A 56,850-nucleotide genomic window follows, 5' to 3' on the forward strand; every position below is an offset into this window, starting at 1 on the left:
GGTGTCATTATTCCGATCAGGCTGCTGAGCTGGGTGTTTCTTGTGGATGGAGAGGTCGTTGGGGTGGCGTGGTGTGGTACTCGTTGAGCAGGCCGCCGAGTAGCTGTCGCCGTCTGACCGTGGCAGCGGGCAGGGGGATGACGCTCGGGTGGTCGTCCGGGGCGCGTAGGTCGAGGCTGCGGTGGGCCCGTCCGGTGTTGTAGTGCTCGGCGTACGTGGTGAGGACGGCACGGAGGTGTCGTTCGCCGGTGATGAGGATTCGGTCGGTGCATTCGGTGCGGGCTGTGCGTATCCATCGTTCGGCGAATGCGTTTGACCGCGGGCTTTGCGGCGGCGTTGGGATGACAGCTGTGCAGTTGCCGGCGAAGACGGCGTCGAATGCGGCGGTGAACTTGCTGTCCCGATCGCGGATGAGGAACCGGAAGCACCCAGCTCTGTCTTCGAGGTCCATGAGCAGGTTACGGGCGAGCTGAGTGACCCATGCGCCCGTAGGGTGGGCGGTGACGCCCAGGACGTGAACGCGCCGAGTCTTGATCTCCATGACGAAGAAAACGTAGAGACGCTTGAGGAAGACGGTCTCCACGTGCATGAAGTCGCAGGCGAGCAGCGTGTGGGCCTGGGAACGGAGGAAAGTACGCCAGGTCTGCTGGGAGGCGCGCTGGGGTGCGGGTGGTAGACCGGAGCGGCGCAGGACGCGCCGGATCGTGGCGGCGGCGACCCGGTGACCAAGCCGTCGGAGTTCGCCTTGGATTCTGACGTATCCCCAGGTCGGGTTCTCTCGCGCCAGGCGCTGGATAAGCGCAACTGTGCCTTCCGGCAATGCTGGACGACCGGATCTGACCGCCGTCTGGCGCCACTTCCAGCGCACCAGACGACGGTGCCAGGTCAGCAGTGTGCCCGGAGTGACCAGCCGGTGGCGCCGTAAGGCGGGTGGCAGGTGCCGTGCGAGAGCGGAGAGCACGGCACGATCAGCCCATGAGAGCCGCGGACGCTCGATCTGCCGGCGAAGGACGGCGACCTCATGCCGAAGCACGAGGATCTCGGCATTGCTCGCGGCGGTCGATCGGCCCAGCAAAAGGAAGCAGCCCAGCAGCTGACAGAAGACCAGGTACAGCAGTCGCAGACCCACGATCACTGATCATGCCCATACTTGAGCGATCGCAAAGCCCCAGGTCAACCACCGTACGGCAATAATGACACCCTTCAGGCCCGAAGCTCGCGGGGACGAACGGTAACTCCAGTCTGTCAGTGCTCTGCGTGAATGGAGGTGACCCGCCGGCCGGGGGCAAGGCCGGCGTGGTCCGGCCGCGTGTCGGAACTTCGCGATCTTGTTCAAGAATCGGTCGGTAGACCGACATGCTTATCTGGTGCCCGTCCCCGTGAGTGAGCGAGGTTGTTCCGCGAGGTCAGGGTAGTGGGGTGGTCCTCACCCAGGATGCGGATGCTGTCGGTCAGGGTCTGCTCGTACAGGGGAATCGCCCGACCAAGATCACCCGCCGATTCATAAGCACCCGCGAGGTTGTTCCGCGAGGTCAGGGTAGCGGGGTGGCCCTCACCCAGGATGCGGATGCTGTCGGTCAGGGTCTGCTCGTACAGGGGAATCGCCCGACCAAGATCACCCGCCGATTCATAAGCACCCGCGAGGTTGTTCCGCGAGGTCAGGGTAGCGGGGTGGCCCTCACCCAGAACCCGAACCCTGTCGGTCAGGGTCTGCTCGTACAGGGGAATCGCCCGACCAAGATCACCCGCCGATTCATAAGCACCCGCGAGGTTGTTCCGTGCGAGCAGGGTGTCGGGGTGGTCCTCGCCCAGGATGCGGATGCTGTCGGTCAGGGTCTGCTCGTACAGGGGAATCGCCCGACCAAGATCACCCGCCGATTCATAAGCACCCGCGAGGTTGTTCCGTGCGAACAGGGCCATGGGGTGGTCCTCGCCCAGGATGCGGATGCTGTCGGTCAGGGTCTGCTCGTACAGGGGAATCGCCCGACCAAGATCACCCGCCGCTAGGTAGAGGCCTGCGAGGTTGGACAGTGAAGCGACGAGATCGGATTCGTGGGCGTAAGGTACATCTGCTGCGAGTTGCCGATAAATTCTCAGCGACTCATCGCTGACGCTCCGTGCTTGGTTCCACCGCCCTGCCTCTGAGAGCCGGTTGCCCAAGTTGTTTAGGGCAGATGCGAGGTCGGGCATGTAGGCGGTCGGGTTCTCCGCTGCGAGACGCCGGCGGATCTCGACTGCCTCCGCAGCAGTCTCCAAGGCCTCCTGTCGACGGCCGACCTCCGACAACATCGTGCCCAAGTTGTTCAGCGACATCGCGAGGTCGGGCATGTAGGCGGTCGGGTTCTCCGCTGCGAGACGCCGGCGGATCTCGTTTCCCGGGCCGGGTGCCTGCCCGGTTTCAGGTGGTGGTCCAGTCGCGAAGCTGGCGGGCGATCCGGGCGATGCCCAGGGAGCCTGCCGATGCATCGTGGACGAGTGCGACCGCGTCCTTCGGGGGGTAGCTGAGTGGGTGTCCGCTCAGGGCGAGGAAGGCTTCAGCGCTGTGCCAGGCGAAGGCCTCGTTCGAGTGCTCCAGGCACGGGAGTTTGACCAGGGTCTGAAGCAGCGCGGCGGCCTTGAGGTGTGGAGAGCTGTAGATGTCACGGTCCATGGCCCGGGCATACATGCGTTCGACGGCGGCGTAGAGCGGTCCGAGGTCGTCGACCTGTGGGTCGCCGGGGAGCCGCTCGGCGGCATGCAGCAGGAACGGGACGTCGATGCGGGGTGGCTGGTGAGGGTCGGGCTGGCTCACGCGGCGTGGCCCTGCCCGTGGTGCCCAAGACTGCGGCGGGCTTCTTGCTCCGCGGCGCGCTGTTCTGGCCTGGGATCGATACCACTGGGCTCGGCGGCGAAGGCCTCGTGGCTGCGGGTCATGGAAGCGTCGAAGTGTTCCAGGAACGTCGCCTCGACCGCCGTGGCGCGCTCGAAGGCTGCCGACAGGATGTAGTCCTGCATGCTGACCCCGGCGTTCTTGGCCGCGGCGGCGATCGCAGCACGCTGCCGTGGGTCAGGGAAGCGCAGGCTCATGGCTTTGGGCTCTTTGGACTCACTCATGATACCTACGGTATCAGCGATACCAGATGACCGCTGCTTCGGCTCGACTCGGCCGGTTGGAGCATCATCCACGACGCGCCCGTGCCGCGAATACCTGCGGCGGCGTCTGGGCATCCGGCACACCGTCCCGGAGAAGACCGACAGTCAGGCCGCCCGCCTGCGCAAAGGCTCACGCGGAGGACGGCCACCCAGTTTCGACGAAGAGCGTTACAAGAAGCGCAATACCGTAGAACCGGCGATCAACCGGCTCAAGCAGTCCCGAGCGGTGGCCACGCGGTACGACAAGCGCGGTTACGTCTTCCTCGGCACCGTCACCGCAGCGTCGCTTGCAGTATGGCTCCGGTCCTGACAAATGCGAGGCAGGTCAGCACCCGCTCGGGCCGGTCTGTGGGTGCCGTCCTATGGTTCCGGGATGAGTAACTCTGCTGCGGCTGCTGTCCTCACAACTGCCGACCTGTCTGAAGCGATACGTGCGGTGCGTACCTTGCTGGGCATGGCAGACGCCGGTCAGGCAGAGGTTGACTTCGAAGCCGTGATCAGGTCGCCGGACGTGCTGGCGCAAGTGCGTCACGTACTGCCCGACCTCGAATGGTGGGCGTCGGCTGGCAAAGAGCACGGTTCGTCGGAGGCTGGCGACAACCCTGCAGACTGTCTGCCGATCCGAGTGTTCGACTGGTGTCGTCCGCTGGACCGCGCTGAGCCCTTCATCGCTGCTCTGGGGCCAGATCCCGCGGCTGTTCGGTGGGATCTGGACGGATGGCCTGCGGTTCCCGAAGCGGGACTGGAGGCGATCTCGCAGAAGTACGCGTACCTCACGCTGACAGTGAATTCCCGGGACCTCTACCAGGACGAGCCGTCGCAGGACCACACCGTCCACGTGCACGTCCGGAACCGGAACGGCGACCAGGTCGCCCGCGTCCATTGGCTCGCCGATCAAGTGGGTGGCCGATTCACAGGCAGGGTGGAGTTGGCGCCTCTGTAACCCCTCAGCAAACAGGCAAGACCGCCGTCTCCATCTGCCTCTGTCACATGATCGACCGGACAAGTCCTAGCCGCATAGGGGTTGAGTGGCCCGTCCACATCGAGGAACAGCAGTGGCCGGTTCACGATCTCCCCCTCGCTCAACATCGGCTGCGCCGTGGCAACGTAGCTGCACCTATCGTCTCAGCGTCGGTTCGATCTGATGTGATGATCCCAGCATGGTGGGTGTGATCACGGCATCGGGGCCATCGTGGATAGCCCCGTACTCCGGACTTCAGTGCCGGGGTCTGACATGCCCTGTGTTCAGGCGAAGGTGAGCGACCGGGTGGCGTCGTCCTCTCCGCGCAGGCGGAGGTGAGCCGCAGCCGAGAGCGAGGAGAACGCGTACGTGGCCGTGTTCTCCTCAGTTCATGGGAAGGCTTGCAGGCTGCCACGTTCAGGAGAAGACCATGGGAGCCCCTTCGCGCACACAGACCTCGAGGACCGCTACCAGACCCGAGGCATCCTCGAGGAGATCGTCTGCAGAACGTCCCAGGTCTCCAGCGGCCCAATCCGCCACGATCTTGCTAAGCCGGGGAAGTACTTGCTCACATTCAGCCACCGAGAGCTGACCTCGATCATCCGGATGATCGAGCAACGGCCCAAGCGGGCTCGTGACCGTGCTCCAAGGTCGGTCGCCCCCAAAGCCCTGCATGGCCTGGAGATCGATGCCGTCAGCCGCGGCAAGTGCATTGCGGAATGCATCGAAACCAGAGTACGACCAACTTGACTCAACATCGTCCACGTCGCTGCTGCCCGGGTAGAGGGTCAATCCCACTGCGGACACTCCTTGTTCGCCACATACTCAGGGTCGGGTCGCCGGGTGCGCGGCGGTCCGTGGCTTTATCGACGACTCACGGGTCTGGCACAAGTTCCGTGACCAGTAACGCAGCGTTATGAGTCGATGTCGAAGAGCGGGACGTCAGCGGAGGCCGGTGGCGGGGCAAGTACTGTGCGAATGCGGTTGAGCGTTGTGAGCCATCGGCTTGCGTCAGCCGGGTCGAGCCAGTTTGCGGCCAGTCCAGAGTCGTCGTCGAGGATGCGGGTGAGGGCTTCGGCCGCGAGCATCCGAAGATCGGCCGGGAAGGCCGGCATGGCTTTCTCCGGGCCGTAGGCTGTGTCGATCGGTTCGCCGCCTGGGCACTGCACCGCGATCAGCGCGGCCGCGGCGACCGCCTCTTCCGCTTCCGCGAGGTAGCCGGTGGCGTTGACTGTACGAGCGAGGACGCCGCGGATCAGGACCTCGCGTTCCTCGGGGTTCGCGTTGTCCAGCGCAATGGCGAAGTCCGCAGCCGTGTCATTGTCGAAGGGGCCGGTGTCCCAGGTACCCACGATGTTCTCCTTGACTGGTTGTGCGGTGATCCTTGCACCGGCCACTGACAGCAAGGTCACGTGGCCAGTAGGACTCGTTTACGCAGGAGACCGAAGCCGGCGCGGCCGAACATCTGCCGTTTGAGCATCTTGATCCTGTTGACGGCTCCTTCGACCGGGCCGGAGTTCCAGTCGGTGGTCAGTCCGGCGGTCACTGCGTCGAAGTCGCTGTGCAGGCCGACGGCAAAGCTGCTGATGCTGGGCAGATTGGCGTCCGTGGCGTCGTTGACCCAGTCGGGCAGGCGGGTGCCGCGGAGTGTCGTGAGCATTTCTGCGAACGAGCTGACCAGGCACGCGGTGGTCTCCAGCTCGGGGCAGTGGTCGAGCACGGCTTTTCGGTGCAGTTTCTCCTCTTCGGTGAGGGCGGCCGGGTGCCGGGTGAGCTAACCGGTTACCTGTCGCACCGACGGCGGTGGTGGAGGAGGCGTGATGCCTTCCCGCTGCGGCAGGTCGCGCCGGGCCCAGTCGCGGACGGTGGAGTAGTGGCCGTGGAAGCCGCGGGCGGTGATCTCACGGTGGAGATCAAGGACCGTGATTCTTCCATCGGTCTCGGCCCAGCGTTGCGTCAAGTAGGGCTTGAACGGGTCGAGTTTGCTGGGTAGTTGGCGCTTGCGGCCCTTGACCATGTCTTGCCAGCGGGAGGCTCGTGCGTACCGCTGGACGGTGTGACGTCCCCAGTCCAGGTGGCGGGCCATGTGGCGCAGACCCATGCCCTGGGCGAGGAGGTCGTGGACGAGGGCGTGGTGGGTGCGGGCCCGCTCGGCGAACTTGCCGGTCGGGTCATCTGCTTCGTCGCCTTGGCCTAGGGCCGCCTCGACAGGCGTCTCCCACTCGGGCTCGGATTCCGGGCTGGCCGGCGGCAGGCCCCGCAGGCAGGAGCGGTGGGCGGCGACGGTCTTCTCGACCGCGACGGCCAGGTTCTGCCAGAGATGGAACCGGTCGGCGACCTGGAGAGCCTGGGGTGCGGCGGTGGCGGCTGCGTCGGCGTAGGCGCCGGCGCGGTCACGGCAGATGACCTTGATGCCGGGGTGGGCCCGCAGCCACGGGGCGAGGGTGGCCGCGTCACGTTCGGGCAGCAGGTCGAGGACCTGGTGGGTCTCGGCATCGATCACGACGGTTCCGTAGACGTGGCCCTTGCTTATCTTGAGTTGATCGTTCGCTCGAGGCTGTGACCTGCGTGGTCTCGTCGAGGACGTCGTCCTCGACGAGACCACGGGGTGACGCGAGAGCCTGGTCAGCAGGGGCCGATCGTTACCGAAGAGCGACGTGGCCTCGGGGGTGTGGGTGCCGGAAACGCTGTCAACCTATGCGACCTGCTTGTATTCGCGGATGAGGCCACCAAGCCGATCACGCCGGGAGACCGATGTGGAGGCGCTGGCTGGCCGCGGTTCAGGTGTGATCAGCGGGTCTGGTGGCCGTTGGCCGAGGGATCGGTGTGGCCGGTGTCTGTTGTAGTGCTCTGCGTACTCATTGACGACGAGGCGGAGGTGGTTCTGGCCGGTGATCAGGATGCGGTCGGTGGCCTCGCGGCGACATGATCCGATCCAGCGTTCTGCGATTGAGTTCATCCGGGGCGCCTGGGGCAGTGTCGGGATGACCTGCACGCCGACCGCTTGGAAGACGGCGTCGAAGCTGTCGGTGAAGTACGCGCCGCGGTCCCGGATGAGGAACCTGATCGACCCCGCGCGGTCGCCGAGGTCCATGAGGTAGTTGCGTGCCTGCTGAGTGATCCACGGGCCGGTCGGGTGCCGGGTGATGCCGGCGATGTGTACCCGCCGGGTGCCGTGGTCGATGAAGAACAGCACGAACCAGCGCCGCAAGAAGGCGGTGTCGATGTGGAAGAGGTCGGTGGCCACGATCGCGGAGGCCTGGGCCTTGAGGAAGGTAGCCCAGGAGCGGTCCGTGCGCTGCGGCGACGGGTCAATCCCGGCCTCCTTCAGGATCGACCAGACGGTCGAGGCGGCGACTTTGCGTCCCAGACCGAGGAGTTCTCCTTGGATGCGGCGGTATCCCCATCCGGGGTTCTCCCGCGCCAAACGCACGACCAACTGCCGCAGCGCCTCTGGTTTCGGTGGTCGACCAGGACGACGGGAGGGGTAGGTCCATTTCCAAGCGATGAGCCGTGCGTGCCAGCGCAGAACCGATCGCGGAGTGACCAGCAAGGCCACCTGGGTACGCCGTTCCTTGCTCACGATCCGGAGCAGAGCTGCCATGACGGCCCTGTCGCTCCAGGAGAACCGAGGCCGAGGCCGGTTGCGCTGCGCGATGGCGAGCTGATGCCGGAGCATCAAGATCTCGACATCTTTCGCCGCACTCGAGCGGGCCAGGAGGACAAGCCACTGGAACCTCTGACAGGCGAGCAGGTAGATCAGCCGTATCACCACGCCCCGCATGTTGCCCCAGAACAGCCTGCAGCCACCCGAGCTCTGGCAAACTCGAACCGGCAGGTCAACCCGAGTGACATACTTTCCGGCACCCACAGGCGTCCTTGCCTCCCTGTTTGCGTAACAGCACCGCCGGAACGGAGAGCAGCCTCCGCGTCACCTGATACACCAGCGAGACAATCACCCGGGCATGATCCCAGCCTGCCCACGAGGTCCACCAGATCCGCAATGAGCTGCAGCGACGCATTTATGAACGGCACAGGCCCTGCTGGTCACCCCGCGATCGATCCTGCGCTGGCACGCACGACTCATCGCCTGGAAGTGGACCTACCCGGCCCGTCGACCAGGTCGGCCACCGAAACCAGAGGCGCTGCGGCAACTGGTCGTGCGGCTGGCGCGGGAGAACCCGGGATGGGGATACCGCCGCATCCATGGTGAGCTCGTCGGGCTGGGACGCAATATCGCCGCCTCCACTGTCTGGTCGATCCTCAAGGAGGCCGGGATCAACCCGTCACCGCAGCGCACGGACCGCTCCTGGTCTGTCTTCCTCAAAGCGCAGGCCACTGCGATCGTGGCAACAGACCTGTTCCACATCGACACGGTCTTCTTACGGCGCTGGTTCGTTCTCTTCTTCATCGAGCACGACACCCGCCGCGTACACATCGCCGGCATCACCCGACACCCCACAGGCCCATGGGTTACCCAGCAAGCACGAAACTACCTCATGGACCTGGGAGACCATGCCCAGTCGATCAGGTTCCTCATCCGGGACCGCGGCACATACTTCACCGACAGCTTCGACGCTATCTTCCAGGCGATCGGCACACGGGTCCTTCCAACACTGCCCCAAGTACCCCGGATGAACGCGATCGCAGAACGCTGGATCGGATCATGCCGCCGCGAAGCCACCGACCGCATCCTGATCAGCGGACAACGCCACCTCCCCCTCGTCGTCAACGAATACGCACAGCACTACAACCAACACCGCCCACGCCGATCCCTCGGACAACGACCACCAGCCCCGCAGATCGCCCCTGAACCGCGGTCAGCCAGCGACAGCACAACAGTCTCCCGGCAAGATCGGCTCGGTGGCCTCATCCACGAATACACGCAGGTCGCATAGGGTGACACCGTTTCCGGCCCCCACAGGCTGATAGCAGATGATCCGGCTGCGAGGAGTGCGGCACGCGCTGGCCGTCGTCCTCGACCTGACCGCGTGCGCGGTGGCGGACCGACAGCGCACCCCGCGCTATGGCGGCCTGGCGCAACCTCGAAGAACATCGCCTCCGGCCGTCGCCGCAATGCGCGTGACGCCCGCCGCCCCCTCACACTCCTCGGCCTCGCCTGAGCACGAAGTGGACGTCACTCGACTACGCCGAAGCCCTGAGGGCTGTCGCAGAATAACTTCAGGCTGTGATCTTGGTCAGGCGGGCTGTCTCGCGAGGTCATCGACTGGAACGGCGCTTCGGCGTTCGTGAGTTATTTTCCGACGGCTCCCTGGGCCGCTCAGGGGTCGACCGGGTCCGGCGCATGCGTTCTCGGCGTTCTCTCAGGCCGAGACCGAGAGGTAACGCCGCCTCAGATGGTCGGGGTGTCGTCAACAATCGGCCTGTGAATCTCAACGACCGGCTTCCACCCCGCGGAGAACTCGATGAAGTCCGCACGGGTGGGGTAGGTGTCGAGCGCGCGACGGTCACGCTTGGGGCTGTCGCTCCCCTTGCGCCCCCGGGGAATCTGCTCCTCGAAGATGTCGACCTTCACGTCGGGAACCTCCTTGAGGCCCTGGCGCCAGATCTGCACGACGTCGGCGCCGAAGGCCTGCCGGGCCGCAGCGTAAAGGGCCGTGAGGGCCCCCTTGTCCCCACCAGGGACGAAAAGTGCCAGGTCCAGCACGACACCGGCGGACTGGAGGACCTCGATGGTCACCGAGCCGTTCTCGTCAGCCAAGTAGATTCCGGCTTCATTCTCGTCGTCAGGAAGGCAGGAGACCTCTTCCTGGAATACGGTTCTCGCCGTGATCGAGCCGCCCTCGAAATCCTCACCGGACTTGGTCAGAAAAGCAGGGACATAGCAGTCGGGAAGCTTGAGTTCTGCCGTGTCGGCAGAAATGAAGAGCCTGTCCTTCACGCCGAGCTTCGTCACCTCTTCCAGCGAGAGGCGGCGAGCGGCGATCTTCTCCGTGTTCACAATTTCCCTTTCAGGTTGCACTGTCCCTCCGAACAAGGACGCTACCACGAAACCCTGAGGTCAACTGCCCAGTAATCTTTGGGTAAATGGCCTCCGATGACCTGCACGGGAGGATACCGAAGCGAGTGCCACTCGGCCGGGAACACGCATCCGCCAGGCATTGCCCCTCGTCATGCTGTTGGGGATCAACTGGCGGTTGCATTGAGGTGCGTTGGGTAGCACGGAGGAACTAAAAGAGAGTTTACGGCAGATATTACCCATATCACCTTCGGGGAGGTGGCGGCGCGGTAAGGCGATCCATTCGTCGTGCATCTCGAAGAGCGCAGCGGAAACCAACCGGATGGTCCGACAACGCAACAACAGAGACCCCCACCGGCAACATCTGGATGGAGCGCGAACCGGAAGTCGCGTACTGCCGCGCCCTCTCCGGTCAGGACTTCGGCGTAGTCGGCTGACGCCCGGTTGCTGACGTCTCGTCATGTTGGGCGGGGTTCGGTACACAGCAGGCACGGACGTCCGCGATCATGGAGTTCTCTACGCTCTGTGACCTTGGACTGCCCGTGCCTGCCGACGCATCATCTCTGATCTCCCCTGCCTTTGAACAGCTCAGACCGCATCCGGAAGTGTCCGGGAGCGATCTTCCGGATCTGCTGGAACGCCTCGCGCAGGTCCCGGACCCGCGGGATCCGCGGGGAGTACGCCTCTCGTGACGCTCCTGGCACTGACGGCCTGCGCGGTCCTCGCCGGAGCGCGATCCCTGCTCGCGGTGAGTGAATGGGTGGCCGACGCACCGTCGGCCCTGCTCGAACGCTCGTGTTTCGCACTTTTGGGATCACCGGGTCGGTGGACGGGTGTGCGTTGATGCGCTCGATTGGGTGGCGCGAGACCGTACTGGTCATGGAATGTGACAGGTAGACAGAAGCATCGGCGGTGTCTGTTTCACCCAGTTGAGAGTGATCCGCCGATGCTTCCAGTGGGCACGATACCGCCGTCCTTATCCGCTTTGCTGGCTGTCTGCCGTTCCTGCTTCACCACTCCGACGTTCCGCACGTTCTGTGTTCTGCTGACCGGGCTGATCGCGCAGACCCGCCGCCGCACAGTGTGCGGAATGTTGCTGGGCACGGGGCTGGAGCGGGTGTGGCACCACGCCCGGTGCCACCGACTGTTCTCCACCGCCCGCTGGTCGGCCGACGAGGTCGGCCTGGCCCTGGCAGGTTTGGTCGTGGCACGTCTTCTCCCGGACGGTGCACCGCTGCAGGTCGCGGTCGATGACACCCTGTTCAAACGGTCGGGGAAGAAGGTGTTCGGCGCTGCCTGGCAGCACGACGGCGCCGCGAGGGGGCCGCGCCCGGCCGGCTTCGGGAACTGCTGGGTCATCGTCGGCATCGTGGTGACCGTGCCGTTTTTGACCCGGCCGGTGTGCCTGCCGGTCCTGGCCCGCCTATGGCGCCCCAGACACACCGCAAAGATCGCCCTGGCCCGCGAGATGACCGAACTGCTCGCCACCCACTTCCCCGACCGCACCCTGCACACAGTCTCGGATGCCGCCTACGCCGGCGAGCACCTGCGCGGCCTCCACCCGCAGATCACCTGGACCAGCCGCCTGAAAGTCACCTCCGTACTGCACGAACTCCCACCCCCACGCACGGGCAAGAAAGGACGCCCGCGCACCCGCGGCCCACGCCTGGGGACACCCACCGACCTCTCCCAGCTGCTGGACCGGCACCGAACCAAGGTCCGCCGCTACGGACGCGTGGACACCGTCTTCCTCGCCGAGCGCACCTGCCTGTGGTACGGCTCCTTCCACACCCAACCTGTCCGGGTCGTACTGGTCTGGGACAGCAACTGCGGCCCCGGCACCAGCCGGGACCGCGGCTACGGCGCCGCCCCTGGTCACCACCGACCTCACCACACCAGCCCAACAGATCGTGGAACGCTACGCGTCCCGCTGGGAGAATCGAGACCGCCTTCTTCAACGCCCGCCAGACCCTCGGCGTCGGCGAGGCCCGCAACCGCACCCACCGCGCAGTCGAACGCACCGTCCCCTTCGGTCTCCTCGCCTGCACCGTGGTCACCACCTGGCACGCGCTGGCCGGCCACCAACCCGCCGACACCGACGAACACCGCGCCAGAGCCCGCTGGTACACCACCAAAACCCAGCCCTCCTTCGAGGACATGACAGCCAAGCTCCGCCGCACAATCATCGCCCACCGTTTTCGCGGCCCACACCCCCACCAGGCACAACCCGAAGAAATCCAGGCCGTCCTCACAGCCTGGGCCACCGCCGGAACCTGATCACTCAAGACCGCGAAACACAAGCGAACGTGTGGGTGCCGGGAATTATGTCACCCCGGCTGACCTGCTGGTTCGGATCTGCCCAGATCTCGGGAGCGGCGAGCCGTTTTGAGGCAGCGTGCTGGTCGTGGTGATACGGCTGATCTACCTGCTCGCCTGCCAGACCTTCCGATGGCTTGCCTTGCTCGCCCGTTCGGATGCCTCGAAGGACGCAGAGATCTTGATGCTCCGGCATCAGCTCGCCATAGCACGCCGTGCCCAGCCACGGCCCCGCTTCTCGTGGAGCGACAGGGCCGTCATGGCGGCACTGCTCCGGATCGTCAGCACGCAGCGGCGTACCCAGGTGGCCTTGCTGGTCTCTCCGCGGTCGGTCCTTCGCTGGCACGCACGGCACATCGCATGGAAGTGGACCCACCCATCCCGTCGCCCCGGCCGACCACCCAAACCAGAGGCCCTGCGGCAACTGGTCGTGCGTTTGGCGCGGGAGAACCCTGGATGGGGATACCGCCACGTCCACGGAGAGCTCCTCGGCCTGGGCCGCAAGGTCGCCGCCTCCACCGTCTGGTCCATTCTGAAGCAAGCAGGGATCGACCCGTCGCCGCAGCGCGTGGACCGCTCCTGGGCCGCTTTCCTCAAAGCCCAGTCCTCCGCGATCGTAGCCACCGATCTGTTCCACATCGACACGGTCTTCCTGCGGCGCTGGTTCGTGCTGTTCTTCATCAACCACGGCACCCGCCGTGTGCACATCGCCGGCATCACCCGACACCCGACCGGCCCCTGGATCACCCAGCAAGCACGGAACTACCTCATGGACCTCGGCGACCATGCCAAGTCGATCAAGTTCCTCATCCGGGATCGCGGGGCCTACTTCACCGACAGCTTCGACGCCGTCTTCCAGGCAATTCGGCGTGCACGTCCTTCCAACACTGCCCCGGGTGCCGCGGATGAACGCCATCGCGGAACGCTGGATCGGATCATGCCGACGCGAGGCGACCGACCGCATCCTGATCACGGGAGAGCGCCACCTACGCCTCGTCGTCAGTGAGTACGCGAAGCACTACAACCAACACCGGCCACACCGATCCCTCGGACAACGGCCGCCGGACCTACTCACCGAACCCGAACCACCCACCGCCACCGACAACGCTCGCATCCATCGACGCGATCGACTCGGCGGCCTCATCCACGAATACACGCAGGTCGCATAGGGGTGACACAGATTTCCGGCACCCACACGCTCCACCAGTACCAGCACGCTTCCTAATGCTGTTGTCAAGCCGTCGGAGTGCGACGCATGTGCGAGGTGAGTACGGGGTCATGTGCTCACGTGGTGTCCTCGGCTCCGGCCATGTCGTACTCGTCGATGTCGAGCTCGGCTCCGGTGGCGTTGAGGAAGTCCAGGACCTTGCGGTCCAAGTGCCAGCCGAAGAGGTTGGGGGCGTCCGCTGCGCCTGGGTGGGCTTGGTCGGTGTCGTTGAAGTAGCGCACGATTTGAAGCACTGCTCCGCCGCCGGTGCGGGCCAGATGTCTGGTGAGGTCGCAGATGCGGTCCGTGTGGGGCTGAAGTCTGTCGAGAATGCAGGTGATCTGCTCGTCGACGCGCAGACCCGGCTCCCGGCAGACAACCATCCACGAGTGGTCGACCGGAACCACCGCCGGCTCGGTGAACCGGCTTCCGCGAACAGTCACCTCGTCAGGGGTGATGCCCAGCTCGGAGGCCATGTCGTCTGCCGTGGTGTGCCGGCTGAACAGTGCGAAGTAGGCGTACTGGCGAAGTGGCATCCCGTGGAGGATAGCCGCGCGGGAAATGGGCCGACTGTGATTATGCGTGCCCAGCAGTCAGGCAGCCTCGGTGACCGGAGGTGTGACCTCATAGCACCGTCGGTCACGGATCAGGGCCCAGATGACGTTGACGCGTCGGCGGGCGAGCGCGAGCACGGCCTGGACGTGCTTCTTGCCTTCGGCGCGTTTGCGGTCGTAGAACATCCGCGAGTTCGGGTCGTAGCGGACGCTGACCAGCGCGGAGGTGTAGAAGACCCGCTGGAGTCTGCGGTGGTAGGTGACCGGCCGGTGGAGGTTGCCGCTGACCTTGCCCGAGTCGCGGGGCGCCGGGGCGACGCCGGCGAAGGCCGCCAGCGCGTCCGGGGAGTCGAACTCGTCCAGGCCGCCGCCGACAGCGGCCAGGAACTCCGCGCCGAGCACGGTGCCGATGCCCGGGACGCTCAGGACGATCTCGGCGAGCTCGTGCTCGTGAAACCCGCCCTCGATGAGCTTGTCCACCTCGGAGATCTGCTCGTTGAGGGCCATCACCTCCTCGGCCAGGGTGTGGACCAGCTTCGCGATGGTCTTCTCCCCGGGGATCGCGGTGTGCTGCCGCTCGGCCGCCTCGACGGCCGCTTCGGCCAGGGCTCGGGCGTTGCGGACCTTGCGGTTGGCCAGCCACTTCGTCAGCCGTATGACGCCGGCCCGGCGGATCGCGGCCGGGGTCTGGTGGCCCGTCAGCAGCCTGAGAGGCCCGGTGTTGGTGACGTCCAGGGCCCGCTCCAGAGCGGGGAACATGCTCAGCAGGGTGCCGCGCAGGCGGTTGACCACGCGGGTGCGGTCCTCGACCAGGTCGGCGCGGCGTCCGGTCAGCAGCCTGAGCTCGATGACCGCTTCATCGCCGGGGCGGATGGGCCGCAGGTCGCGGCGCATCCTGGCCTGGTCGGCGATGACGTAGGCGTCGCGGGCGTCGGTCTTGCCCTCACCGCGGTAACCGTCGGACGCCCGGTTCACCAGGCGGCCGGGGATGTAGAGGACCTCCTGGCCGTGGTTGACCAGCAGGGCCAGCAGCAGCGCAGGTTCCCCGCCCGTCATGTCGATGGCCCAGGTGACCTGACGACCGTCGGCCAGGTCGAGGACGTCCCCGATGAGTTTCAGCAGCTCGGGTTCGTCGTTGGCGACCCGTCGCGACAGCAGGGTCTTTCCGTCTGTGTCCAGTGCGAGGCCGTGATGGTGGCCCTTGCCACTGTCGATCCCCGCCCATATCCGGCTCATCGTGCTCCTGACGTGCTGGTTCGTGCTGTTCGTGCCACGGACGACCTCGCCGGCATTGCTCTACACAGCGACTTGTTCGCACTTCCTAATCGGCGGCCGAGTCGTCGTGGGGCGCCGGGCGGCAAAGCTTGCTCAGCCATGGATCGGCAGCCGCCTGATAGCCACACCCAGCGCCCCTGGGCGACCCAACCCTACGAATGGCTCGGTCAACCCGATCAAGAAGGTAGAGCCGCCTGAGCTGCGCGGATGATTTATCGGCACCCGCACAGTCCAGCAGCACTTGGCACACTATTTAGCACGCAAGGGCACCTGCCGACTGTCTCGCTACGGCGCCGCAGAGCCCGATAGGGCTCTCACGCCCTGGGAGTGCCCCGTCTGCCGGCGGACGCCAAGGGGCATTACCTCGTCTTGACGCGGCAGGTACCTTGCAGCCGGGACATCCGAGCACCATCTACCTGCGGAAACACGACGACCGAGGCCCTCAGCCCGCAGCTTCCCCCCTGTCGCATGGGGAGCACGAGATCGTGCTCCCACCCCGAAAGGGGGTCGAGAGCCGACAAGGGGTCCTTATGCCTCTCGATGCAGAGAGCATCCGAATCGATCGGGTGACGTCGGGGGTCTGTGGTTGACGACGGCGCACAGGGGCTCGGTACTGCGCTGTAGGTCTACCGGATCGGGTGACGGACGAATCGGACATGGTTGACACGTCTGCGAGTTGGGAGCACGAGGGCCCCCAGAGGGCTCCCACTTGCTCCCAGCCCGGACATGGTTAAGGCCGCCTCCGCTACCCGCGGAAACGGCCTCCGACCTGCGATGATGCTGGTCGGGACGACAGGATTTGAACCTGCGACCCCTTGACCCCCAGCTCAAATGCGTCTGAGCGGCGTGCTCCAGTCCATTCATCGAGGTCACGGTCAAGCGAAATCAGCCGAGTAAAGGAGTCCGCGTCTACTGACCTCCGCGCTCCTGATTGGCTGAGAGCCGAGATCCTGACCGAGCATCGCATGTATCCACTCTACGCCTGGCCTCTCTGCCCGGTACAGGGTCAGCCCGCTATAACGTCTGAGAATCACGCCACCAGCGAGTAACCTTTCCAAGCCCTACCCTTGCCGCTTTCCGGAACATCGTATGCGCGAGAGGGGTGGTTTGGTTGCTGGCCGAGACGAAAAACGAGGCGATCGGTCGAGGGCCCCCAGGCCACCACGGCCAGAAGCCAAATGCGCCCTTGACTGGTCGTCGCGTTTCTCGTCTCGGCCAGCAACCAAACCACCCCGCCTCTCGACCACGAAAGCGAAGCCGTCCCAGGCCCAACTACGAATGTCGGCCCACATACCACAGGGGCCTTTACATCTCTCCTCTGGCATCAGCCGCAATTCGAGATCTTCTCTGCAGGCGTCGAGACAACCGTACGCACACGCGACCACGCTCACCGGCCTCAAGCCATCCCCACGCGTGGGAGCAGGTCTCCCGGTTGCAGGTGTCGTGTCGGCCGCAGGGCCATCCCGACGGGTGCATCGAGTACAAGCCGGACTCGGGACCATCCCCGCGGGCGCGGGGAGCAGGTGAGGCCGCGCTTCTGGGGCGCGGCCTGAGCGGGACCATCCCCGCGGGTGCGGGGAGCAGTACGGACCCCTTGTCCAGCAGCTTGCACACAGTAGCGGCCTTTCTCGGAGCCGTAGAGCGCCAGACGGAGGAAGAGAATGCCGCTCCCAGCAGCCCGCTCCCGAGCACGCTCATCCTGCTACCTCACTCCTATATTCTGGCTCCTGTCGATTCCGGTGCCCGAAATCGCAAAGGAGGAGGAGCTGTGAGGCCAGCCACCACCGCAAAGCTCCGCGCCAACGCCACGACCATCCACCAGCTCGGACGCCGCCATGGCCTGCACTCCTTCGCCCTGAGCACCGAGCCCGGGGAACTCGTCGCCACCCTGGACCCCAACCGCTCCTACTTCGACATCACCAGCTTCGAAAAAGACCTGTCCAGCATCCTCGGCGCCCTCGTGGAAGTCGTCCCACGCGGCCCCGGAGTGGAAGTCGAAGAAACCGAACCCCTGAACGACCTCCGCGGGGCGGCATGACCAACACACGCACCGACCGTGAACACCGGGAGCTGCTCCGCCTGACCGACGCAACGACAGCACTCGACCAAGCCCGCTCCCTCGTTCGTGACGGAACACCCAAGCCAGGAAACGAGCGCCTCCTCGCCTTGGCCTACTGCATGCTCACCTTCGGCGAAATGCTCAAACAGGCATCTCACGGCATCGTGACACAGGCATACAGCGGCCCCATCGCACTGCGCGACAAACTCGCCCACGTACCACACCGCAAGCTCAACGCCGAAGTACTCGCCACCTCCGTCGAACGAGCCACCACCGAGATCCTTCCCCTGATCCAAGCCCGCATCCAAGACCTGAGCAACGCCGTCTCCTGAGATCAGACCCGCGAGTCGGCGCCACAGCCAACTCCCCGCAGAGGCGCGCCGACGCGGCGAGAGTTCCTCACCGCGCAGGCAGACTCCATCATCGCCCGCGACTTCCTGCACATCGACCGCTGCGCTTCATGGTTCGCGACCGGGTGCGCTTGCCGAGAATGCCATCCGCCCTGGTCAAAGGCCTCCGCCGGGCCCCCGTGCCGCTCGAAAAGTCATCGCTGCATGTCATGCCGCATATTTGTACTCGTTGATGAGGCCGCCGAGGATCCGCGTGCGCAGGACTTTGCCGGTGCTGAGCGCATGCGCTGCGGCGGGTTGTTTGTGAGCATCGGGTGGTAGCTGGTTGCGAGCCTGGTGAGGGCGGTGTTCGTTGTAGTGCCGCTCGTAGGCCGCGAGGACGTGGCGGGCGTGGGCCTCGTTCATGATGAGGACGTGGTCGAGGGCTTCGCCTCGGATACTGCCGATGATGCGTGCGCAGTGCGCGTTCATCCGGGGAGCCTGTGGCGCACTTTAGAGGATCTGCACCTCCTCGGCCCGAAAGACGGCGTCGAAGACCTCGCCGTACTTACCGTCGCGTTCGCGTTCGCGCAGCAAGAAGCACAGGGACTCGATGCGTATGCCCAGGCCGGCGGTGAGACTCCGCGCCTGCTGCACCCGTATCGATTCAGATTCTCTGCACAGCCCGTGAGCTGTCGCTTTGCCGGGTGATCAGCCTGCTCGGTGGTACTGATTGATGAGGCCCGCGACGGCTTGTCGGCGCTGGATCCGAGCTGCGGGCAGCGAGATGACATTGGGGTCGTCGAGGGGCGCGAGCTGGTTCCGGCCCTGGTGCGGCCGATGAGCATTGAAGTGCCTCGCGTAGTCGTGGAGGATCTTCTCGGCATGGCCCCGATCAAAGATCAGGAGCCGGTCGGTGCATTCTTCGCGGACCGAGCGCACGAACCGCTCGGCGTGCGGGTTGCAGTTGGGGCTCCGCGGAGGGATCTTGGTCACGGTGATGTCCTCGCTGGCGAAGACGGCGTCGAAAGCTGCGGTGAATTTCGCGTCCCGGTCACGGATCAGGTGGGTGAAGTCGCCAGCACGCTGGCCGAGTTGCCATATGAGCTGTCGGGCCTGCTGCGTGGCCCAGACGGCGGTGGGGTGGGCGGTGACACCCAGGATATGCACCGTGCGGGTGCGTACCTCCATAACGAACAGAACGTACAGCCGCCGCAGGCTGATGGTGTCGACGTGGAAGAGATCGGTAGCAAGCAGGCCATGGGCCTGGGTCTTGATGAAGGCGGCCCATTCGCCGCGCACCGGATGCCGCCGCGGGGCTGGGCCGAGGCCAGCGGCACGCAGGGTCCGGCGGACGCTGGCCTGACTGACGCTGTGTCCCAGGCGACGGAGTTCGCCGTGGACTCGCCGGAAGCCCCATCGTGGGTTCTCGGCGCCGAACCGGATGATCAGGTCGCGCAGCTCCTCGGGCATAGGCGGGCGTCCCGGCGAGGCGGGTTGCCTCCACTTGTCCTTGATCAGACGCTGGTGCCAGGCCAGGAGGGTGCGCGGGGAGACGATGCGATGCTGGCGCAACGCCCGCGGCAGGAGCCGGGCCAGGGCGGCGAGCAGCGCCCGGCCGGGCCATGAGGGCTTGGGCGCGGCGACCTGCCGACGCAGGACCGCGACCTCGTGCCGCAAGATCAGTATCTCGGCCTCCTTGGCCACGGAGGTTCGGGACAGCAGAACCAGCCACGTGAAGATCCGCGTGGCGATCAGGTAGACCATTCGTACAAGCACAAGCTCCGATGGTGCCGGATCGGCCCTGCAGGCATCGCCCCAGGTCAGAGAGCGTGCAGCAATTCTGAAGCGGTACGGGGGAAGGGTCAGACCTTCACCAGGTCGTACGTACCCGTACCGTCCTGCCTGCCGCTGGAGTACTGGCGGATCAACTCCCCGTCCGCGTACCGGTCGTGGCCCAGCATGGAACCGGTGTACTTGTTCTGCAGGCCGATCTTCGAGCCGCCAGGTACGTCGCGATAGATGTAGAACCGCTGGAGGTCGTCCTCCCCGCAAGGGGCCGTTGTGAGGTAGGCCTGCTCCTGGTTGGCGATGTTGGCCGGGATGGTCGCGCACCCGCCATTGCCCCAGTTCCACAGGGACGCCTCGATAACCCCGTTGCGCTCCGTCACGTTGCACAGCCGCCAGTTGTCCAGGTGGGCGCTGGTCCAGTTGGATTCGCGCAGCCGGATGCCATCGTTGGCCAGGACCGGTGCGCTCCAGTTCAGGGGCTTGCCGGGGACGTGGATCCTGTAGACGTCAGGCTGGCAGTTCAGGGCGGCCCGCGTGGCGGGCGCACTGGTCCGCGCGGTGGCCGCCTTGCCCGCTGTGCCCTTCGCCGTGTCCTTCGCTGCCGCGTTCCTGGCCGCGGTGGCCTTGGCGGAGGCCACCGGCCCTGGTGCGTGTCCGGCCCGGGGCGGGGTCTCGCAGTCCAGGAGACCCTGCGCCTTGCGCATGATGCTGTTGGCGGGCACCTTGTCCTCGCAGCGCACCGCGCCCTCTTCGAGGGTGGTGTAGGTGGTGTAGCTGCCGCTGTCGGGTCCCTCGATCCACTTCAGCGCCCAGCTGCCGTCGCCCTGTTGGACGCGGTTGCAGTTGAGGCTTCCGTAGGTGCCGGTGACCTTCTTGGTGCCCTTGTAGACGCCGTAGTAGCCGGGGTCGTTGAAGTTCCAGCTGACCGAGGTCGACTCGCTGCTGGTGGAGGAGTAGTTCACCTGTACGTTCAGGCCCAGCATCGCGCCGACGGTGCCGAGGGCTTCGACGGCGAAATCGCCCTTGATCTCGCCGTTGAGGCCGACGGAGACCGAGATGGTGGTCTGGGTGCTGGTGGTGACGTTCTGGTAGCCGGTCGAGCCCGCGGTGACGTACCAGCCCTTGAAGTGGGTGATCGTCGGGGCGACTTCGGTTGACTTGATGAACGGGTGGCGCTTGCCCAGGTCGGCCGCCGTGCAGGACTGCCCGGCCTGAACGGCGCTGGCGTCGGCGGCGGGGGTGGCGCCCTGGGCGGCGGCGGGGCCGACCACGGCAATTATGGCGGCGAGCGTCGATGCAGCGGTTGTGGTGAGGGCGATCAGCCCTCTGGCCCAGCGGCCGGAAGATCTTAAGTGGCTCATCATGCCCTTTCTTTGGCCGGGCGCCATGACGCCCCGGGCCGGAACCCTGCCAGTTATGTGGTGGGGAGCGGTGGTCGATTGAGGCGAATTTAGCGTCGGCAGCGATGCAGTGGCGATGACGGAATCGGCCGGTCCGAGGCGGAACTCATCGCCTTTCACCGGCTGTTGGGCAGTCTTGACCTGCCCGGGGTTCATCAGGATTTCATCTGCGGAGCTACAATCTGCCACCGCCGTCGCACAGATGGGCTGTTTCAGTCGTGATTCCGCTGCCGTCACCTCGACGGCCAGCGACTGCCAGAACGGATTTCATCGTCTGTCTGCGCGGCCGACCGCCACCAAGCCATCACAGTATTCGGCCATCTTGCGCATTCTGAAACCGAGGGCCTTCGGCGGCCGTGGCGCCTTGAATGTTTGCGCGCCAGAGGGAACGGCCCTATGAACCATGGGGGGCAGACGATCGTCGGCATGACAGAAGAGAATCCAGCGAAACAAGCCAGACGGTGGCTGGCGGTGAGCCGGAAGGAGGAGCTTCGATCCCGACAGCCGATCCGGCAGTGTCCGCATGATCCCCGACCGCATCCAGCACGGGCACGGAACACAACCAATCGGAAAACAAGGAGAAAACGAACATGTCCTTACCAGGTTTACATCGTCACCACGGAGGACGGGACCGAAGACCGAACAGGCGGCGCCGTGCCCTGTCAAGGGCGACGCCGGCAGCCGCTGTCGCATTCGGCGGCCCAGCGACGGCCGCCGTGCCCGCGCATCCTGCCGACCGCGGGAATGCCGTCGCGAAGACGGGCGGCGGTGTGAGGCCCGAACGGGCCAAAGAACGATCATGGAAGACCCATTTCTGGCTGACGCAGACGGGCACTACGCCGGTTCGATCCCGAGTGGATTTACATACCACCGGAAAAAAGGGGGGACCACCTTTGAAACGCGCCAGTCGACTGCTGGCGGCTATAGCCGCACTCGCCCTCACCGCAGCCCTTCTCGCCCTGGGCGCCTCACCGGCCGCCGCCGCAAGCCCCAAGCCCCCCGCGTCGGCCCCGGGCATCGAGTACACGGCCAAGCCCGGCGACGGTGCTCAGCGCAGCAGCAACGGCAAGGGGACGGCGGAGATGCCGATATCCCCCGACAACCCCGCGGGCACCGAGTGGCTGAACGACTGTCTCGGTTCCTCGGACGCCCAAGACCCCGACGGCCGCGTCTACAACCGGTTCAAGTGGTGCCAGGAATACGAATTCAAGAACAGGTACTACAAGAAGGTGGACGGCAAGCCCGTCCTGAAGGGCACCAACACGATCAAGTTCCAGGCCGCCGCCATCGGCTACAACGACACCCGCGCTACCCGCGTCTTCTTCCGCGCCAAAACCGGCCAGGTCAACTACGACGGGTGGAACCCCTTGGAGAAGCGGACCGTCGCCCCGAACCTGAAGCTGGAAATCACCCCCGAATGCGTGCCGGGCGCCAATCAGCCCACCACTGCCACGTGCGGCGTCGGGCGGTCTCCGGCGAAGATGGAATGGGCCCAGTGGAGCAACTTCCCTGACTGGGTCTACTGGGACGTCTCCTCCATCGGTGGCGAGGGCCAGGACCAGGTCGCCTTCCACCAGTGGCGCCTCTACATGAACGGCGCGAGCCCGGGATACGAGCAGAGCACCGAGCGCGGTGAGGGCCCCCCGATCGGTATCCGCTGCGACTCGGCCGACTACTTCACCCACGGCGTCAAGCGCTACCCGCACGCCTGCATCTACACCGGGGCGCTGCCCTTCCTCACCTACGACGGCAACCACCCCAACATTCGCCAGCACATCCGCGACGCGCAGAACGCCCCGGCCACCGACGGCGTCACCTACCCCAAGGAGAACCACCCCAAGAAGGTCCCCGGCAAGTGGTCGCCGACCGCCGGGGCTCGGGGCGCGCCGCTGCACCGCGTGGTAAGCCGGGGGCAGGGCGGCGCGATCGCCCTGGCGAACGAGGAGGTGAAGAAGGCGGCATGCGGGCAGAAGGGCGGGTCCAACCCGTGGGGCCCGGACTACAACGCCGCGACCGGCCTTCCGCCGTACAACACCTCGGTCGATGACTGCGACGAGTACCCCTTCAGCTCCACCTATGAGGGCGCATCGTCGATCGAATGGGACTTTTCGGTGCGCAACATCGAGAAGGGCGAGAACCGGTCGGCGGGCACCAATCTCAGCAACTTCTATGTCGACGACCGGATCCTGGCCTGGCCCGTAGAGGACCCGTACTGGGTGAACGTCGACTGACGTCACGCTCGGTTGACCGCCGATAGCACAAGTGCGGCCACCGTCCCCACCTCCCCCGGGGCGGTGGCCGCCGCTATTTGGTTCAGGCCCTGCGCTTGCCGAAAACCCCATCCGTCCTGATGGGAAGCGGTGAGCGGGCTGTTCGGGCTTCCACGGCGATCGCTTGAGCCTGCTCGCTCGCGCGGGTATCGAGCGCTACGGAATGATGGTCGGTTGTGCTGCTGCGACTGGACTACCTGGCCGTAACTCACGTTCGCCCTGCTTCGCCTGCTGCCGATGAGCGACAGCGACAAGGATGCAAAGGTCTTCGCCCTGCGCCACCAGTTCATGATGCTGGAGCGGCAACTCGGCGAGGACAGGGTGCGGTTCACGCCGAGCGACCGGGCGTTCCTGGCGGCGCTGCTGCATCGGCTGCCACGGGACGTGCTGCGCAGGATACGACTGGTGGTCCTGCCCTAGCCGATAACCTCATCCGCCCTGGTGGGAGCCGATGTGCGGTGATCTCCGGGATGTCGGGCGCGGTTCTGAGTCGGCGCTCCGGCAGGGTTGACGATCAACCGGGCATCATGGTGGTTCGTGCTGCTGAGACTGGCGTACCTGGGCGTGTCAAACGTGTTCGCGATGCTGCGGCTGCTATCGATGAGGGAGCGGGACAAGGACATGGAGGTCCTGGCACGGTTTACGGCCCCCACAGGGTTGGTTGAGCCAGGTGGCTTCGTGCTGGGGGATCACGCGTTGCTGCTGCATGTGCCGTCCTTGCCTGCGGGTTCGGAGGGATGGGGCTCTTGCTCGCCAGTAAATCCATTCGCCCGCCCGGATGATCGACGCTAGCGTGCGCGGGGTGATGACGGCTGACGACGTACTGTCCATCCTCGCCGTGTTGCGGAATACCGACGCCGACGTCTGGATCGGTGGTGGCTGGGGCATCGACGCCCTGCTCGGTGACCAGACCCGACCGCATCGTGACCTGGACCTGATGCACCGTGAGGATCAAGAACCGGCCGTCCTGGCGGCTCTCGAAGAGGCCGGATACGTCGAGACCCTCGACGGGCGGCCCGTGCGGTTCGTCGTCGCCGATCCGTCCGGACGAGAGGTCGATCTTCACCCGTTGACCTTTGCCGCGGATGGATCCGCGGTGCAGGCGTCGCCCGACCCAGGGCGGCCGTTTGTCTATCCCGTCTCCTGCTTCGTCACTGGCACGATCCGGGGCACCGCTGTCCCGTGTCTGTCGCCGGAGCAGCAGGTCTACTTCCATCAGGGGTACGAGCCGACCGACCGCGATCGTCACGACATGGCCCGGCTCCGGCAGGCGTTCGGTATTGCCACCCACTTCTGACCAGCTGTGGCCTCACGAGCGGGGCGGCGCGGTGCTCCCCCGGATCACGAGCTGCGTCGGTACGACGACGTCGTGTTCGGTCTCCTCGCCGCGCAAGATGCTCAGCAGCATCCGCCCGGCCAGCTCCCCCTGCTCCCGCACCGGCTGCCGCACGGTCGTCAGGTCGGTCAGCTCGGCGACGGGATGGTCGTCGATGCCGATCACGGACAGGTCCTCCGGGATTCGCAGGCCCGCCCGGCGCAGGGTACGGATCGCGCCGAGGGCGACCTCGTCGGAGTGGGCGTAGACGGCGGTGGGCGGTTCGGGCCGACTGAGGAGTTTGGCCATGGCGTCGGCGCCCTGGTCGCCGCCCCAGTCGACGGTGACGACGAGGCGTTCGTCGAGGGGGATGCCCGCGTCGCGCAGGGCGGCGTAATACGCGTTGGAGCGGCCCGACGGCTGCACCTCGTCCGGCTGGTCGGGATCGACTGCCGCGATCATCGCGATGCGGCGGTGGCCGAGGAAGAGCAGGTGGTCCATGGCCTGGCGGCCGGCGGTCTCGTCGTTGATGGACACGTTCGGATACGGCGCGTGCTGACCGCCCGCGGCGATGATCGTGACACCCATCAGCCCCAGGCGCCGCTGCTCCTCCTCGCCGACCGGGAAGGCCAGGACGACGACCGCGTCGACCTTGCGGCGGGCCGGCAGGCGGTGGAAGAAGTCGTGGCGGTCCTCGATGCCGTCGACATGGTAGAGCAGCACGTCGAGGTCGGCGGCGCGCAGCACTGACTCCAGCCCCTCCAGTAGGGCCGCGAAGAACCAGCGGGAGATGTGCGGCACGACCACCGCGACACGACCCGTGTCGCCGCCGGCCAGGCGGGACGCCTCGGGGGAGACGACGTAGGAGAGCTCCTCGGCGACCGCGAGGACACGACGGCGGGTGGCCTCGGCGACGCCGTTCTCGTTGTTCAGCGCGCGTGAGGCGGTGGCCATCGAGACGCCGGCCGCGCGGGCCACGTCCGCCATGTTGATCTTCTGGGAGCTCTGCGCCATGCCGGAAGGCTAACCCACATACGGAAGGTCCCGGAAACGCTTCCGAGATTCCCGGAAGTGCTTCCAAGGGGATTCATCGACCTGGGTTGCTGGTCCGCGCGGCCCTCTGATCATTTCGGCACGTCACGTGCATGTTGCGTTTTCGTTACTTGACAGATGCGGTCGGTCACCTCAGTCTTTCGGCAACGGAAACGCTTCCGAAACGACCTTCGCGCTCTTCTGCGGGCCGTTCCGGGAAGCACGCCGACCTCTGTCTGCCGACCTTGAGCGGAGCGGCAGACGCATGGATGCGAGGAGGCATCATGCCCAAGCAGCAGCACCCCACCTCCCCCGCCAGAATCGTCGGCCGCCGCCTGCGCGCCCCGCTGGCGGCCGTCGCCGCCGCGTCTGCACTGGCCACGCTCGCCGCGTGCAGTGGGCCCGGCTCGGGCTCCGGCTCGTCGGCCGACGCGACCCCGACCGCCGTGAACACGGCCGTCGGCGGCACCCCTGCGACCCTGACCCTGTTCTCCGGGGCCGGTCTGGAGAAGTACGAGCAGGGCCTGGCCGACGCCTTCATGGCCAAGTACCCGAAGCTCAAGCTCAAGCTGCGGGTGGAGGCGGACAACAACTACAACACCGTGCTGCCGAGGCTGCTCGCCTCCGACTCCGCGCCCGACATCGCCGCGCCCAACGACCTCCTCGGCGGGGTGAAGGACGGCCTGCTCACCAACCTCGACGCCTACGACAAGGCGTACGGCTGGAGCAAGAAGGTCCCCGCCTCCGCACTCGCCCCCGGCCGGGTGTCCAAGGGCGTGATCGGCTCAGGCGCCCTCTACCTCGCGGGCGGCTCGGCCGGCCCCCTCACCGGCGTCTTCTACAACAAGGAGCTGGCCGCCAAGGTCGGTATGAAGACCGTGCCCGCCTCCATCGCCGAGCTCGACGCCGTCATGGCCAAGGCGAAGAAGTCCGGCATCACCCCGATCGTCGCCTCCAACCAGGACGGCCTGATCGGCCACCTCTACAACCTGCTGCTCGGCGACTACATGGGCGCCCAGAAGCTCAGCGACATCGTGTACCACAAGCCGGGCGCCACCCTGGACACCCCGGAGGCCCTCAAGGCCACCAAGACCCTCCAGAAGTGGATCAAGAAGGGTTACTTCGCGTCCGACGTCAACGCCATCAACCAGGAGGCGTCGTACGGCCAGTTCACCGGCGGCAAGGGCCTGTTCTTCTTCCAGGGCAGCTGGATCACGCAGACCATCGACAAGACCTTCAAGGGCAAGTACGGCGTCTTCCCGATGCCGCCCGCCGAGAAGGGCGGCAAGTACGCGGGCATGACCAGCAACACGCTCGCCTACTCGATCGCCGCGCACTCCAAGCACAAGGACGCCGCCGCCCTGTTCCTGAACTTCCTCACCACACCCGAGGCCGCGAAGGTCGCCGTCGACAACGGCTACGCCGCGGTGACCTCGGACTCCGGGAAGACGCCGTCCCTGTCCGGCACCCTGACCGAGCAGATCCAGACCGGCTACGCCGCCATCGCCGCCGACAACGGCTTCGACAGCTGGATCCAGAACGCAGCCCCGGCCGTCAACACCAAGCTGCCCCAGCAGCTCCAGCTCCTGGTCTCCGGCAAGGTCGAACCCGCCGCGATGGTCAAGACCCTCCAGGCCACCTACGCCGACGCCGTCAAGGACAACTGAGCACCATGCCTTCGACCCGACCGACCAGGGAGGGCACCGCCGCCCGGGGCCGCCGCAGGCTCTGGGCCCGGCGGTGGGCCGGCTGGCTGTTCGCCCTCCCCGCCCTCGCCTTCTACGGCATCTTCAACTTCTACCCGGTGCTGCTGTCGATCCAGTACTCCTTCTACGACTGGGACGGCATCGGCGCCTCCACCTGGGTGGGCCTGAAGAACTACACGGAGGTCTTCACCGACTCCGAGCAGTTCTCCTCCCTTCTCCACGCCTTCTACCTGATCCTCTTCTTCACCGTCCTGCCGGTGACCCTCGCCCTGATCACCGCCTCCGTACTGCGGCAGCTGCAGGGCCGTTTCACCGGAGCTCTGGCCCGCACGCTCCTCTTCCTGCCACAGATCATCCCCGGCGCCGCCGCGGGCGTGGCCTGGACGTGGATGTACTCGGCGAACGGCGTGGTCAACCAGACCCTGCGCGCCGTCGGCCTGGGCAGCCTCGCCCGCGCCTGGCTCGCCGACTTCGACTGGGCCCTGACCGCCGTCGGCTTCATCGGCACCTGGCTGTCCACAGGGCTGTGCACGATGCTGCTGCTGGCCGGCATCGGAAAGATCGACAACAGCCTGTACGAGGCGGCCCGTATCGACGGGGCCGGGCCCATCCGCCAGTTCCTGGCCGTCACCCTGCCGGGGCTCCGCAACGAGATCGGCGTCTGCGTCACCATCACGATCATCGCCGCCCTCGCCAGCTTCGACGTCGTCTACCTCGCCACCCAGGGCGGACCCGGCACCCAGACCATGGTCCCCGGCGTCGCCGTCTACAACCTGGCCTTCAGCGACAGCCGCCTCGGCGCGGCCTCCGCGCTCGCCGTCGTCCTCGCCCTGATCGTCATCGCGGTCGTCGCCCCGCTCCAGCGCCTGTTCCGGGAGAAGTGACCATGCCCGAACGAACGCAGACCGTACGGACACTGCGCCGCCGCGCTCCCGGGCTGGTCCTGATCGCCGCCGCCGGGCTCTACTCGGTCGTCCCGCTGCTGAGCATGGTCAGCGCGGCCCTCGCCCCGCAGGGAACCTTCCCCTCCGGCCTGAGCTGGCCATCCGACCCGCACTGGCACAACTTCGTCGACGCCTGGAGCATCGCCAACATCACGACCCTGCTGAAGTCCAGCACGCTCATCGTGCTCGGCGTGGTCCCGGTGGCGGTCCTGATCGCCACGATGGCCGCGTACGCGATCGCCGTACTGGAGATCCCGCTGGGCCGCGTCTTCTACACGATCCTCGTCCTGACCCTCACCCTCCCGTACGAGATCGTGATCGTCCCGCTCTACGAACAGACCAAGGCCATGGGCCTGCTGGGCACCCAATGGGCGCTGATCCTCCCGCTCATCGGGATGAACATGCCGTTCGCCGTGTTCTGGATGCGAGCCCATTTCATCGGCGTACCGAAGGAGTTGTCCGAGGCGGCGGGCATCGACGGCGCGGGCCCCTGGCGCGCCCTGTTCCACATCCACCTGCCGCTGGCCCGCCCGGCGATCGCCTCCCTGGCCCTGCTGATGTTCCTGTCCACCTGGAACCAGTTCCTGCTGGCCCTGGTGCTCATCGACGACCCCGACAAGCGAACGATGGCGGGTGCGTTGCAGGCGTTCACCACGAAATACAGCACCGACCAGGTCCTGCTGAACGCCGGCGCCCTCCTCATCATGGCCCCAACGATCCTCGTGTTCCTGTTCCTGCAACGCCACTTCGTCAAGGCGCTGCTCCAGGGCTCGGTCAAGGGCTGACCACCACCCCCACCGTTCTTCCAGACAGTCAGGATCGAGCACCATGAGCAACCCGGCCCCCACCTCGCTGCCCGTCGACGACTCCTGGTGGCGCTCCGCCGTCATCTACCAGGTCTACATACGCAGCTTCGCCGACGGCGACGGCGACGGAACCGGCGACATCGCCGGCCTCCGCTCCCGCCTCCCGTACCTGGCCCACCTCGGCGTCGACGCGATCTGGATCAACCCCTGGTACCCGTCCCCGCTGACCGACGGCGGCTACGACGTCTCCGACTACCGGGACATCCACTCCACATACGGCACCCTCGACGAGGCCAAGCAGCTGATCACCGAGGCCCACGAGCTCGGCCTGCGCGTGATCCTGGACATCGTCCCCAACCACACCTCCGACCAGCACGCCTGGTTCCAGCAGGCGCTGGCCGCCGGCCCCGGCTCCCCGGAGCGGGACCGCTTCGTCTTCCGCAACGGCAAGGGCGAGGACGGAAGCGAGCCCCCCAACGACTGGCACGCGGCCTTCGGCGGCCGTACCTGGACCCGTACCGACGACGGCCAGTGGTACCTCCACCTCTTCGCGCCCGAACAGCCCGACCTGAACTGGGACAACCCCGAGGTCCGGGCCGAGTTCGAGTCGATCCTGCGCTTCTGGTTCGACCTCGGCGTCGACGGCTTCCGCATCGACGTGGCCCACGGCATGGTCAAGGACCCGGCGCTGCCCGACCTGGGCCTGACCGAGTTCTCGGTCCTGACGGGGGAGGGCCAGCAGGACCACCCGCACTGGGACCGCGACGGCCTCCACGACATCTTCCGCAGCTGGCGGGCCATCGCCGACAGCTACCCCAACCCGCGCGTCTTCGTCGCCGAGGCCCACGTCCGCCCCGGCCGCATGCCCGACTACCTGCGCCCCGACGAACTCCACACCGCCTTCAACTTCGACTTCCTCAAGTGCCCCCTGGAAGCAGGCAAGCTGCGCGAGGTCATCGACCGCAGCATCACCAGCCTCGCCACCGTCGGCGCCCCCGCCACCTGGGTGCTGTCCAACCACGACGAGACCCGCCACGTCACCCGTTACGGCCGCGCCGACACCGGCGTACAGGCCCTGTTCCGCAACCAGCCCATCCCCACCGACCTCGCCCTCGGCACCCGCCGCGCCCGAGCGGCGGCCCTGCTGATGCTGGCCCTGCCGGGAGGCGCCTACATCTACCAGGGCGAGGAACTGGGTCTCTACGAGGTCGAGGACATCCCGGAAGAGCTTCTCCAGGACCCCACCTGGGAACGCTCCGGCCACACCGTCCGAGGCCGCGACGGCTGCCGAGTCCCCCTCCCCTGGACCGGCGACACCCCGCCCTTCGGCTTCAGCACGACCGGAGCCACCCCCTGGCTCCCCCAGCCGGAGGACTGGAAGACGTACACCGCAGAGGCCAACCAGGCCGACCCCACCTCCATGCTCCAGCTCTACCGCTCCGCCCTGAGCCTGCGCCGCACCCACCCCGGCCTGCGGGGTGAGGACTTCTGCTGGCTGGACAGCCCGGCCGGCACGCTCCTCTTCGAACGCGGCAACGGCGTCCTGTGCGCGGTCAACCTCTCCGACCAGCCCATCCCACTCCCCGCCGGCTCCAGCCCCCTCCTCGTCTCGGGCCCGCTGAGCGAGGACGGCCTGCTGCCGCCTGACACCACGGTCCTGCTGTACCGGGACTGACACGCGCCGACTGCCCTTGCCGGAATTCTCATCCGCCCTGGTGGGGACCGCTTCTTCGGGTTCCCGAAATCTTGGCCGCGGTCGCTCGGTCCGACGCTCTGGCGCAGCTGCTGTCAGCGCGTCATGATGATCGATCGTGCTGCTGCGACTGGCTTACCTGGGTGTGTCGAACGCGTTCGCGATGCTTCGCCTGCTGCCGATGACCGACCGGGACAAGGACGCGGAGATCCTCGCCCTGCGCCACCAGATCACCGTGCTGGAACGCCAACTCGGCAAGGACAAGGTCCGGTTCACGCCCAGCGATCGGGCGTACCTGGCAGCGCTGCTGCACCGGATGCCCCTGCACGTCCTGCGACGGTTACGGCTGCTCGTACGCCCCGACACGGTGCTGCGTTGGCACCGCAGCCTCGTCGCGCGCCGCCATGCCGCCGCCTGCAGGCCCAAGCGCCCGGGACGGCCGCGCACGGTGCGCTCGATCCGCGTCCTGGTGCTGCGGCTGGCGAAGGAGAACCCGAGCTGGGGGTACAGGCGTCTGCACGGCGAGCTGCTTGTGCTGGGGGTGAAGGTGGGCGCGTCCACTGTCTGGGAGATCTTGAAGGAGGCCGGCATCGCCCCAGCACCCGAGCGGACCTCCAGTACCTGGGCCACCTTCCTTCGCGCACAGGCTGATGCCCTGCTGGCCTGTGACTTCATGGAAACAGTCACGCTGTCGGGCGTACGGATGTACGTGCTCGTGGTGATCGAACACGGCAGTCGCCGGATCCGCGTTCTGGGCGCCACCGCGCATCCGAGCGCATCCTGGGTAGCGCAAGCCGCGAAAAACCTCGTCATGGACCTCGAAGACCTCGGCCGCCGCGCACGGTTCATGATCCGGGACCGGGACGGGAAGTTCCCCGCCCTCTTCGATGCCGTCCTCAAGGACGCGGGGATCGACGTCGTCCTCAGCGGCATCCAGATGCCACGAATGAACTCGATCACGGAGCGCTGGATACAGACCTGTCGCCGCGAGCTCCTGGACCGGACATTGATCTGGAACCAGCGACACCTCCTCCACACCCTGCGCGAGTTCGAGCAGTTCTACAACGGACACCGACCACACCAAGGCATCGCGAACGCCAGGCCACTGCACCCATTGCCCCCGCCGATCGACAATCCCGACGCGTTAGCCCGCCTCGAGATACGCCGACACGATCGCCTCGGCGGCATCCTCCACGAATACCGACATGCAGCGTGACCTGCACGGATGAGATTTCCGGCAAGGGCACTGTTGTCACCGCGCGCCTGATAGTCCTGACCGCCGCCGAGCGGCACCGGTTGAAGAAGGCCGCCTACGGTCACAGGACCGAGCACAGGGCCCGGGTGCGGGCGTGGATCGTTCTCCTGGCGGCGCGGGGCAGGTCCAATGCGCGTATCGCCGTCGAGGTGGGAGTGCACGTGGACACCGTGCGCACATGGCGGGGCCGGTTCGCCGCCCTGGGTCTTTCCGGGCTCTCTGACCGCAAGCGCCCAGGACGGCCCCCAGTCTTTACGCCCATCCAGGTCGCGCAGATCAAGGCGCTGGCCTGTCAGCTTCCCGCCGAGACCGGCACCCCGCTGTCGCGCTGGTCGTGCCCGGAGCTGGCCCGCGAGGCCATGTCGCGGGGCATCACCGCGTTCGTGTCGACCTCCACCGTGCGTCGCTGGATCGACCAGGACGCGATCAAGCCCTGGCAGTACCGTTCCTGGATCTTCATCACCGCCCCCGACTTCCACCCCAAGGCGGCCTGCGTCCTGGACTTGTACGCCCACACCTGGGACCGCGAGCCGCTCGGCGCGGACGAGTACGTGATCAGCGCGGACGAGAAGACCTCCATCCAGGCCCGCTGCCGCTGCCACCCCACGCTCGCCCCCGGCCAGGCCCGGGCGATGCGCGTCAACCACACCTACGGACGCGGCGGCGCGCTGGCCTACCTGGCCGCCTACGACGTCCACGCCGCCAAGGTGTTCGGCCGCACCGAACCGCGCACTGGCATCGACCCGTTCATGAACCTGGTCACCCAGGTCATGACCCAAGAGCCGTACGCCAGCGCGAAGCGGGTGTTCTGGGTCGTGGACAACGGCTCCTCCCACCGCGGCAAGAAGGCCGCCGACCGGCTAGCCGCCGCTTTCCCGAACGCGGTGCTGGTGCACACCCCGGTGCATGCCTCCTGGTTGAACCAGGTGGAGATCTTCTTCTCCGTCGTGCAGCGCAAGGTCGTCTCGCCGAACGACTTCACCTCGCCCAGATCGGGGACCGGCTCCGAGCCTTCGAAGACCGCTACAACGCCACGGCACAGCCGTTCCAGTGGAAGTTCACCACCTCCGACCTGGACGATCTGCTGGCCAGACTCGACCGGCACACCGCCGATCACCAGGAAGAATCCTCCGCCAGCCTGGCAGCATGATCAACCCCCGAAGGACTTCCGGAGCCGACCACTAAGCCTCGATCCACCGGGTGACGGTTGGTCCAGTGTTTGGACATGAAAGTGGAGATGCACTCTGACCTGGGAGAATAGGAGTTCTCTAGGCTTCTACTCGACCAGTTCGGAGGTACATCTCCGGGATGCATTCTTCCATGCCGCCACGTGCGATGTCCGCAGGTTTCGATGAGCCGAATCTGATCGCGGACGCTGGGCTGGTGTCCTGCCTGGCACGGCGGGGCCCCGAGCGCCGCTGGCGGCGCGCTCGAGGCCCTTGGTCGAGGACTCGTTCAGCTGGTGGGGTAGAAGGCGTTGATCTCGGCCAGGACGCGGGCGGGTGCTTCGTGGACGAGGAAGTGTCCGGCGCCGGGGACGTCGCTAGCGGTGGCGTGGGGCGCGCAGTCCTGGAGGGACGGCAGCATGAACTGGGCGAGGCCGGCCTGGGTGAGCAGGCGGACCGGGATGGTCAGCGGGGTTTCCTGCAGGGCAGCGTTCTCGGCCTCGTCCTGGGCCCAGACCCGGTAGAGCTCGAAGCCAGCGTGCAGGACCTGGGGGCGGGAGTACACCCGGACATACTCGGCGAACTCGCTGTCGGAGACGGGCTCGCCGACGCCGGACTTCATCGACTGGAAAAGGTGGTTGAGGAAGGTCTCGACCCGGCCGGTGACCAGGTCTTCCGCGAGCGGGTTCTGCTGGTTGAAGGAGAAGTGGAACGACAGCGGTGTCAAGTCGGCGCCCTTGGCGTTCTTGCCGACCAGCATGTAGTCCATGAGGAATAGTCCCGCGACCTGCTCGCGGTACTTGGCGGCCAGCGGGTAGGCGACACCGACGCCGAAGTCGTGGGCGACGACATGCACGTTCTCGCGGTAACCGAGGTGGTCCAGCAGCCGGTGGACGTAGTCGGCCAGGACCGTCCTGGCCATGGAGCGTAGGTTGCCGGTCGAGTCGCCCATGCCCGGCAGGTCGATGGCGATGACGGTGCGGCCGGGCAGCAGCGAGTGCATGATCTCGCGGTACACATACCAGCTGTGCGGCCAGCCGTGCAGCAGCACCATGACCTGCGGTCCGTCGCCGCCGATCACGTAGTGCATCTGTACGTCGTCGATGGTCGTGAAGCAGTGCCGGAAGTCCTTGTTGAACTCGGCGTCACCCTTGGTCGCCGTGTCGTAGCCGGGGCTGAGCGGCTCCTCCGACTCGACGGTAGCGGCGGTCGTGGGTACTCCGGTGGAAGCATTCATGGTGGTGGAAGGTCCTTCGTCGAGGGTGTGAATCGAGTGCTGTGGTGCGACAGGACCGACGGCGTGCGCCATTGCCGGTCCTGAGACGTAGGGGCCCCGATGCTGGGGGCGGAAACTGCCGCTTCTCGCGGTAAGGAAACTCTTTACGGGCTGGTGGTGACAGGCAGGGCCACGTGGTCGGCCTCGCCCTGAAGAGCGATTCGCTGTCTCCGGTCAACGAGGCCGTCGATGAGCCGATCCCACTGCCACCGGGAGGGAGATCATGAGAAAGGGGAAACGACACCTCGTCCGACAGTGCCGGCCGTCCGAGAGTCGGCCCCGCTCCAGACGACGGCTTGATGAGCGGCCAGGGCCGTTGCAGGCCGAACAGGGCGCGAGTGGCGGCGTGGAATCGGGGGCCAGGAACACGGCGGCGATGTTGGCGGGGAGGGTTGCATCCGCGCCGGTGGCAGCGAAGGTCAGAGCGTGGGAGGAACGGCGGGCCACGAGGTCGTCGTGGCCGGGGGCGTGCGCTACGCGGATCTGTTCCGGTGCGCGACCCGTCCTACAGACCCAGGGCCCGGTTGACCTCGGCCATGTCGAAGTAGTCACGCCAGCCGGTGATGAGGCCATCGCTGACTTCGAAGACGCCCATGACCCGGACGGGGGTCGCCCGTCCGCCGGAGTGCAGTGTGTCGGTGCGCTCGTTCATGACCACACCGCCCGACGCGACCTGGCGGTGAATCTCCCAATGGATGCCGCCGAGTTGGCCCAGGAAGTCCACGAGGCTGTCGCGGAGGGCGTCCCGGCCTACGACGGGTTCCAGGGGAATGTTGTGACAGACGGCGTCTTCGGCGAAGTACTTGCTGATCTGGTCGGGGTCGGGTTCAGGGACGTTCCAACTCTCGACCATCGCACGGACGACCTCGTCAGGACAGGACATGTGCTCGGCTCACTTTCCTGGTACCGCTGAGCGGACTCGACAGGGTGCGCGGAAGATGCGAACGCCTGGTCGTCCCCGAGGGACCCCATTCGCTCTGAGCTCCACAATACAGAATTTTGGACTGCGTGCAAATATGTACGGCGTTTAGTTCTGTATGCTCCCTCCGGGAGGATGAGCCATGAGTCTGCGTGAACGTAAGAAACTGGCAGCCTGGCGCGCCATCCGGACAGCCGCGCTTCAGCTCTTCGAGGAGCGCGGGTTCGAGGCCGTCAGCGTCGAGGAGATCGCGGCCGCCGCGAACGTCTCCCGCAGCACCTTCTTCAACTACTTCGCCAGCAAGGAAGCCGTCGTCTTCGACCAGGACCCCGAACAACGGGACCACTGGCGAGCGATCATGGCGGCCCGTCCCGCCGACGAGCCCCTGTGGGACTCACTGGCGGCGATCCTTGTCGGCTTCAATGAGCTCCTCGGCGACCGCATCCCGCTGCAACGACGACTCAAGGACCGCTCCCCCGCCCTCGCCCAGTCGAGCTGGGACGTCGTCGGCGAACAGTTCCTCACCGACGTGCGCGAGTGGACGGCATCACGCACCCCCGAAGGTGACACCATGATCGCGACCCTGCAGCTCAACATGTCCTTCGCAGCGCAAACCACCGCATACCAGACCTGGGGTGCGGACGAGTCCTTCGACGACTACCTGCGACGACTGAAGCACTGCCTGCACCAGGCAGGCACCGGCGCAATGAGCCCCCCAGCCTCGACTTCCCCTTCCTGACGGGGCAAGGCGGCGCCGGTTGAGCACTCGCTGATCACAGATGCCTATATAGCGACATAATGGACATATTGGCGCGGCTCCATCACCGGCGAGGAGCAGGAATGAACGCCTCCGGCAATCGCGACAGGAACGAGGCCTCACTGCTCGGCGGAATAGCGACCGCGCTGGTCGACAGTGAGGGCATTGTCCTGCTGTGGTCCCACGCGGCCGCAGAACTGCTTGACCGCACGGCCGCGGAGGTATGTGGCCGACCGGTTGGGCGGCTGCTCGCCCAGGCATCAGGCCGAGATCATCGGGCGACGCGCTGTCGGGACGAAATCCCTGCTGCTGGGCGGGTGTTGCTCCAGCACCGCTCTGGTCGGCCGGCGGAGGTCAGCTTTCATGCGCTGCCACTGGAGGAGAGCGCCGGACTACTGCTCCTGGCAGCGCCTACCCGCCACGTGACCGACTGGGAACAGGGCACGGCCTTGCTGCGCACACTGCTCGCTCAGGATCGCATGGGCGTAGCCATACACGGCGCGGACCTCACCGTCGTGCGAACCAACCTCACCCCCGACACGTTCGGCGGACCCGCTCCGCCGGTCGGCGGCCGACTGCGCGACGTCCTTTCCGCCGAGGACGCCGAGGACGCCGAGGCTGCGCTGCGCGAGGCCCTGGACACCGGCGTGCCGGTGATCGAGCGAGAACAACGGGTGCGGTCACCAGACGTCCCTCACGGCGGTGGGCGTCCCTGTCCGCATTCCGGCTTGAGGATGCGATGGGCCGCCCCACGGGCGTGGCCGCGGTGTTCACCGACGCCACGGAGCGCCGACGGGCCCGTCGGCGACTCGAGCTGAGGCAAGAGGCCGCCACCCGGATCGGCGGTTCCCTCAGTGTCGCGCGCACCGCCCAGGACCTGGCGAACGTCCTGGTTCCCGCCCTCGGGGACCTGGCGCACGTTGACCTCGCCGAGGCCGTACTCGAAGGGGACGAGCCCCCGAAGACCCTTGGCGGGGGACAGTTGCACATGCGCCGCGCGGCCGTGGCCTCGGCCGCCGGCCCTTGGCCCGCATCTCTCCTCCAGCCTGGCGACCCACTGCCCCCTTGGCCGGACTCACCTGGCATTCGGAGTTTCCAACGCGGTGAGATCGTCTTCGCGTCCGACCGGGCTAGCGTGCTCGCCACGCTTGAGAGCTGGCGCTACCCGCTGGCCGTCCCCGAGTGCGTGCATTCGGTCGTCTCGGCTCCGGTGCTCGCCCGCAACCTGGTGCTCGGCGAGGTCACGATCTGGCGTACCGAGCAGGCCGAGCCCTTCGAGCAGGAGGACGCGGACCTTTTGGCCGAGATCGCCTCGCGGGCCGCGCTGAGTGTGGACAACGCCCGCCGCTACACCCGCGAGCACCGCGCAGCCGTCGCCCTGCAACAGCGCCTCCTCCCGCGTGCCACCCCCGACACCCCGGCGGCGGAGACCGTCGGCTTCTACCGGCCCGCCGGCGGCGGCGCCGAGATCAGCGGCGACTGGTACGACGTCATCCCCCTGCCCTCCCTCCGGGTGGCCTTCGTCGTGGGTGACGTGCTCGGTCACGGCCTGCCCGCCACCGCAACCATGGGCCGCCTGCGCACCGCCGTTCATACTCTGGCCGACCTGGAACTCGACCCCACCGAACTCCTCACCCACCTCGACGACCTCGTACAGCAACTGGCCGGCGAGGCACCCCCCGAGCAACGGGACTCCATTGGAGCCACCTGCCTGTACGCCGTCTACGACCCGGTCACCGGCCACTGCACCCTCGCCAGCGCCGGACACCTCCCGCCGCTCGTGGTCCGGCCCGGCGGCACCACCGAAGCGCTCGACGTCTCCCCCGGCCCACCCCTCGGCGTCGGCGGCATGCCGTTCGAGACCACGACGGTCGACCTGGCCCCTGACTCTGCTGGCCCTCTACACCGACGGGTTGATCGCCCGCGACGACCGCGATCTCGATGCCGGCACCCGTTGGCTGGCGAACTATCTCGCCACACTGTGCCGCGCCGACCGGAGTCTGCACGACATCGGCCGTGTCCTCATGGCCGACCTCGGCGACGCCCCGCCCCGCGACGACATGACCCTGCTCCTCGCCCGTGTCCGCGCGCTCTCCGCGGAGCACACCACGAGCTGGGAGTTCCCCGCGGACCCGGCCGTGGTCACCGACGCCCGACAGGCCACCGCCCGCCAGCTGGCCGACTGGGGACTGGACGAGCTGGCCTTCACCACCGAACTGGTCGTCAGCGAGCTGGTCACCAACGCCATCCGCTACGCCGGCGGCCCGGTCGGCCTGCGGCTCATCCGCAAGAACGTACTGGTCTGCGAGGTCACCGACCCCAGCAACACCCAACCCCGCCTACGCCGTGCCCGCACCACCGACGAAGGGGGCCGCGGCCTTTTCCTGATCGCACAGCTCACCACCCGCTGGGGCAGCCGCTACGGCCAAAGCGGCAAGACCATCTGGACCGAACAGCTCCTCACCACACCCAAACCCTCAGAGCTGTGAGTCGTGATGGTGCCTGCGAAACGGGCAACAGGCCGCTCCGGCCGCGATGCTGAGCAGTTGCGCCTTCAGTCCGGATGGCCGCCGCGCGCCGTGAGCGGGGCCCCCTTCAGGAAGTCGTTCAGCTCGGCCGCCACCTGTTCGGGCTGTTCGAGGGCGGGGAAGTGAGTCTCTCCTTCGAGCCGGGTGTAGCTGAACCAGGGGTTGCGGCTGCGGAAGTCCTCGTGGAGGGCGTCGTATTCGGCGACCTTGGGGTGCGCGAAGACGTGCCGTACGGGGCGTGGGTGGGTGAGCTGTTCCATGCGTGCCATCGGTGAGCCCCAGGTGTTGTAGGCGTTCTCGATGACGCGGCAGGAACGTGACCACATGTCGAAGCCGAAACCGCCGGTTTCATGCAGCGCGTGATGGGTCACGTGTTCGTTGCTGCTGCCTGCCATCCAGGACTGTGCGAGACCTTCGCGCGCCATGACCCAGGTCTCCCGCTGCTGCATCGCCTGCAGCCCGAAGTGGAAGTCGGGTGGCAGCTGCGTCATGATCAGGTCGACGATCAGCAGTTGCGGCACGCGCTGCGGGCCGAGTTCCTCAGCCATCTCCAGAGCGACCCAGCCGCCGTGAGCGTGGGCGACGGGGACGAAGGTGGTCATGTCGAGGGCGTCGAGCAGCGCGATGGTGTCGGCCGTCTGCTCGGCGATGCCGAAGTCGGCCACCGGTGTGCGGTCGGGGCCATGTCCGCGCCAGTTGACGCGGATGACTCGGTGCTCAGGCGCCAGGCGCCGCAGAAGCCGGTCGTAGTACCGGTGGTCGTGGCACCATCCGGGCAGCAGGACGATGGCGGGACCAGGGCCGGGGATGCCGTGCTCGTCGAAGGCTATCTGTGTTCCGTTGAGGGTGATCGTGTTGATCACTGGGTCTCCTTGGTGATGTCGGGGTGCTCGGGGTTCTTGGGGTTCTTGGGGTTCTCCGAGGTGAGCTTCGGCCGCAGCCGGGTCGCCGCGAGTTGTGAGTTGGCAGAGCTCGATGTGAGCCCGGCCAGGCGCACCAGCGGGTTGCGTACGCCGTCGGGCACTCGGTTGAGCAGGCGCATGCGGTAGGAAGTGCGCTGGGTGCGTTCGACGCCGGGCCGTGTCTCGCGCTCCCAGGTCTGCAGGGCATCGGGCAGCTCCAGGCCGGGGCGGCTGACGGCGGCTGCGAGCGCTACGGCGTTGGTCATCGCGGTCCCGCCGCCCTGTCCCAGATAGGGCGGCTGGGCGTGCGCGGCGTCGCCGAGGAAGGCCACCTTGCCGCGCGACCAGGTGGCCAGTCGGACGTATTCGAAGGTATCCCAGCGCGTGACCGGTACGCCCTCGGTCGCACGCAGCACCATGGCGAGGGCGGGAAAACTACGGCTCCACTCCGCGGTGTTGACGTACGACCCGTTGATAGCCGGATCGTCGGCGTCGCAGGTGAAGGCCAGATAGACGTGCTCAGGGGTACAGGGCGTGTAGAGCAGGCGCCTGGATCCGTGGAAGGATTCCAGAAGCTTGACGCTGTCTTCGGCCGGCAGATAGCCGCCGGATTGGGGAATCATGATTCGTGCAGCACCCTGACGCATGCGGATCCGGGTGTAGGACAGGTCGACGCTATCCCTCAGCCGTGAATGGACACCGTCGGCCACGACGACCAGGTCTGCGGTGTGGACGCGGCCCTGACCGAAGTGGACCTCCCCTTCGGGGCGAACCGCGAGGACCGCGGAGTCGGTGACGAGCTCCACGCCCGCGTCCTTGGCCGCATTGACCAGTGCCTTGATGAGCTGGTTGCGCAGAATCGTGACGCAGCGCGGTCGGCCCTCGCCGTTGATATTGATGCGCATGAGGGTCTTACCCGAGCGTGTCCTCATTTCCACAGCGGGTGCTTCGTGCGCGCCGTCGACGGCACCGGCGAGAGCGCCGATCGAGTCGAGTGCGAACAGGCCGTTGTCCCACAGGTAGAGGCCGGCTCCCACGGCGCGTATCTCAGGCTGGCGCTCATGGAGTTGGACGCGCCAGCCCTGGCGCGCCAGGGCACTGGCGGCAGCCAGTCCACCGATGCCCCCTCCAACAACTATGGCGTTGCGACGGGTCATGCTGAGCCTCTCTTGGGTTCTCATCAGGGAAGGGCATGCACGTGCCGGGACTTCGGCCGGTGCGTGGGCCAGACCGGGTCGGCGATGCGGCCGGTGTGGACGAACTCGCCCCAGTAGCGGCGTGTGCGGGCCCCGATCTCGCTGATCTCCTTCGGTGACAGCGGGCGCAGCATGGGCGCGTCGCGCCACGTGGCGCCGTCGCCGAAGAGAAGGGGCAGATCGATGCAGTGGCACGCCCCGAACGGGCTGTCGGGGTGCAGGGGCCTGACCTCGTACCGCCACACGGATGCTCCGGCGCCTGCGAGAAGGTCGGCGAAGTCCCGTATCGGGTTGTCGAAGACCTTGCCCTGCACCAGACGTTGCACGGCTTGTGTCAGGGGCGAACCGACCAGTGGTGCGCGGCGCATCGCCGAGAAGAGGGGGTGAGGCCCGTAGAAGGCGGCCATCTCGTCCGCCGTGTTCCCGATCATGATCCGGCGGCGGGCGGCGTCGCGGGCAACGTTGTGATGCCACTGCTGCGCAGGGGGCATCGGGTCAATGTCGTGCACGGGCAACAGCGGCGGGGCCGAGTTGAGCGCGCCGGGGCCGGCGAGCCGACGAACGGTACGAGCCTGCGCAGCGAGGAGGTCCGTAACCGGCGCCCGGCGCGGATCGTTGCCCAGCTCCTCGCCGAAGACCTCGGCCACGCGCCGGGCCTGCCGGTGGTGGTGGAATCCCAGTCCGATGGGTGCGCTCTGGATGACCGCCTGGGAGAAGAGGGGCCGGGCACGGTCGATGCCGAGCATGGCCACGATCGAGTGTGCGCCGGCCGACTGCCCGGCCACGGTCACACGCCGGGGATCGCCGCCGAATGCCTCGATGTTGTCCCGCACCCACTCCAGGGCGGTGATCTGGTCCAGCAGCCCCAGATTTCCCGGCGAAACGTCCGGGGTCCGGAGGTAGCCGAAGACACCGAGCCGGTAGCTGACCGACACCACCACCATGCCGGTCTCGCGCACCAGCCGAGCGGCACCGTAGTGGGCCCACTCCCCACTGCCCGAAAGGTAGGCGCCGCCGTGCAGCCAGACCAGTACGGGCAGGGAACCCGGCTGCGCCCCATCCGGTGTGGTGACCGTCACGGTCAAGCAGTCCTCGGACTGCTCCAACTGGTCCGGCACTCCCATGACGCTCTCGAGCCGCGAAGGCAGCTGCGGGGCAACCGGCCCCCGCACGGTGGCATCGACGACGTTCTCCCGCCGCGCCTCGCGCCGCTGCGGCAGACCGAACCGATCCGCCCTCGCATACGGGATCGCATGGAAGACAGCGACTCCCTCGACCGTCCTGCCCCGCCATCGCCCGGACGGCGCGATCACCACATCAGGCATGTCACCTCCACTCTCCATCGCAAAAAAACTTGCGATATGAGCGGATCGTAGACGCCGGCCGGACACAACGCAAAATTTTTTGCGATAATCGGCGCCATGGAAGCCCCACAGCACGAAGAGCGGCGCACCCAAGTCCGCGGCGCCAAGTTCCGCGCACTTGTCTTGGACGCGACCATCGCCCGTATCGCGGAGGCAGGAATCGATCACGTCCGCTTCGCGGATGTGGCGGACAAGGCCGGGGTGCACGAGGCATCCCTCTACCGGCGATGGAAGACGGTGCCGCGCCTGCTCATCGACGCGCTGCTCACCCGCACCCAGGCAGAGGTGCCCATCCCCGACACCGGATCGGTACGCCGCGATCTGAAGATGTTCACCACCGATCTGGCCCGCTTCGCTCAGACACCGATCGGCACTGCTCTTATCCGCTTCACGGTGGCCTCCGACAACGCCCCCGACATCGAGTCGAGTCGTCGAGAGTTCTGGATGCAACGCCTGTCAGCGGCGGAAGAGATCATCGAGCGCGGCAAGAAGCGCGGCGAAGTCGATCCCGGCGCCGATGCCCGACTCGTCGTCCTGACGCTGGGCGGACTGATCCACCTTCACGTCACCCACCTGGGCACGGGCATCCCCACCACCCTGCCCGGCCAAGCAGTAGCCCTGATCCTTCCCGGCATCACCCCATCCTGAGCGGACGCGCCGCACTGAGCCACGCCATCCGGCTGATCAAAGAGATCGCGACACCTGGCAGATCCAGGGCGGGGCCCTTTGTCTCGAGGGTCAGGGTGAGAACGCCCTCAAGGCCGAGCAGACCGGCGCGTACGCCGTCGTCACGGGCAAGGGCGGCAACGCGCGGGAAGCGTCCCCGCGCGACCGGTACGACGGCTACCCCTTCCCCCGCCCAGCACACCACAGAACGGATGGACGACGTCGTCCGACGTCGCCAGGCCCGGCAGTGCGGTACGGCTGCCGGCACTGCCGGGCCCGTCGCATCCGCTTCCCCGTCGAGTTCTTCCACGAGATCGAGCGCGCCGGGCGCCTCATCCAGCGCTACGACATCCGCCACGGCGCCGAGATCGCCCGCCTGGACCACTTCAACATCTGCACCCCTGACATCCCGGCCGCCTACGCCCACTACAAGTCGCTCGGCTTTGGCTGCTCCGAGACCATCGAGGGCGACAAGCACGAACTGTACGCGGCCTGGATGTACCGCAAGCAGACGGTCCACGACGTCGCCTTCACCGGCGGCGCCGGGCCCCGCCTCCACCACCTGGGCGTCGCCACCCACGAATCCCACCAGGTCCTGCGCTGCGCCGACATATTCGGCGCCCTGCGCAAGAAACACCACATCGAGCGGGGGCCCGGCCGGCACGGCGTCTCCAACGCCTTCTACCTGTACCTCCGCGACCCCGACGGCCACCGTGTGGAGAACTACACCTCCGACTACTACACCGGCGACCCCGACCACGAGACGTACCGCTGGAACGTCCACGACGACCACCGCCGCGGCTTCTGGGGCAACGCGGTCATCGAGTCACGGTACAAGGAGGCCACACCGGTCCACGACCTCGACGGACACCCGCAGCCCGTCTCCGACGCCCTGCTCGACGAATCCGCCGTCCAGGTCGGCGCGGACGGACTCGGCTGACCAGGGCCCGGGCGGGAACCGTACCTGGCCCCAGTCCTGCCAGCCCAAGCACATCGACGACTGAAGAGGGGCGAGCCGGCGTGTGGGGCCGCTCCTGCCTCGCTCCCACGTGCGCCGATGAGATGGACCGTCACGGTTGCCGGACATGCCCCTTGGCGGTTACCACTGTGCCGCAACCAGGTACGCCGTGACGTCATTGAAGGACACATGTCGCCTCGGCAGGGACACATGGCGATTCCGAGGCCGGGGCCGAGTCAAGTCGCAGTCGCCGCGACGTCAGGTGTAGTCGCAGTCGCGGCAGATTGATGGAGCGCCACTGCCGCTGGCCAACTGACCGCGGTGGTACACGAGGAAGCAGGACGCGCAGATGAATTCGTCCTCCAGCTGCGGCAGCACCCGGACGGCCAGCTCCTCGCCGGAGAGGTCGGCGCCGGGCAGTTCGAGACCCTCGGCGGCCTCGAACTCGTCGATGTCGACGACGGAGGCGGAGTTGACGTTGCGCCGGGTCTTGAGCTCCTCGATGCTGTCGGAACTAACGCCGTCGTTGTTGCGTGGGGCGTCGAAGTCGGTTGCCATGCCACTTTCCCTGTCTGAGTACTTATGTGCGTTTCTGGTGCATGCGGCGCGCAGAGTCGTGCGGGATCCTAAACGGACGGTAATCTGTCACGCCGGCTGGGCAGTGATCGTGCAGAGCCGCTTGGTGGCCCGGGTAAGGGCTACGTACAGGTCCCTCTCCCCACCGGGGCGGGCTCTGATGATCTCCTCGGGACTCACCACAACAACCCCGTCGAACTCCAGCCCGCGCGCTTCGGATGCCGGCACGATGCGTGCGGGCTGTGCGATCCCCACGGCCGTCAGCTCGTCCAGCCTCGCGTCCGCGCAGATCACCCCGAGGAACTCGCCAGGGTACGCGGCGGTCTGGGCCTGGAGCTCCTGGGCGACGGTGGCGACAAGCGCATCCGGAGGCGTGGTCACGGTGCGGGGAGTCTCACCACGGCGGAGTGATCGTGCAGGCCTCTGGTCCGGAGCGATCCGTGCAAGCAGGTCTCGGGTGCTGTCCAGGATCTCCTGGGTGGTGCGGTAACTGACGGTCAGAGTGTGGAGGTTGAACCGCGGGCCGAGATGAGGGCTCAGCGCCTCCTTCCAGTCACGTGCTGTCGCGACTGGGCCCGCCTGGGCGAAGTCGCCCACCAGCGTCATCGCCCGTGCCGGGCAGCGACGTACGATCATCCGCCACTGCATGGCGGTCAGTTCCTGTGCCTCATCGACCACGACGTGCCCGTATATCCGCTCCGGCGGGCCCTCGACCAGGCTCGCGGCCTCGTCCAGCAGAGGCACATCGGTATCGGTCCATGGGTCGTCCGCAGCGCGCAGCAGACGTGACCGCTCGCCCTCGGTAAGTTGGGGCAGGTGTTCGGCGAGAGCGTCAGGATCCGTCAGGAGAGCCCGCACGAGATCGCCGGGCACCAGCCGTGGCCACAGCGCTTCCACCGTGTGCTCGACGTGGGCGTCGTCCAGGAGGCCGGCTCGGACGGTGTCCGCGTCGAACTCGTCGGCCGGTCCCGAGGAGGCCGGGTCGTCGTGGCCGAGGTGCCGCAGGTCGGCCGCCGCCGCACGGTCGAGATTCTTGCCCGTCAGCTTGGCGACCTCGGCGTCGATCTGCTCCAGAATGTCGCCCATGCTTCGTTCCAGCGCTTCGGTGGCGGCGTCGACCAGGAGCTCCTTGAACACCTGGCGCGCGCGGTTGTGCCCCAGCCCGGTCGCCACGGCGGCGTCGCGTGCCCTGGCGACCGCCTCGTCCTCGAGGCGCACTGATTCCTGCCCGACCCTCACGGTGAAGTCGCCGTCCGGAGCCTGGTGGAAGCGGACCAGCTCGGCCAGCGCATCGGCCAGCGCGGAGCTGCCCTTGAGACTCGCCACATCGTACGGCTCCACGGTGTCCGGGAACACTCCGGCCAGTTCCTGGCAGGTCGCCAGAACGACCTCGTTCTCGCCGAGTGAGGGCAGGACCTGGGAAATGTAGTCGAGGAACCGTGTGTTCGGCCCGACCACCAGCACACCGTGCTCGGCGGCTCGCGGGAACGCGTACAGGACATAAGCCGCCCGATGCAGGGCGACCACCGTCTTGCCGGTGCCGGGGCCGCCCTGCACCACAGTGACCCCGCGGTGCGCGGAGCGGACGATCTCGTCCTGCTCGGCCTGCAGCGTCGCGACCGCAGCTTGCATCCGGCCGGTACGCCGTGCAGAAAGGGCCTCCGTCAAAGGGCCGTCACCCACGACGTCTTCGGCAGTCGGGGTGGAGCCGTCCAGCAACTCGTCGCTCACCCCGACCACCATGTGCTCTTCCAGACGAAGGTGTCGGCGGCGCCGCAGACTCATCGGGTGGACCGGCGTCGCCTCATAAAAGGGCCGCGCCGCGTTCGCGCGCCAGTCCACCAGCAGGGGCAGGTCGTCGTCCTCCGTCTGCAGTCCGATCCGTCCGATGCGCAGGGTGGTTCCGTCCGCCCAATCGATGCGGCCGAAGACCAGCCCGTTCTCGGCTCCCTCCAGCCGACCGATCTCCTTCGCCAGGCGTTCAGCGGCGACCTCTCGCTCGTACGCCTCGCTTGCACTCTCGGCCGGGGCCTTGAGCACATCCGCCAAGCGTGCCCGCGCCTCGGCAAGCCGCTCGGTGAGCAACTCGTACAGCGTGGACACCTGTGCTCTTTCCAACTCGACCTGGCGCAGAGCGGGGTCGTTCATCAGCGACAACAAGGGGCTCCTCTCGGCGCGAGCCACCACTATGCGGTCAGAATTCCTTGAAAGTAAGTCTTGACTTACTTAAGCCGATCATTACCTATTGAGGGAAAAGGGTTGCCGAGCTGCACAAACGTCAGTTGGGCCCGGACCGGACCATCGAAAACGCAACCGCGTCTGTTTGCTGTACCGAACACGCCGCACTCGTGCACCGCCTCATGCACCCGCATGTCGCAAGCGTGTCATCGCACTGCCGGCGTTCACCAAAAGACATGGGACTACTCGTGCCGGAGGCCACGGCACACCTGCTCGGCAGGCGACCGAACCCGGCCCCGTGCTGAGCGAGCGGGAGGTCGTGGTCGTCCGGCTCCTCGCCTCCCCGTCCTCTCTTGGTGTCTTGGTGTACCGCGTCTCAGGGACCAACCCGGCGAGTTGGTGCCGCACCGTGGCTTCCCGGCTCATCTGACCGCCTGCACGGAGTCGGGCTCGATGATCTCCGCCAGCAGTTCCCGGTGGTGGTCCTCGGCGGGAGCGAGGACGCGAAGCACGCCGTCATCGCTCGTCCAGTCGAGGAACTATTCCTCCATGGGAACGCCCTGCGCCTTGGCGTCGAACGTTCGTCCCGTCCCATACGCCCGCAGATCGAGCGTACCCAGGCACGACGGGAGCCCCGACGAACGCGTCCTGGTCAACAAAATCCCGTGCTGCGATACGCTTCAGCAGCAGCGCACCGCTCACGCGACCGAGCCCGAGCGGCGACGCACTCACTTCGCCTCCGCGAATGGCGGGCCGACGTACCCGATCAGTGATGGCTGTGACCGTCGCTGATCGACTTGTACTCATCCACAGTCAGCTTCTGCACCTGTGACTCGTCCCCGTAGTACGCCCTGCTGAGCTTGGCGCGCAGCTTCTCGGAGCGCTTCACCTTGCGCTCGACGCCGTTCCCGTCGACCGTCGGGCCGATCTCGGCCGGCTTGTACTGCTCGTGCGCGGTGAGCGTGTGCAGTTGCTCCTGGCTGAGCGGCTCGTGCACCTCAACGAATTCACCGTGCGGCAGGCGCTTGATGATGCCGGTCTCGCGGCCGTGCAGCACCTTGTCGCGGTCCCGGCGCTGGAGGCCGAGACAGATCCGCTTGGTGATGATGAACGCGAGGACCGGGGCAACGAAGAACGCGATGCGGACGAACCACGTGATGGCGTTGATCGACAGGTGGAAGTGGGTTGCCCAGAGGTCATTGCCACCGCCGATCATCAGGACGGCGTACAAGGTCAGCCATGCCACGCCGAAGGCCGTGCGGGTCGGGGTGTTGCGCGGGCGGTCCAGGATGTGGTGCTCGCGCTTGTCGCCGGTGACCCAGGACTCGATGAACGGGTAGACAGCGATCGCCGCGAGGATCAGCGGGAAGAGCGCCAGCGGGATGAGCACGCCCAGGACGAGCGTATGACCCCAGAGGTTGATCTCCCAGCCCGGCATGACACGGATCAGGCCTTCGGTGAAGCCCATGTACCAGTCGGGCTGGGCGCCGGTGGACACCTGATCGGGCCGGTAGGGGCCCATGGCCCAGATCGGGTTGATCGTGGCGATGGCCGCGATGGCCGCGATGACGCCGAAGACCAGGAAGAAGTAGCCTCCGGCCTTGGCCATGTAGACCGGCATCAGCGGCATGCCGACGACGTTCTTGTTGCTCTTTCCAGGACCCGCGAACTGCGTGTGCTTGTGGTGGACGAGCAGGACCATGTGCGCCGCGATGAGGGCGAGCATGATGCCCGGCAGCAGCAGGACGTGAACCGAGTAGAAGCGGGCGACGAAGTCGGTACCGGGGAATTCGCCGCCGAAGATGAAGAACGACAGGTACGTCCCGACGATCGGAATCGACAGGACCGCACCCTCCATGAATCGGATTCCGGTGCCGGAGAGCAGGTCGTCCGGCAGTCCGTAGCCGGTGAAGCCGGTGAACATGCCCAGGACGAACAGCAGGAAGCCGAATAGCCAGTTGACCTCGCGGGGCTTGCGGAAGGCGCCGGTGAAGAACACGCGCATCATGTGCACGAGCATGCCGGCGAGGAAGATCAGCGCCGCCCAGTGGTGCATCTGCCGGATGAGCAGTCCGCCACGGACGTCGAAGCTGATGTCCAGCGTCGACTTGTAGGCCTCGCTCATCCGCTGGCCCTGCAGCGGAACGTAGCTGCCGTGGTACACCACCTCGTTCATCGACGGGTGGAAGAACAGCGTCAGGTACACCCCCGTGATGATGAGGATGACGAAGCTCCACAGGCAGACCTCGCCCAGCATGAACGACCAGTGGTCGGGGAAGATCTTGCGCATGTTGGCCTTGGCCAGGGAGTAGATCCCGAGCCGGCCGTCGGCCCAGTCGGCCACGCGCTCACCGGCCGGGGCCTTCTCACGCGAGGCGGGTCCGCTGCTGCTCTTTGTACTCATCCGCGCTCCCGGGCGGCAGGATCGGTAACGGTGCTGAAGACCGGGCGGGCATCGCTGGACAGGTACACCGCGATCTGGGGGACGGCGTCAGCGCGAAGCGGGATCACCGTACCGACGCGCACACAGTCGTTGGGCAGGTTGGGGACGTGACGCCTTCGCGGCGGTTGGAGGGGTTCAGGAGGAGGTGGGTTGAACTCGCTGACCACGTTCGGGATCTCCTCGTCAGGGGTGGACATGGGGGTTGGTTCCGCAGCGGAGAGTTGCTGGGCACGGGAGCGACAGCCATGCCGCGCAGTGCGGCGCATCGCCGTGCGTGACTGCCGGCTACGGAACTCCGGGATGGATCGGGCAAAGGCACAGCCCTGCGGAATCAGAGCTACCCCAAATATATAGCAGCTCTATTTTCGGTCGGCGCGGGTACCCTGACCCCATGACCACTGACGCCGCCCCGCCCCCCGCCGGCTTGCGCCTGCGCAAGCGCGAACGCACCCGACTGGCGATCACCGGCGCAGCCTTCCGCCTGTTCGCCGAGCGCGGGTTCGATGCGGTGACGGTCACAGAGATCGCAGCTGCCGCCGACGTGGCCCCCGCCACCATCTTCACTCATTTCGCCACAAAAGAGGACATCTTCTTCAGTCGAGGGCTGGACTTCACTACCGGCCTGCCTGAGGTCATCGACTCCGCAACCGACGGTGACCTGCCCGTTCGACTAGGGGAGTTCTTCCGCAGGACCATTACAGAGGTCGTGACCTCGGATTGGGCAAGCGCCCGCGCCTTTGCCCGCATCCTGCTGGGCAGTCCTGCCCTGCGCCGCTCGTACCTCCCCCTGGTCCGCGCGTGGCAAGATCTGATCACCAACGCTCTGCTCGCCCGATCTCAAAGGGACGAGGACACCGCTGAAATCGCCCTGTTCTCCGCTCTGGTCATCACAACCGTGTCGGTCGCCATGGACGCGATGCACATCGCGCTGGCCACCGATGCGCCTGCCCGCCAGGTTCGGAAGACGATCGACGCCGGCCTCGACCGAGGCTTCGCCCGCCTCGCGGGCGCTTACCCGGACGGCCTCACCGCACAGCGGCCGCCCGCTCCGTGAGCACACGGACGCCGCTCCTCATTCCATTACGGCGAGCCGCCTACCATTGCGCGGATGTCGGCCCGAGAAGCTGCCCATTGAGGTGACCCTGGCCTGGGGTCTGGCTCTTCACCCCACATGCACAGCGCCCTGGGAAAGCGACGATCGCCCGCCCAGGGCACCGATTGTTCGACCTTGAGCGCCAGGCAGTTGCCTGTCAGATCTGGTCCCAGCTCTGTCGTACGGCCCACTCGCGCAGGGTGATGGCCCCAGTCCTGACGACCTCCGGGGCCGGTGCCGGAGGCAACGGCGTGCCCGGAGCGTAGCCGGCGGCGATTCCGGCAGCGACTTCGGCGCCGACGTGCGGGACCAACATCCGCTCATACTCTCGGAAATCGATGGTGGTCCACCGCATCTCGCGCCCCAGCGCCGCGGAGAATTCCTTGGCGACCTGGTCACCGGTCAGGACTTCGGGCCCAGCGACGATCTGCAAGGGCGGTGGGGATGAGGTGGCGATGAGCTCAGCGTTCTCCATGTAGGTAAATGCCGGTGCCACCACCGTGGCGACCTCGACACTGCCCAGCATGCCTGCGGCGAGCACAGCCCGGGCATCCACGAAGGGCGCCCCGACCGGTTCAGTCGCCACAATGCCGCTGGTGTTGAACACCGCAGTGGGACCTTCGCGCTCTTCAGCGCCGCCAGCACCGCCTGGGCCTGCGGCACGGCAGTGTCGGCGGCGAAGACCAGCGGCAGCTGAATGACCACCGCATCGGCGCCTTGGTACGCGTCCGCCAGGGACACAGGGTCGGAAAAGTCAGCAATGACCGGTTCGACAGCTGGAGGCAGGCCCGGTGCCGAAGTGTCACGGACGGCCGCCCGCACCCGGTGGCCAGCGGCAAGCACATGTCGAACAACCGGTGCGCCTTGGACGCCAGTTGCTCCGTGAACGACAACAGTGGGTGTCTTCATGCCCGGTACGTTACTTCTGAGAATGAAGTAGTACCCACAAAGTGCTATAGCTTCAGAATGGAAACTAATGGCGTACATGCAGGTCAGGCGGTACGTCTGAGCAAAGCGGGTAGCGGATGCGGTGTCGAGCGCACCCTTAAAGTCCTCGATGACAAATGGACGACACTGATCGTCCGCGAGCTTCTCACCGGGCCCAAGCGCTTCGGGGAACTGCGCACAGCGCTGGGCACTCCAAGCGCCAAGACGCTCACCGACCGCCTCCGCATCCTGGAGGCCCAGAAGATCCTCACTCGCACAGTGTTCGCGGAAGTGCCGCCCCGGGTCGTCTATGAGCTCACGGAACAGGGGCAGAGCCTCAGCGATATCCTGGACGCCATGCTCGCGTGGGGAGAGCAAAACCCCCTTGTCGAAGACTGAGGTCCCCCCCTCCCGGCCATCGGCGTGTCGAGGGCGGCGTTCGCGTGCCACAGCGTGAACACGTATGCCGGCGCAGCTGACGTCGGCGTCGGTTGCGTCGAAGGTGGAGCAGCCCCTTTCGGCTCACCGTCGCCGTGAGTCGGCCGATGAGTCGCCGGGGCGAGCGTGACCTTGCAGAAGGCGACAAGGCGGCGCGGCTCTGCCCCAGCCGCGCCGGGCAGTCGTCGCCTGGCGTGACCTTCGCTGCCGCAAGGTCGACACCGCGACCCCGCGCCGGTCAACTCGGATTCTGCTCCGGGCTGGTCCAATACCCCTGGTGAACGTCGCGTACTTCCTCACGGACAGGAAGCTTCGGATCCACGTACGCCCTTATCCACTCGATGGGGGACCCGTTCTCGTCATGCAGAGTCAGCACGCAGACCGACACAGGGGTGTCTAGATACAGGCCCAAGTGGCGGGAGACGATGGGCGGCGGCGTGCTCGCGTAGATCCGCCTTCGCATCGTGACGACATCGACGCCTTCCGCACTCAAGATCGACATCATCGGCTTGGCCCGGAGATCCTCCAGGCTGTGACGCTCACCGAGTTCGGGCAGTTGGACGTTGTGCGTGACGACATGCGGCCGCCCCTGGTAGACCCGTAGCCGGGCGCACTGCCACAGCTTGCTCCCCGGAGGCAGCCCGAACACCCGACACGCCTCCGCGGGAACGACCCCGATACCGACCCGCAGGAGTTCGTACCCGTACTCGGACCCCTCCTCTTCGGGATAGAAGACCGGGAGATCACCCTCATCACCGGCGCCCGGCGGAACGTAGGTGGCCCGGGGCCGCCGACCACGGCCTCGCTCGACCAGGCCCTCTTCGCCCAGACGCTCCAGAGGGGTCCGGGCCGTCACCACGCTGACTTTGAAGCGCTCGGCCAGTTCGCGTTCACCAGGGAAGTCCGTGCGCCCCACCCACAGTCCGTCGAGGATTTCGGCCCGCAGCTGCCGATAGATCTGCTGCTGCATGGGCACGTCCGGGTTCAGGACGTCACCGTCGTCCACGACTGGGCCGCCACTCCCGGCATCGACGGAAGTGGATTCGATTGGCATGTACACAACCTCTCCTGACTGTGCGCGAGGAATCGCCCCCATTATGACCGACACCCGCTTGACATTCCATCTTTCCCATATGAATATGTGATTCATGGTTTTGAGGGCGCCTCGCCCCGCCACACCTGGTCCGCGCCCCTCTCGCCAGGACCTTTCCCCTCTGTCGCCCCTGTGAGGACCCGACATGACTGCACAGAGCAGGTACCGACTTCCCGATCTGCCGCTTCCCGAGCTGTTCGTCACGCCCGAGCGGCGGGTGCGGGGCAGTGTCAACGCCTACCGGATGGATCAGCTTCCGGGGGGCACGCAGCGTGAGTTCATCGACATCACGGCTTCGGACGGCGCGTTCTCGTTCGGGCTGCTGCACCTGCCGCCGGGCCCGCGCCCCAAGACGGTCGCTGTCTTCATGCATCCCAGGGAGAACCAGTCCCGCCAGTACCTCAGCCCCTATCTACTCCATGCGGGATACGCCGTATGGGGCCAGACCAGCCGTGCGCTGAACAACGACAGCGACATGGTCCACGAGGAAGTGGTCCTCGACACCGCGGCGGGTTTGCGGATGCTCAAGGAGCGCGGCTTCGAGAGCATCGTGCTCATCGGCAGCAGCGGCGGGACCTCGCTCCTGTCCTACTACCAGTGGCAGGCATCCCTGCCGCCCGAGCAGCGACACACGCACGGTCCGCACGGCGAGCCGACCCGGTTCGCCGAGGAGGACATGCCGGCCGCCGATTTCTACGTCGCGCTCGCCCCGCACGCCGGCGAGGGCGTCATCATGCTCAACATGCTCGACCCGGCCGTCGTCGACGAGGCGAACCCGACGGCGATTGACCCCGAGCTGGACATGTTCAACCCGGCCAACGGCTACCAGCCCTTCCCGGAGCCCAGCAAGTACGACTCGGAATGGCTGGCCGCGTACCGCGAGGGGCAGCGCGCCCGTGCCCGGCGCATCGACGTCATCGCCCGCACGCTGATCGCCGACTACGAGGAGACACGGCGCGTCGTCGACCGCGAGAACCTCGGCTCACCCCTGGCTCGCCGCGCGCTCATGTCGCCGTACCTGACCGTCTACGGGACCGTCGCCAACCCGGCGCACACCGATCCCACCATCCACCCCAACCACCGGGTCCCGGGCAGCATCTTCTCCGGCGGCCATCCACTGCGCGGCTCCTACGGTCCGCACTCGCTGGGCCGTGTGCTCACCGCACGGGCCTGGCTGTCGACCTGGAGCGGCCTGTCGGCGCGGGCCGAGTGGAAGCATGCCGCGGGGCACCTCGACGTCCCCACGCTGGTGGTCGCCCCGCTGGGCGACACGGATGCCTACCCGGACGAGCAGGAGGAGATCTTCTCCCGCATCCCGGTGGCCGACAAGACGTTCACCACCCTCGACCACGCCCATCACTACCTCTTCCTGCTGCCCAACGCGCCCGTGGACTACAACCCGCGCGACAAGGCCGGAGAGGTCGTCACGAAGTGGCTCGCCGAGCGCGTCAGCGCGTCCTGACCCCGCCGCAGCGCACGAGAAACGCCCCTCTGGAGGCAGAGCAGACATGCCGTACTACCGTTCCGTGGGCCGGGTTCCCCACAAGCGCCACGTCCAATTCCGCAAGCCCGACGGCGGGCTGTACCGCGAAGAACTGATGGGCACCGAGGGCTTCTCCTCCGACTCCGCCCTCCTCTACCACACCCACGCGCCGACGGATGTGGTCGACGTGGGCACGTGGGACATCCCCGGCCAGGAGACCACGCCCAACCACCCACTCAAGCCGCGTCTGGTGCGCACCCGCAAGCTGGACGAGGGCGGCGATGCCGTCAACGGCCGCCGCCTGCTCGCCGCCAACCAGGACGTGCGGGTCAGTTATGTCGCCGCCGATCGGCCCAGCCCGCTGTACCGCAACGCCATGGGCGACGAAATGTACTTCGTCCAGTCCGGCACCGCTCGCGTCGAGACGGTGTTCGGTGTGCTGGACGTCGGCCCGCGCGACTTCGTCATCATGCCCACCTCCACCACACACCGCTGGGTTCCCACCGGCGACAAGCCCGTACGGCTGCTGATAACGGAGTCGACCGGCGGCATCCACCCGCCCAAGCGCTACCTCTCCGCCCGCGGCCAGTTCCTGGAGCACTCCCCCTACTGCGAGCGGGACCTGCGGGCGCCCGCCGAGCCGTACGTCGTGGAGGGCGACAACGTCGACGTGTACGTACGCCACCGCGCCGGCGGCACCCGCTATACCTACGCCCACCACCCCTTCGACGTCGTCGGCTGGGACGGCCATCTCTACCCGTACGCGTTCAACATGGACGACTACGAGCCGATCATCGGCCGCATCCACCAGCCGCCGCCCACCTTCCAGACGTTCGAGGGGCCCGGCTTCGTGATCTGCTCCTTCGTCCCGCACAAGGTGGAGTACCACCCGGACGCAGTCATCGTCCCCTACAACCACGCCAACGTGGACTCGGACGAGCTGATGTACTACGTCGAAGCGGCGGGCGGTTCCCGTGGCGGGCACGGCATCGACGAGGGGGCCATCACCTGGCACCCGGCGGGCTTCATCCACGGCCCGCACACGAACGAGCTGGAGAGGTCCGTCGAGGCCTACAACGCCGGCAAGGTCGACATCAAACGCCTGACGGCCGTCATGATCGACACCTTCCGCCCCCTCGAACTCGGCGAGGGCGCCCTGGCCGTCGAGAACCCCGACTACCTCGCCACCTGGCGCAACGCCTGATCGGGGACTCGTCATGCGCAGCGATCAGGTCACCAGCCAGCTGAACACCCCGCTGACCGCCCCCGCATACCCGATGCCGTCCGGCACCCGGTTCATCGACCGGGAGTACCTCAACATCGTCTACCGCACCGATCCCGAGGCGCTGCGGGCCGTCGTACCCGAACCGCTGGCGGTCGGCGAACCCCTGGTGCGCTTCGAGGTCATGCGCATGGGCGACGTCGGCGGCTTCGGCCCCTACACCGAGGCCGGCATCGCGATTCCGGTGAACTTCGAGGGCGAGCAGGGCGAATACCTGCACGCGATGTACCTGGACAACTTCCCGGCCACGGCGGGCGGCCGCGAGCTGTCCGCCTACCCCAAGGTGCTGGGTTCCCCCCGGCTCTACGTCGACCACGGAGCCCTCGTGGGCACCCTCGACTTCGGGACCCTGCGCGTGGCCACCGCGACCATGGGCTACAAACACTGGCGGCTCGACCCGGACGAGGCACTGCGGCAGATCACCGTGCCGACGTACATGGTGAAGATCGTGCCCGGTTACGACTTCCGGCCCCGGGTCGCCGACCTGGTCCGCACCCAGATCACCGACATCACGGTCAAGGAGGCCTGGACGAGCCCCGCCCGGCTCCAGCTCTTCCACCACGTGCTCGCGCCGCTCGCCGACCTGCCGGTCGTCGAGGTGGTCTCGGCGAGCCACATCCTCACCGACCTGTCGCTGGCTCCGGCGAAGCCGGTCTTCGACTACCTCAATCCCACTGCGACCATGTAGGAGACGATGACCATGTCGTCGGACAGCCCCTCGCCGCATCAGGAGGCAGGCAGCAGCGGACTGTTCGTCCGCCGCGGCGGCCGTACGGACGGACCGGTGCTGGTGCTGCTCCACGGCGGCCTGGGGAACGGGCAGGTGTGGCACGCCGTCGAGGACCTGCTACGGGAACGGTGGCCGGGCGGCTGGCTGGTGCCCGACCTCCCCGGGCACGGTCAGTCCCCTCGGCTGACCCGATACAGCTACGGACGGATGGCGGCCGACGTCGCCGAAGCCGTGAGCGGCCACCTGTCCCAGGGCGTGCCGGTGCACGTCATGGGCCATTCCCTCGGCGGCGTGGTCGCCCTCACACTGGCCAGCGGGTGGTTCGGTATCGACGTGACCACCGTGTGCGCGATGGGTGTGAAACCCGCCTGGTCCGCGGAGGACAAGGCGATGATGGCCGCCGTGGCGGCGGCCCCGGCACCCGTCTTCGCCACCCGGGACGACGCTGTGGGATTCGTGCTGGCTGCGGCCGCGATAAGCGATGTGGTGACCACGGACTCGCCCTTGTGCGACTCGTTGGTCATCGGCGATGGGGACCACTGGGAAGCCGTCACGGACCTCTCCGTCCTGTCCGTCGGTGCCGCGGATCTGCCTGGGATGATCGCGGCCTGTCGCGCACAGGAGGTCGTACTCGCCGCCGGCGAACACGATCCGGTCTGTCCGCCGGCCGAGCTGGCGAAGGCATTTCCCACGGTCACCGTGCTCGCCGGAGCAAGCCACTATCCCCACCTCCAGACCCCGGAGGCGGTCTGGCCGCTGCTCGACCACGTGGAGCGAAGCGCTCCTTGGCCAGACACATCCCGGCCGGGTACCGGGCCTCTCCATCCCGGGCCCGATGACGGCAGCCCCG

52 protein-coding genes and 4 pseudogenes (1 of these 56 only partly in view) are annotated in these 56,850 nt (G+C 66.9%); 27 read left to right on the plus strand and 29 right to left on the minus strand.

Annotation, left to right across the window (positions count from 1 at the left end; translation table 11 throughout):
* Positions 1–16: 16 nt before the first annotated feature.
* From CCN51_RS16075 to CCN51_RS16090, 4 genes are all read right to left on the minus strand, one after another.
* Positions 17–1,129, minus strand: coding sequence for an integrase core domain-containing protein (locus CCN51_RS16075; RefSeq protein WP_086859683.1), 1,113 nt, complete (start codon positions 1,127–1,129; stop codon positions 17–19).
* Positions 1,130–1,332: 203 nt separating this feature from the next.
* On the minus strand, positions 1,333–2,328 hold the full coding sequence (locus tag CCN51_RS16080) for a tetratricopeptide repeat protein (RefSeq protein ID WP_158104677.1): 996 nt from the start codon (positions 2,326–2,328) through the stop codon (positions 1,333–1,335).
* 70 nt (positions 2,329–2,398) lie between these two features.
* Positions 2,399–2,791 (minus strand): hypothetical protein, encoded by a 393-nt coding sequence (locus CCN51_RS16085; RefSeq protein WP_014181285.1) that lies wholly within the window; start codon positions 2,789–2,791, stop codon positions 2,399–2,401.
* Complete coding sequence (locus CCN51_RS16090; protein ID WP_014181284.1) at positions 2,788–3,066, minus strand: DUF1778 domain-containing protein; 279 nt, start codon at positions 3,064–3,066, stop codon at positions 2,788–2,790. Before CCN51_RS16090 ends, CCN51_RS16085 begins: the two co-directional genes overlap by 4 nt.
* A 76-nt stretch (positions 3,067–3,142) precedes the next feature.
* Here CCN51_RS16090 and CCN51_RS57390 point away from each other — a divergent pair.
* Together CCN51_RS57390 and CCN51_RS54330 are read left to right on the plus strand one after the other, a co-directional pair.
* Positions 3,143–3,442, plus strand: a pseudogene (locus CCN51_RS57390) (IS5/IS1182 family transposase); the annotation flags it as partial.
* Positions 3,443–3,586: 144 nt separating this feature from the next.
* Entirely contained in the window at positions 3,587–4,075 is a 489-nt protein-coding gene (locus tag CCN51_RS54330; RefSeq protein ID WP_143675815.1) for a hypothetical protein, read from the plus strand.
* Between the two features lie 435 nt (positions 4,076–4,510).
* On the opposite strand, the gene CCN51_RS16105 is transcribed toward CCN51_RS54330, so the two are convergent.
* From CCN51_RS16105 to CCN51_RS16125, 5 genes are all read right to left on the minus strand, one after another.
* Positions 4,511–4,891: a hypothetical protein gene (locus tag CCN51_RS16105; protein ID WP_078610745.1), complete on the minus strand. Its 381-nt coding sequence runs from the start codon at positions 4,889–4,891 to the stop codon at positions 4,511–4,513.
* Positions 4,892–5,007: 116 nt separating this feature from the next.
* Complete coding sequence (locus CCN51_RS16110; RefSeq protein ID WP_014181281.1) at positions 5,008–5,445, minus strand: DUF4259 domain-containing protein; 438 nt, start codon at positions 5,443–5,445, stop codon at positions 5,008–5,010.
* A 56-nt stretch (positions 5,446–5,501) separates the two neighbouring features.
* Positions 5,502–5,813, minus strand: coding sequence for a transposase (locus CCN51_RS16115; RefSeq protein WP_055414052.1), 312 nt, complete (start codon positions 5,811–5,813; stop codon positions 5,502–5,504).
* A gap of 54 nt (positions 5,814–5,867) precedes the next feature.
* The gene (locus CCN51_RS16120; RefSeq protein WP_078610743.1) at positions 5,868–6,698 is read right to left on the minus strand and encodes a transposase; all 831 of its coding nucleotides are present in this window, start codon (positions 6,696–6,698) and stop codon (positions 5,868–5,870) included.
* 90 nt (positions 6,699–6,788) lie between these two features.
* On the minus strand, positions 6,789–7,964 hold the full coding sequence (locus CCN51_RS16125) for an integrase core domain-containing protein (RefSeq protein WP_245881633.1): 1,176 nt from the start codon (positions 7,962–7,964) through the stop codon (positions 6,789–6,791).
* A 289-nt stretch (positions 7,965–8,253) separates the two neighbouring features.
* On the opposite strand from CCN51_RS16125, the gene CCN51_RS16130 reads away from it, so the two are divergent.
* The gene (locus CCN51_RS16130) at positions 8,254–8,991 is read left to right on the plus strand and encodes an integrase core domain-containing protein (protein ID WP_014181279.1); all 738 of its coding nucleotides are present in this window, start codon (positions 8,254–8,256) and stop codon (positions 8,989–8,991) included.
* Between the two features lie 455 nt (positions 8,992–9,446).
* Here the strand turns inward: CCN51_RS16130 and CCN51_RS16135 are convergent, their stop codons facing one another.
* Positions 9,447–10,055, minus strand: coding sequence for a hypothetical protein (locus CCN51_RS16135; RefSeq protein ID WP_014181278.1), 609 nt, complete (start codon positions 10,053–10,055; stop codon positions 9,447–9,449).
* Between the two features lie 964 nt (positions 10,056–11,019).
* On the opposite strand from CCN51_RS16135, the gene CCN51_RS16145 reads away from it, so the two are divergent.
* From CCN51_RS16145 to CCN51_RS57395, 3 genes are all read left to right on the plus strand, one after another.
* Positions 11,020–12,234 carry an IS701 family transposase gene (locus CCN51_RS16145; RefSeq protein WP_086859678.1) on the plus strand — a complete coding sequence of 405 codons (1,215 nt, stop codon included), beginning with the start codon at positions 11,020–11,022 and terminating at the stop codon, positions 12,232–12,234.
* 234 nt (positions 12,235–12,468) lie between these two features.
* A complete protein-coding gene (locus CCN51_RS16150) occupies positions 12,469–13,395 on the plus strand; it encodes an integrase (protein ID WP_238545514.1) in 927 nt (308 codons plus the stop codon).
* The gene (locus tag CCN51_RS57395; protein WP_238545513.1) at positions 13,295–13,558 is read left to right on the plus strand and encodes a transposase; all 264 of its coding nucleotides are present in this window, start codon (positions 13,295–13,297) and stop codon (positions 13,556–13,558) included. The genes CCN51_RS16150 and CCN51_RS57395 overlap by 101 nt, the downstream gene beginning before the upstream one ends.
* Before the next feature lie 115 nt (positions 13,559–13,673).
* Here CCN51_RS57395 and CCN51_RS16155 read toward each other — a convergent pair whose 3' ends face one another.
* Both CCN51_RS16155 and CCN51_RS16160 read right to left on the minus strand, forming a co-directional pair.
* A complete protein-coding gene (locus tag CCN51_RS16155; protein WP_014174217.1) occupies positions 13,674–14,132 on the minus strand; it encodes a DUF4279 domain-containing protein in 459 nt (152 codons plus the stop codon).
* A gap of 57 nt (positions 14,133–14,189) precedes the next feature.
* Positions 14,190–15,386, minus strand: a complete 1,197-nt coding sequence (locus CCN51_RS16160; RefSeq protein WP_014174216.1) for an IS110 family RNA-guided transposase — start codon at positions 15,384–15,386, stop codon at positions 14,190–14,192.
* 1,807 nt (positions 15,387–17,193) lie between these two features.
* Here CCN51_RS16160 and CCN51_RS16165 point away from each other — a divergent pair.
* Complete coding sequence (locus tag CCN51_RS16165; RefSeq protein ID WP_014181276.1) at positions 17,194–17,463, plus strand: hypothetical protein; 270 nt, start codon at positions 17,194–17,196, stop codon at positions 17,461–17,463.
* Positions 17,460–17,816, plus strand: a complete 357-nt coding sequence (locus tag CCN51_RS16170; RefSeq protein ID WP_043488027.1) for a hypothetical protein — start codon at positions 17,460–17,462, stop codon at positions 17,814–17,816. The genes CCN51_RS16165 and CCN51_RS16170 overlap by 4 nt, the downstream gene beginning before the upstream one ends.
* Before the next feature lie 225 nt (positions 17,817–18,041).
* Here the strand turns inward: CCN51_RS16170 and CCN51_RS59625 are convergent.
* The 4 genes and pseudogenes from CCN51_RS59625 to CCN51_RS16185 form a co-directional block, all read right to left on the minus strand.
* Positions 18,042–18,311 (minus strand): annotated as a pseudogene (locus CCN51_RS59625) (integrase core domain-containing protein); the annotation flags it as partial.
* Positions 18,312–18,326: 15 nt separating this feature from the next.
* Positions 18,327–18,470 (minus strand): hypothetical protein, encoded by a 144-nt coding sequence (locus CCN51_RS59630; RefSeq protein WP_014181273.1) that lies wholly within the window; start codon positions 18,468–18,470, stop codon positions 18,327–18,329.
* A 54-nt stretch (positions 18,471–18,524) separates the two neighbouring features.
* Positions 18,525–19,592, minus strand: a complete 1,068-nt coding sequence (locus CCN51_RS16180; protein WP_043488025.1) for an integrase core domain-containing protein — start codon at positions 19,590–19,592, stop codon at positions 18,525–18,527.
* Positions 19,593–19,678: 86 nt separating this feature from the next.
* Complete coding sequence (locus CCN51_RS16185) at positions 19,679–20,965, minus strand: hypothetical protein (protein ID WP_106436759.1); 1,287 nt, start codon at positions 20,963–20,965, stop codon at positions 19,679–19,681.
* Between the two features lie 932 nt (positions 20,966–21,897).
* Here CCN51_RS16185 and CCN51_RS16190 point away from each other — a divergent pair.
* The 3 genes from CCN51_RS16190 to CCN51_RS16205 all read left to right on the plus strand — a co-directional run bounded on the left by CCN51_RS16190 (position 21,898) and on the right by CCN51_RS16205 (position 24,571).
* Positions 21,898–23,235, plus strand: coding sequence for a NucA/NucB deoxyribonuclease domain-containing protein (locus tag CCN51_RS16190; protein WP_014181270.1), 1,338 nt, complete (start codon positions 21,898–21,900; stop codon positions 23,233–23,235).
* Between the two features lie 276 nt (positions 23,236–23,511).
* The gene (locus CCN51_RS16195) at positions 23,512–23,694 is read left to right on the plus strand and encodes a hypothetical protein (protein WP_014181269.1); all 183 of its coding nucleotides are present in this window, start codon (positions 23,512–23,514) and stop codon (positions 23,692–23,694) included.
* Between the two features lie 385 nt (positions 23,695–24,079).
* Positions 24,080–24,571: a nucleotidyltransferase domain-containing protein gene (locus CCN51_RS16205; RefSeq protein ID WP_193383816.1), complete on the plus strand. Its 492-nt coding sequence runs from the start codon at positions 24,080–24,082 to the stop codon at positions 24,569–24,571.
* A 12-nt stretch (positions 24,572–24,583) separates the two neighbouring features.
* On the opposite strand, the gene CCN51_RS16210 is transcribed toward CCN51_RS16205, so the two are convergent.
* On the minus strand, positions 24,584–25,603 hold the full coding sequence (locus tag CCN51_RS16210) for a LacI family DNA-binding transcriptional regulator (RefSeq protein ID WP_014181267.1): 1,020 nt from the start codon (positions 25,601–25,603) through the stop codon (positions 24,584–24,586).
* Between the two features lie 302 nt (positions 25,604–25,905).
* Here CCN51_RS16210 and CCN51_RS16215 point away from each other — a divergent pair, with 302 nt between their 5' ends.
* From CCN51_RS16215 to CCN51_RS16240, 6 genes are all read left to right on the plus strand, one after another.
* Entirely contained in the window at positions 25,906–27,288 is a 1,383-nt protein-coding gene (locus CCN51_RS16215; RefSeq protein WP_014181266.1) for an ABC transporter substrate-binding protein, read from the plus strand.
* A 5-nt stretch (positions 27,289–27,293) separates the two neighbouring features.
* Positions 27,294–28,211 carry a carbohydrate ABC transporter permease gene (locus tag CCN51_RS16220; protein WP_014181265.1) on the plus strand — a complete coding sequence of 306 codons (918 nt, stop codon included), beginning with the start codon at positions 27,294–27,296 and terminating at the stop codon, positions 28,209–28,211.
* Positions 28,212–28,213: 2 nt separating this feature from the next.
* A complete protein-coding gene (locus tag CCN51_RS16225) occupies positions 28,214–29,056 on the plus strand; it encodes a carbohydrate ABC transporter permease (RefSeq protein ID WP_014181264.1) in 843 nt (280 codons plus the stop codon).
* Between the two features lie 43 nt (positions 29,057–29,099).
* On the plus strand, positions 29,100–30,752 hold the full coding sequence (locus tag CCN51_RS16230) for a glycoside hydrolase family 13 protein (protein WP_014181263.1): 1,653 nt from the start codon (positions 29,100–29,102) through the stop codon (positions 30,750–30,752).
* A gap of 136 nt (positions 30,753–30,888) precedes the next feature.
* Positions 30,889–31,986, plus strand: coding sequence for an integrase core domain-containing protein (locus tag CCN51_RS16235; protein ID WP_086859679.1), 1,098 nt, complete (start codon positions 30,889–30,891; stop codon positions 31,984–31,986).
* Positions 31,983–33,254, plus strand: a complete 1,272-nt coding sequence (locus CCN51_RS16240) for an IS630 family transposase (protein ID WP_014181261.1) — start codon at positions 31,983–31,985, stop codon at positions 33,252–33,254. Before CCN51_RS16235 ends, CCN51_RS16240 begins: the two co-directional genes overlap by 4 nt.
* 226 nt (positions 33,255–33,480) lie before the next feature.
* On the opposite strand, the gene CCN51_RS16245 is transcribed toward CCN51_RS16240, so the two are convergent.
* Positions 33,481–34,428 (minus strand): alpha/beta fold hydrolase, encoded by a 948-nt coding sequence (locus CCN51_RS16245; RefSeq protein ID WP_043492348.1) that lies wholly within the window; start codon positions 34,426–34,428, stop codon positions 33,481–33,483.
* Between the two features lie 544 nt (positions 34,429–34,972).
* The gene (locus tag CCN51_RS16250) at positions 34,973–35,350 is read right to left on the minus strand and encodes a nuclear transport factor 2 family protein (RefSeq protein ID WP_014181259.1); all 378 of its coding nucleotides are present in this window, start codon (positions 35,348–35,350) and stop codon (positions 34,973–34,975) included.
* A gap of 178 nt (positions 35,351–35,528) precedes the next feature.
* Between CCN51_RS16250 and CCN51_RS16255 the strand changes: the two genes are divergently transcribed.
* Together CCN51_RS16255 and CCN51_RS59960 are read left to right on the plus strand one after the other, a co-directional pair.
* Positions 35,529–36,125, plus strand: coding sequence for a TetR family transcriptional regulator (locus tag CCN51_RS16255; protein ID WP_014181258.1), 597 nt, complete (start codon positions 35,529–35,531; stop codon positions 36,123–36,125).
* 101 nt (positions 36,126–36,226) lie between these two features.
* A pseudogene (locus CCN51_RS59960) lies at positions 36,227–38,632 on the plus strand (ATP-binding SpoIIE family protein phosphatase).
* A 65-nt stretch (positions 38,633–38,697) separates the two neighbouring features.
* Here the strand turns inward: CCN51_RS59960 and CCN51_RS16265 are convergent.
* From CCN51_RS16265 to CCN51_RS16275, 3 genes are read right to left on the minus strand one after another with little or no spacing between them, the layout of a single operon-like run.
* Positions 38,698–39,534, minus strand: a complete 837-nt coding sequence (locus CCN51_RS16265; RefSeq protein ID WP_014181255.1) for an alpha/beta fold hydrolase — start codon at positions 39,532–39,534, stop codon at positions 38,698–38,700.
* Positions 39,531–40,730, minus strand: a complete 1,200-nt coding sequence (locus CCN51_RS16270) for an FAD-dependent oxidoreductase (protein WP_078610739.1) — start codon at positions 40,728–40,730, stop codon at positions 39,531–39,533. Before CCN51_RS16270 ends, CCN51_RS16265 begins: the two co-directional genes overlap by 4 nt.
* Positions 40,731–40,753: 23 nt before the next feature.
* Positions 40,754–42,094, minus strand: coding sequence for a carboxylesterase family protein (locus CCN51_RS16275; RefSeq protein ID WP_043488022.1), 1,341 nt, complete (start codon positions 42,092–42,094; stop codon positions 40,754–40,756).
* A gap of 96 nt (positions 42,095–42,190) precedes the next feature.
* Here CCN51_RS16275 and CCN51_RS16280 point away from each other — a divergent pair, with 96 nt between their 5' ends.
* Positions 42,191–42,781 (plus strand): TetR/AcrR family transcriptional regulator, encoded by a 591-nt coding sequence (locus CCN51_RS16280; protein WP_014181252.1) that lies wholly within the window; start codon positions 42,191–42,193, stop codon positions 42,779–42,781.
* 265 nt (positions 42,782–43,046) lie between these two features.
* On the plus strand, positions 43,047–43,739 hold the full coding sequence (locus tag CCN51_RS16285) for a VOC family protein (protein WP_014181251.1): 693 nt from the start codon (positions 43,047–43,049) through the stop codon (positions 43,737–43,739).
* Between the two features lie 276 nt (positions 43,740–44,015).
* Here CCN51_RS16285 and CCN51_RS16290 read toward each other — a convergent pair whose 3' ends face one another.
* From CCN51_RS16290 to CCN51_RS54335, 4 genes are all read right to left on the minus strand, one after another.
* A complete protein-coding gene (locus tag CCN51_RS16290; RefSeq protein WP_014181250.1) occupies positions 44,016–44,315 on the minus strand; it encodes a DUF4193 domain-containing protein in 300 nt (99 codons plus the stop codon).
* Positions 44,316–44,402: 87 nt separating this feature from the next.
* A complete protein-coding gene (locus CCN51_RS16295) occupies positions 44,403–46,481 on the minus strand; it encodes a HelD family protein (RefSeq protein ID WP_014181249.1) in 2,079 nt (692 codons plus the stop codon).
* 796 nt (positions 46,482–47,277) lie between these two features.
* Positions 47,278–48,915, minus strand: coding sequence for a cytochrome bc1 complex cytochrome b subunit (qcrB, locus tag CCN51_RS16300; protein WP_043488020.1), 1,638 nt, complete (start codon positions 48,913–48,915; stop codon positions 47,278–47,280).
* A complete protein-coding gene (locus CCN51_RS54335; protein ID WP_143675816.1) occupies positions 48,912–49,151 on the minus strand; it encodes a hypothetical protein in 240 nt (79 codons plus the stop codon). The genes qcrB and CCN51_RS54335 overlap by 4 nt, the downstream gene beginning before the upstream one ends.
* Positions 49,152–49,345: 194 nt before the next feature.
* On the opposite strand from CCN51_RS54335, the gene CCN51_RS16305 reads away from it, so the two are divergent.
* On the plus strand, positions 49,346–50,008 hold the full coding sequence (locus tag CCN51_RS16305; RefSeq protein WP_014181247.1) for a TetR/AcrR family transcriptional regulator: 663 nt from the start codon (positions 49,346–49,348) through the stop codon (positions 50,006–50,008).
* Between the two features lie 196 nt (positions 50,009–50,204).
* Here the strand turns inward: CCN51_RS16305 and CCN51_RS57400 are convergent, their stop codons facing one another.
* Together CCN51_RS57400 and CCN51_RS59965 are read right to left on the minus strand one after the other, a co-directional pair.
* The gene (locus CCN51_RS57400; protein WP_014181246.1) at positions 50,205–50,654 is read right to left on the minus strand and encodes a Rossmann-fold NAD(P)-binding domain-containing protein; all 450 of its coding nucleotides are present in this window, start codon (positions 50,652–50,654) and stop codon (positions 50,205–50,207) included.
* 17 nt (positions 50,655–50,671) lie between these two features.
* Positions 50,672–51,034: pseudogene (locus CCN51_RS59965) on the minus strand (SDR family oxidoreductase); the annotation flags it as partial.
* Between CCN51_RS59965 and CCN51_RS16320 the strand changes: the two are divergent.
* Positions 51,014–51,373: a winged helix-turn-helix transcriptional regulator gene (locus CCN51_RS16320; protein WP_014181245.1), complete on the plus strand. Its 360-nt coding sequence runs from the start codon at positions 51,014–51,016 to the stop codon at positions 51,371–51,373. The pseudogene CCN51_RS59965 and the gene CCN51_RS16320 sit on opposite strands and share 21 nt — an antisense overlap.
* A gap of 277 nt (positions 51,374–51,650) precedes the next feature.
* Here the strand turns inward: CCN51_RS16320 and CCN51_RS16325 are convergent, their stop codons facing one another.
* Entirely contained in the window at positions 51,651–52,562 is a 912-nt protein-coding gene (locus CCN51_RS16325) for a GntR family transcriptional regulator (RefSeq protein WP_158502598.1), read from the minus strand.
* 88 nt (positions 52,563–52,650) lie between these two features.
* Here CCN51_RS16325 and CCN51_RS16330 point away from each other — a divergent pair, with 88 nt between their 5' ends.
* The 4 genes in view from CCN51_RS16330 to CCN51_RS16345 are tightly spaced (at most 46 nt apart) and all read left to right on the plus strand, a layout consistent with a single transcriptional unit that may run on beyond the window.
* On the plus strand, positions 52,651–53,967 hold the full coding sequence (locus CCN51_RS16330) for an alpha/beta fold hydrolase (protein ID WP_014181243.1): 1,317 nt from the start codon (positions 52,651–52,653) through the stop codon (positions 53,965–53,967).
* A gap of 46 nt (positions 53,968–54,013) precedes the next feature.
* Positions 54,014–55,192 (plus strand): homogentisate 1,2-dioxygenase, encoded by a 1,179-nt coding sequence (locus CCN51_RS16335; RefSeq protein WP_014181242.1) that lies wholly within the window; start codon positions 54,014–54,016, stop codon positions 55,190–55,192.
* Positions 55,193–55,205: 13 nt separating this feature from the next.
* Positions 55,206–55,958 carry an acetoacetate decarboxylase gene (locus tag CCN51_RS16340; protein WP_014181241.1) on the plus strand — a complete coding sequence of 251 codons (753 nt, stop codon included), beginning with the start codon at positions 55,206–55,208 and terminating at the stop codon, positions 55,956–55,958.
* 12 nt (positions 55,959–55,970) lie between these two features.
* Positions 55,971–56,850: the 5' portion of an alpha/beta fold hydrolase gene (locus CCN51_RS16345; RefSeq protein WP_086013778.1), read on the plus strand. It continues 20 nt past the right edge of the window; 880 of the gene's 900 nt are visible here — the first part of the coding sequence; the start codon lies at positions 55,971–55,973; its stop codon lies off the right edge, out of view.

The sequence above is a fragment of the Streptomyces milbemycinicus genome (genome assembly GCF_002154605.1).
Classification (GTDB): Bacteria; Actinomycetota; Actinomycetes; order Streptomycetales; family Streptomycetaceae; genus Streptomyces; species Streptomyces milbemycinicus.

What these genes read in the sequence shown, in the direction of transcription:
- CCN51_RS16220 (WP_014181265.1), top strand. Translation starts at nt 27,294, where the DNA reads ATGCCTTCGACCCGACCGACCAGGGAGGGCACCGCCGCCCGGGGCCGC.
- CCN51_RS57395 (WP_238545513.1), top strand. Translation starts at nt 13,295, where the DNA reads ATGAACGCCATCGCGGAACGCTGGATCGGATCATGCCGACGCGAGGCG.
- CCN51_RS16275 (WP_043488022.1), bottom strand. Translation starts at nt 42,094, where the DNA reads ATGCCTGATGTGGTGATCGCGCCGTCCGGGCGATGGCGGGGCAGGACG.
- CCN51_RS16160 (WP_014174216.1), bottom strand. Translation starts at nt 15,386, where the DNA reads ATGAGCCGGATATGGGCGGGGATCGACAGTGGCAAGGGCCACCATCAC.
- CCN51_RS16195 (WP_014181269.1), top strand. Translation starts at nt 23,512, where the DNA reads ATGAGCGACAGCGACAAGGATGCAAAGGTCTTCGCCCTGCGCCACCAG.
- CCN51_RS16325 (WP_158502598.1), bottom strand. Translation starts at nt 52,562, where the DNA reads ATGAATCACATATTCATATGGGAAAGATGGAATGTCAAGCGGGTGTCG.
- CCN51_RS16280 (WP_014181252.1), top strand. Translation starts at nt 42,191, where the DNA reads ATGGAAGCCCCACAGCACGAAGAGCGGCGCACCCAAGTCCGCGGCGCC.
- CCN51_RS16210 (WP_014181267.1), bottom strand. Translation starts at nt 25,603, where the DNA reads ATGGCGCAGAGCTCCCAGAAGATCAACATGGCGGACGTGGCCCGCGCG.
- CCN51_RS16255 (WP_014181258.1), top strand. Translation starts at nt 35,529, where the DNA reads ATGAGTCTGCGTGAACGTAAGAAACTGGCAGCCTGGCGCGCCATCCGG.
- CCN51_RS16305 (WP_014181247.1), top strand. Translation starts at nt 49,346, where the DNA reads ATGACCACTGACGCCGCCCCGCCCCCCGCCGGCTTGCGCCTGCGCAAG.
- CCN51_RS16340 (WP_014181241.1), top strand. Translation starts at nt 55,206, where the DNA reads ATGCGCAGCGATCAGGTCACCAGCCAGCTGAACACCCCGCTGACCGCC.
- CCN51_RS16170 (WP_043488027.1), top strand. Translation starts at nt 17,460, where the DNA reads ATGACCAACACACGCACCGACCGTGAACACCGGGAGCTGCTCCGCCTG.
- CCN51_RS16270 (WP_078610739.1), bottom strand. Translation starts at nt 40,730, where the DNA reads ATGACCCGTCGCAACGCCATAGTTGTTGGAGGGGGCATCGGTGGACTG.
- CCN51_RS16245 (WP_043492348.1), bottom strand. Translation starts at nt 34,428, where the DNA reads ATGAATGCTTCCACCGGAGTACCCACGACCGCCGCTACCGTCGAGTCG.
- CCN51_RS16290 (WP_014181250.1), bottom strand. Translation starts at nt 44,315, where the DNA reads ATGGCAACCGACTTCGACGCCCCACGCAACAACGACGGCGTTAGTTCC.
- CCN51_RS54330 (WP_143675815.1), top strand. Translation starts at nt 3,587, where the DNA reads ATGGCAGACGCCGGTCAGGCAGAGGTTGACTTCGAAGCCGTGATCAGG.
- CCN51_RS16145 (WP_086859678.1), top strand. Translation starts at nt 11,020, where the DNA reads ATGCTTCCAGTGGGCACGATACCGCCGTCCTTATCCGCTTTGCTGGCT.
- CCN51_RS16295 (WP_014181249.1), bottom strand. Translation starts at nt 46,481, where the DNA reads ATGAACGACCCCGCTCTGCGCCAGGTCGAGTTGGAAAGAGCACAGGTG.
- CCN51_RS16230 (WP_014181263.1), top strand. Translation starts at nt 29,100, where the DNA reads ATGAGCAACCCGGCCCCCACCTCGCTGCCCGTCGACGACTCCTGGTGG.
- CCN51_RS54335 (WP_143675816.1), bottom strand. Translation starts at nt 49,151, where the DNA reads ATGTCCACCCCTGACGAGGAGATCCCGAACGTGGTCAGCGAGTTCAAC.
- CCN51_RS16225 (WP_014181264.1), top strand. Translation starts at nt 28,214, where the DNA reads ATGCCCGAACGAACGCAGACCGTACGGACACTGCGCCGCCGCGCTCCC.
- CCN51_RS16335 (WP_014181242.1), top strand. Translation starts at nt 54,014, where the DNA reads ATGCCGTACTACCGTTCCGTGGGCCGGGTTCCCCACAAGCGCCACGTC.
- CCN51_RS16185 (WP_106436759.1), bottom strand. Translation starts at nt 20,965, where the DNA reads ATGAGCCACTTAAGATCTTCCGGCCGCTGGGCCAGAGGGCTGATCGCC.
- CCN51_RS16155 (WP_014174217.1), bottom strand. Translation starts at nt 14,132, where the DNA reads ATGCCACTTCGCCAGTACGCCTACTTCGCACTGTTCAGCCGGCACACC.
- CCN51_RS16090 (WP_014181284.1), bottom strand. Translation starts at nt 3,066, where the DNA reads ATGAGCCTGCGCTTCCCTGACCCACGGCAGCGTGCTGCGATCGCCGCC.
- CCN51_RS16320 (WP_014181245.1), top strand. Translation starts at nt 51,014, where the DNA reads ATGGAAACTAATGGCGTACATGCAGGTCAGGCGGTACGTCTGAGCAAA.
- CCN51_RS16080 (WP_158104677.1), bottom strand. Translation starts at nt 2,328, where the DNA reads ATGCCCGACCTCGCGATGTCGCTGAACAACTTGGGCACGATGTTGTCG.
- qcrB (WP_043488020.1), bottom strand. Translation starts at nt 48,915, where the DNA reads ATGAGTACAAAGAGCAGCAGCGGACCCGCCTCGCGTGAGAAGGCCCCG.
- CCN51_RS16205 (WP_193383816.1), top strand. Translation starts at nt 24,080, where the DNA reads ATGACGGCTGACGACGTACTGTCCATCCTCGCCGTGTTGCGGAATACC.
- CCN51_RS16250 (WP_014181259.1), bottom strand. Translation starts at nt 35,350, where the DNA reads ATGTCCTGTCCTGACGAGGTCGTCCGTGCGATGGTCGAGAGTTGGAAC.
- CCN51_RS16215 (WP_014181266.1), top strand. Translation starts at nt 25,906, where the DNA reads ATGCCCAAGCAGCAGCACCCCACCTCCCCCGCCAGAATCGTCGGCCGC.
- CCN51_RS16330 (WP_014181243.1), top strand. Translation starts at nt 52,651, where the DNA reads ATGACTGCACAGAGCAGGTACCGACTTCCCGATCTGCCGCTTCCCGAG.